This window comes from Borrelia sp. P9F1 (assembly GCF_030436115.1).
Classification (GTDB): domain Bacteria; phylum Spirochaetota; class Spirochaetia; order Borreliales; family Borreliaceae; genus Borrelia.
This window is the reverse complement of record NZ_CP129407.1, coordinates 57,089-114,759: the sequence shown is the minus strand read 5'-3', so window position 1 is coordinate 114,759 and position 57,671 is coordinate 57,089. Positions and strand designations below refer to the sequence as shown.

General features: G+C 33.6%; 54 protein-coding genes (2 of these 54 running past the window's edge). 35 read left to right on the top strand and 19 right to left on the bottom strand.

The window, feature by feature from the left end; all coding sequences use genetic code 11:
* The 6 genes from QYZ68_RS00585 to dnaB all read left to right on the top strand — a co-directional run.
* A protein-coding gene (locus tag QYZ68_RS00585; RefSeq protein WP_301383578.1) for a PTS transporter subunit EIIC crosses the window boundary here: on the top strand, nt 1–1,579 show its 3' portion. It extends 113 nt beyond the left edge of the window; 1,579 of the gene's 1,692 nt are visible here — the last part of the coding sequence; the start codon falls outside the window, past its left edge; it ends in the stop codon at nt 1,577–1,579.
* Between the two features lie 280 nt (nt 1,580–1,859).
* The gene (rpsF, locus tag QYZ68_RS00580) at nt 1,860–2,252 is read left to right on the top strand and encodes a 30S ribosomal protein S6 (RefSeq protein WP_301383576.1); all 393 of its coding nucleotides are present in this window, start codon (nt 1,860–1,862) and stop codon (nt 2,250–2,252) included.
* Nucleotides 2,253–2,263: 11 nt separating this feature from the next.
* Nucleotides 2,264–2,701, top strand: a complete 438-nt coding sequence (gene ssb / locus QYZ68_RS00575; RefSeq protein ID WP_301383574.1) for a single-stranded DNA-binding protein — start codon at nt 2,264–2,266, stop codon at nt 2,699–2,701.
* An 11-nt stretch (nt 2,702–2,712) separates the two neighbouring features.
* Nucleotides 2,713–3,003, top strand: a complete 291-nt coding sequence (rpsR, locus tag QYZ68_RS00570; RefSeq protein WP_301383571.1) for a 30S ribosomal protein S18 — start codon at nt 2,713–2,715, stop codon at nt 3,001–3,003.
* 20 nt (nt 3,004–3,023) lie between these two features.
* Nucleotides 3,024–3,518, top strand: a complete 495-nt coding sequence (gene rplI, locus QYZ68_RS00565) for a 50S ribosomal protein L9 (protein ID WP_301383569.1) — start codon at nt 3,024–3,026, stop codon at nt 3,516–3,518.
* A 35-nt stretch (nt 3,519–3,553) separates the two neighbouring features.
* The gene (dnaB, locus tag QYZ68_RS00560) at nt 3,554–4,906 is read left to right on the top strand and encodes a replicative DNA helicase (protein WP_301384381.1); all 1,353 of its coding nucleotides are present in this window, start codon (nt 3,554–3,556) and stop codon (nt 4,904–4,906) included.
* A gap of 37 nt (nt 4,907–4,943) precedes the next feature.
* On the opposite strand, the gene QYZ68_RS00555 is transcribed toward dnaB, so the two are convergent.
* Nucleotides 4,944–6,266 carry a hypothetical protein gene (locus tag QYZ68_RS00555; protein WP_301383567.1) on the bottom strand — a complete coding sequence of 441 codons (1,323 nt, stop codon included), beginning with the start codon at nt 6,264–6,266 and terminating at the stop codon, nt 4,944–4,946.
* Between the two features lie 178 nt (nt 6,267–6,444).
* On the opposite strand from QYZ68_RS00555, the gene QYZ68_RS00550 reads away from it, so the two are divergent.
* The 7 genes from QYZ68_RS00550 to QYZ68_RS00520 all read left to right on the top strand — a co-directional run bounded on the left by QYZ68_RS00550 (nt 6,445) and on the right by QYZ68_RS00520 (nt 13,807).
* On the top strand, nt 6,445–7,638 hold the full coding sequence (locus tag QYZ68_RS00550; protein WP_301383565.1) for a thiolase family protein: 1,194 nt from the start codon (nt 6,445–6,447) through the stop codon (nt 7,636–7,638).
* A gap of 79 nt (nt 7,639–7,717) precedes the next feature.
* Entirely contained in the window at nt 7,718–8,728 is a 1,011-nt protein-coding gene (locus QYZ68_RS00545) for a peptidylprolyl isomerase (protein ID WP_301383563.1), read from the top strand.
* Nucleotides 8,729–8,750: 22 nt separating this feature from the next.
* Nucleotides 8,751–9,179 carry a transcription antitermination factor NusB gene (gene nusB / locus QYZ68_RS00540; protein ID WP_301383561.1) on the top strand — a complete coding sequence of 143 codons (429 nt, stop codon included), beginning with the start codon at nt 8,751–8,753 and terminating at the stop codon, nt 9,177–9,179.
* Complete coding sequence (locus QYZ68_RS00535; protein ID WP_301383560.1) at nt 9,166–10,821, top strand: tetratricopeptide repeat protein; 1,656 nt, start codon at nt 9,166–9,168, stop codon at nt 10,819–10,821. The genes nusB and QYZ68_RS00535 overlap by 14 nt, the downstream gene beginning before the upstream one ends.
* A 2-nt stretch (nt 10,822–10,823) precedes the next feature.
* Nucleotides 10,824–11,576: a type I methionyl aminopeptidase gene (gene map, locus QYZ68_RS00530; protein ID WP_301384380.1), complete on the top strand. Its 753-nt coding sequence runs from the start codon at nt 10,824–10,826 to the stop codon at nt 11,574–11,576.
* A gap of 54 nt (nt 11,577–11,630) precedes the next feature.
* Entirely contained in the window at nt 11,631–13,058 is a 1,428-nt protein-coding gene (locus QYZ68_RS00525) for a trypsin-like peptidase domain-containing protein (protein WP_301383558.1), read from the top strand.
* Between the two features lie 152 nt (nt 13,059–13,210).
* A complete protein-coding gene (locus QYZ68_RS00520; protein ID WP_301383557.1) occupies nt 13,211–13,807 on the top strand; it encodes a phosphoribosyltransferase in 597 nt (198 codons plus the stop codon).
* Here QYZ68_RS00520 and QYZ68_RS00515 read toward each other — a convergent pair.
* Together QYZ68_RS00515 and asnS are read right to left on the bottom strand one after the other, a co-directional pair.
* Entirely contained in the window at nt 13,800–14,384 is a 585-nt protein-coding gene (locus tag QYZ68_RS00515; protein ID WP_301383556.1) for a hypothetical protein, read from the bottom strand. The two genes, QYZ68_RS00520 and QYZ68_RS00515, sit on opposite strands and share 8 nt — an antisense overlap.
* Before the next feature lie 24 nt (nt 14,385–14,408).
* Nucleotides 14,409–15,794, bottom strand: coding sequence for an asparagine--tRNA ligase (gene asnS, locus QYZ68_RS00510; protein ID WP_301383555.1), 1,386 nt, complete (start codon nt 15,792–15,794; stop codon nt 14,409–14,411).
* A gap of 149 nt (nt 15,795–15,943) precedes the next feature.
* Between asnS and murI the strand changes: the two genes are divergently transcribed.
* The 15 genes from murI to QYZ68_RS00435 all read left to right on the top strand — a co-directional run bounded on the left by murI (nt 15,944) and on the right by QYZ68_RS00435 (nt 33,032).
* The gene (gene murI, locus QYZ68_RS00505; protein WP_301384379.1) at nt 15,944–16,705 is read left to right on the top strand and encodes a glutamate racemase; all 762 of its coding nucleotides are present in this window, start codon (nt 15,944–15,946) and stop codon (nt 16,703–16,705) included.
* Nucleotides 16,702–17,625: a ribosome small subunit-dependent GTPase A gene (gene rsgA, locus QYZ68_RS00500; RefSeq protein ID WP_301383554.1), complete on the top strand. Its 924-nt coding sequence runs from the start codon at nt 16,702–16,704 to the stop codon at nt 17,623–17,625. The genes murI and rsgA overlap by 4 nt, the downstream gene beginning before the upstream one ends.
* Nucleotides 17,615–19,954, top strand: coding sequence for an endonuclease MutS2 (locus QYZ68_RS00495; protein WP_301383553.1), 2,340 nt, complete (start codon nt 17,615–17,617; stop codon nt 19,952–19,954). The genes rsgA and QYZ68_RS00495 overlap by 11 nt, the downstream gene beginning before the upstream one ends.
* Nucleotides 19,955–20,347: a hypothetical protein gene (locus tag QYZ68_RS00490; protein WP_301383552.1), complete on the top strand. Its 393-nt coding sequence runs from the start codon at nt 19,955–19,957 to the stop codon at nt 20,345–20,347.
* A 223-nt stretch (nt 20,348–20,570) separates the two neighbouring features.
* Nucleotides 20,571–21,167, top strand: coding sequence for a V-type ATP synthase subunit E (locus QYZ68_RS00485; protein ID WP_301383551.1), 597 nt, complete (start codon nt 20,571–20,573; stop codon nt 21,165–21,167).
* Between the two features lie 11 nt (nt 21,168–21,178).
* Entirely contained in the window at nt 21,179–21,715 is a 537-nt protein-coding gene (locus QYZ68_RS00480) for a DUF2764 family protein (protein WP_301383550.1), read from the top strand.
* Between the two features lie 23 nt (nt 21,716–21,738).
* Nucleotides 21,739–23,481 (top strand): V-type ATP synthase subunit A, encoded by a 1,743-nt coding sequence (locus QYZ68_RS00475; RefSeq protein WP_301383549.1) that lies wholly within the window; start codon nt 21,739–21,741, stop codon nt 23,479–23,481.
* A 2-nt stretch (nt 23,482–23,483) separates the two neighbouring features.
* Nucleotides 23,484–24,785 (top strand): V-type ATP synthase subunit B, encoded by a 1,302-nt coding sequence (locus QYZ68_RS00470; RefSeq protein WP_301383548.1) that lies wholly within the window; start codon nt 23,484–23,486, stop codon nt 24,783–24,785.
* Nucleotide 24,786: 1 nt separating this feature from the next.
* Complete coding sequence (locus QYZ68_RS00465) at nt 24,787–25,383, top strand: V-type ATP synthase subunit D (protein WP_301383547.1); 597 nt, start codon at nt 24,787–24,789, stop codon at nt 25,381–25,383.
* A gap of 10 nt (nt 25,384–25,393) precedes the next feature.
* Entirely contained in the window at nt 25,394–27,220 is a 1,827-nt protein-coding gene (locus tag QYZ68_RS00460) for a V-type ATP synthase subunit I (RefSeq protein ID WP_301383546.1), read from the top strand.
* Between the two features lie 10 nt (nt 27,221–27,230).
* Nucleotides 27,231–27,662, top strand: coding sequence for a V-type ATP synthase subunit K (locus QYZ68_RS00455; RefSeq protein WP_301383545.1), 432 nt, complete (start codon nt 27,231–27,233; stop codon nt 27,660–27,662).
* Nucleotides 27,663–27,707: 45 nt separating this feature from the next.
* Nucleotides 27,708–28,694, top strand: coding sequence for a hypothetical protein (locus tag QYZ68_RS00450; protein WP_301383544.1), 987 nt, complete (start codon nt 27,708–27,710; stop codon nt 28,692–28,694).
* Nucleotides 28,695–28,705: 11 nt separating this feature from the next.
* Nucleotides 28,706–30,529 carry a translation elongation factor 4 gene (lepA, locus tag QYZ68_RS00445; protein WP_301384378.1) on the top strand — a complete coding sequence of 608 codons (1,824 nt, stop codon included), beginning with the start codon at nt 28,706–28,708 and terminating at the stop codon, nt 30,527–30,529.
* Nucleotides 30,530–30,889: 360 nt separating this feature from the next.
* Nucleotides 30,890–31,888, top strand: a complete 999-nt coding sequence (locus QYZ68_RS00440; protein WP_301383543.1) for a hypothetical protein — start codon at nt 30,890–30,892, stop codon at nt 31,886–31,888.
* 193 nt (nt 31,889–32,081) lie between these two features.
* On the top strand, nt 32,082–33,032 hold the full coding sequence (locus QYZ68_RS00435; protein ID WP_301383542.1) for an L-lactate dehydrogenase: 951 nt from the start codon (nt 32,082–32,084) through the stop codon (nt 33,030–33,032).
* Between the two features lie 12 nt (nt 33,033–33,044).
* Here the strand turns inward: QYZ68_RS00435 and QYZ68_RS00430 are convergent, their stop codons facing one another.
* Genes QYZ68_RS00430 through QYZ68_RS00420 form a run of 3 tightly spaced genes read right to left on the bottom strand, consistent with a single transcriptional unit; the run spans nt 33,045 to nt 36,333 of the window.
* Nucleotides 33,045–34,586 carry a YifB family Mg chelatase-like AAA ATPase gene (locus QYZ68_RS00430; RefSeq protein WP_301383541.1) on the bottom strand — a complete coding sequence of 514 codons (1,542 nt, stop codon included), beginning with the start codon at nt 34,584–34,586 and terminating at the stop codon, nt 33,045–33,047.
* Between the two features lie 21 nt (nt 34,587–34,607).
* On the bottom strand, nt 34,608–35,009 hold the full coding sequence (locus QYZ68_RS00425; RefSeq protein ID WP_301383540.1) for an iron-sulfur cluster assembly scaffold protein: 402 nt from the start codon (nt 35,007–35,009) through the stop codon (nt 34,608–34,610).
* 55 nt (nt 35,010–35,064) lie between these two features.
* Nucleotides 35,065–36,333 (bottom strand): cysteine desulfurase, encoded by a 1,269-nt coding sequence (locus tag QYZ68_RS00420; protein ID WP_301383539.1) that lies wholly within the window; start codon nt 36,331–36,333, stop codon nt 35,065–35,067.
* Nucleotides 36,334–36,506: 173 nt separating this feature from the next.
* Here QYZ68_RS00420 and QYZ68_RS00415 point away from each other — a divergent pair, with 173 nt between their 5' ends.
* Both QYZ68_RS00415 and QYZ68_RS00410 read left to right on the top strand, forming a co-directional pair.
* The gene (locus QYZ68_RS00415; RefSeq protein ID WP_301383538.1) at nt 36,507–36,824 is read left to right on the top strand and encodes a hypothetical protein; all 318 of its coding nucleotides are present in this window, start codon (nt 36,507–36,509) and stop codon (nt 36,822–36,824) included.
* Nucleotides 36,817–38,106 carry a hypothetical protein gene (locus QYZ68_RS00410; RefSeq protein ID WP_301383537.1) on the top strand — a complete coding sequence of 430 codons (1,290 nt, stop codon included), beginning with the start codon at nt 36,817–36,819 and terminating at the stop codon, nt 38,104–38,106. Before QYZ68_RS00415 ends, QYZ68_RS00410 begins: the two co-directional genes overlap by 8 nt.
* 21 nt (nt 38,107–38,127) lie before the next feature.
* Here the strand turns inward: QYZ68_RS00410 and QYZ68_RS00405 are convergent, their stop codons facing one another.
* The 13 genes from QYZ68_RS00405 to QYZ68_RS00345 all read right to left on the bottom strand — a co-directional run bounded on the left by QYZ68_RS00405 (nt 38,128) and on the right by QYZ68_RS00345 (nt 52,715).
* Nucleotides 38,128–39,384, bottom strand: a complete 1,257-nt coding sequence (locus tag QYZ68_RS00405) for an ABC transporter permease (protein WP_301383536.1) — start codon at nt 39,382–39,384, stop codon at nt 38,128–38,130.
* Nucleotides 39,381–40,061, bottom strand: coding sequence for an ABC transporter ATP-binding protein (locus QYZ68_RS00400; RefSeq protein ID WP_301383534.1), 681 nt, complete (start codon nt 40,059–40,061; stop codon nt 39,381–39,383). The genes QYZ68_RS00405 and QYZ68_RS00400 overlap by 4 nt, the downstream gene beginning before the upstream one ends.
* On the bottom strand, nt 40,062–41,309 hold the full coding sequence (locus QYZ68_RS00395) for an ABC transporter permease (RefSeq protein ID WP_301383532.1): 1,248 nt from the start codon (nt 41,307–41,309) through the stop codon (nt 40,062–40,064).
* A complete protein-coding gene (locus tag QYZ68_RS00390; RefSeq protein ID WP_301383531.1) occupies nt 41,296–42,342 on the bottom strand; it encodes a hypothetical protein in 1,047 nt (348 codons plus the stop codon). Before QYZ68_RS00390 ends, QYZ68_RS00395 begins: the two co-directional genes overlap by 14 nt.
* Nucleotides 42,339–43,190, bottom strand: a complete 852-nt coding sequence (gene ftsY, locus QYZ68_RS00385; protein ID WP_301383529.1) for a signal recognition particle-docking protein FtsY — start codon at nt 43,188–43,190, stop codon at nt 42,339–42,341. The genes QYZ68_RS00390 and ftsY overlap by 4 nt, the downstream gene beginning before the upstream one ends.
* 37 nt (nt 43,191–43,227) lie before the next feature.
* The gene (locus QYZ68_RS00380; protein WP_301383527.1) at nt 43,228–44,637 is read right to left on the bottom strand and encodes a hypothetical protein; all 1,410 of its coding nucleotides are present in this window, start codon (nt 44,635–44,637) and stop codon (nt 43,228–43,230) included.
* Nucleotides 44,610–45,696, bottom strand: a protein-coding gene (gene prfB, locus QYZ68_RS00375) for a peptide chain release factor 2 (protein WP_301383525.1) whose coding sequence is annotated in 2 segments (ribosomal slippage) — nt 44,610–45,645 and nt 45,644–45,696 — 1,089 coding nt in all. Because the reading frame shifts where the segments join, the coding sequence is not laid out codon by codon here. Before prfB ends, QYZ68_RS00380 begins: the two co-directional genes overlap by 28 nt.
* Entirely contained in the window at nt 45,696–46,265 is a 570-nt protein-coding gene (locus tag QYZ68_RS00370; RefSeq protein WP_301383523.1) for a hypothetical protein, read from the bottom strand. The genes prfB and QYZ68_RS00370 overlap by 1 nt, the downstream gene beginning before the upstream one ends.
* Nucleotides 46,262–48,583, bottom strand: a complete 2,322-nt coding sequence (locus QYZ68_RS00365; RefSeq protein WP_301383522.1) for an RnfABCDGE type electron transport complex subunit D — start codon at nt 48,581–48,583, stop codon at nt 46,262–46,264. The genes QYZ68_RS00370 and QYZ68_RS00365 overlap by 4 nt, the downstream gene beginning before the upstream one ends.
* Nucleotides 48,584–48,614: 31 nt before the next feature.
* Nucleotides 48,615–50,051: a hypothetical protein gene (locus QYZ68_RS00360; protein ID WP_301383520.1), complete on the bottom strand. Its 1,437-nt coding sequence runs from the start codon at nt 50,049–50,051 to the stop codon at nt 48,615–48,617.
* Between the two features lie 38 nt (nt 50,052–50,089).
* A complete protein-coding gene (locus tag QYZ68_RS00355) occupies nt 50,090–50,557 on the bottom strand; it encodes a divergent PAP2 family protein (protein ID WP_301383518.1) in 468 nt (155 codons plus the stop codon).
* Between the two features lie 23 nt (nt 50,558–50,580).
* On the bottom strand, nt 50,581–51,819 hold the full coding sequence (locus QYZ68_RS00350; protein ID WP_301383516.1) for an aminopeptidase: 1,239 nt from the start codon (nt 51,817–51,819) through the stop codon (nt 50,581–50,583).
* 8 nt (nt 51,820–51,827) lie between these two features.
* Complete coding sequence (locus QYZ68_RS00345; RefSeq protein WP_301383514.1) at nt 51,828–52,715, bottom strand: Cof-type HAD-IIB family hydrolase; 888 nt, start codon at nt 52,713–52,715, stop codon at nt 51,828–51,830.
* A gap of 124 nt (nt 52,716–52,839) precedes the next feature.
* On the opposite strand from QYZ68_RS00345, the gene QYZ68_RS00340 reads away from it, so the two are divergent.
* The 5 genes from QYZ68_RS00340 to QYZ68_RS00320 form a co-directional block, all read left to right on the top strand.
* Entirely contained in the window at nt 52,840–54,618 is a 1,779-nt protein-coding gene (locus QYZ68_RS00340; RefSeq protein WP_301383513.1) for an aminopeptidase P family protein, read from the top strand.
* The gene (locus tag QYZ68_RS00335; protein WP_301383511.1) at nt 54,615–55,304 is read left to right on the top strand and encodes a hypothetical protein; all 690 of its coding nucleotides are present in this window, start codon (nt 54,615–54,617) and stop codon (nt 55,302–55,304) included. Before QYZ68_RS00340 ends, QYZ68_RS00335 begins: the two co-directional genes overlap by 4 nt.
* Nucleotides 55,305–55,329: 25 nt before the next feature.
* Complete coding sequence (def, locus tag QYZ68_RS00330) at nt 55,330–55,827, top strand: peptide deformylase (protein WP_301383509.1); 498 nt, start codon at nt 55,330–55,332, stop codon at nt 55,825–55,827.
* Entirely contained in the window at nt 55,824–56,777 is a 954-nt protein-coding gene (gene fmt / locus QYZ68_RS00325; RefSeq protein ID WP_301383507.1) for a methionyl-tRNA formyltransferase, read from the top strand. The genes def and fmt overlap by 4 nt, the downstream gene beginning before the upstream one ends.
* 137 nt (nt 56,778–56,914) lie before the next feature.
* Nucleotides 56,915–57,671: the 5' portion of a PASTA domain-containing protein gene (locus QYZ68_RS00320; RefSeq protein WP_476390631.1), read on the top strand. It continues 167 nt past the right edge of the window; 757 of the gene's 924 nt are visible here — the first part of the coding sequence; it begins with the start codon at nt 56,915–56,917; its stop codon lies beyond the right edge, outside the window.

Genomic DNA, 57,671 nt, shown 5'->3' with positions numbered 1-57,671 from the left:
TGCTATGTCAAACCCTTCTAGTTTGATTTATATCGATAATGTTGTTTTACAAGGTGCCTTAGGTCTTGTGAGAGCTGTGGGCAATACTATTACCTTAAATATTCCTTTGTTGTTTGTTGTAGGCATTGCTGTTGGCGTATCGAGAGTCCAAAAGGGGCCTGCTGCGCTTTCGGCAATTGTTGGATATTTGATCTTTAATGTGACTGAAAATTATTTTCTTGACATGTTTTCAGAACTTGTTGAACCCAGTTTGATGTCTTCTATTGGGCAAGTCAATTTTCTTGGCATTCAAACTTTAAATACGGGCGTTGTTGGTTCTTTATCGGTTGGGCTTTTAGTTGGATATTTGCACAATAGATTTTGTGGAGTTAAGTTGCCATTGCCTTTTGGTTTTTTTTCTGGGCCTAGGTTTGTTCCTGTGGTGGTATTTCCTTTTTGTATTTTTTTAGGAATGATATTCTCTTTGATTTGGCCAAATCTTGATGAGGTAATTACTTCTTGTGGACTTTTTATTTCTGGGTTTGATTACTTTGGTAGTTTTCTCTATGGGATGTTAAACAGGATATTAGTTCCTTTAGGGCTCCATTCTATTCTTACGTTTCCTTTTAATTTTACTTCTTTAGGGGGGACAGAAATAATTAATGGTCAAGCGATCGGTGGTATTCAAAATATATTTCATGCTCAGTTATCCGATTCACGGCTTACCGAATTTTATTCAGGTATTGCCAGATACAGGGGTGGGTTTTATCTTTCTATTATGTTTGGGTTGCCTGGAGCTGCTTTTGGAGTTTATAGGGGGATTATTTGTGAAGAAAAGAATAAGGTCTCATCTCTTCTTTTCTCAGGTGCTCTTACTGCCTTTTTGATGGGAATTACAGAGCCCTTAGAGTTCTTATTTGTTTTTACAGCACCTTTGCTTTACTTCGTACATGCTATTTATACAGGGCTTGCTTTATTGGTCGCCAATGTTTTTGGTATTGCGATTGGGTCTACGTTTTCTACTGGATTTTTTGATTTCTTTATGTTTGGGATGTTGCAGGGACATGATAAAACAAATTGGATTTATGCATTGCCCTTGGGGTTTGCGTTTTTTGGTCTGTATTATTTTACTTTTAAATGGCTTTATAATTATTTTGATTTTCAGCTTTTTGGTGTTGACGAACCATTTTTTGGAGGCAATGAGGGAAAAGTCGAAGGGATTGGGGTGGCGCATCTTATAGCACAAGGGCTGGGTGGTCTTGATAACATACAGGAGTTTGATATTGTGTCAACGGACTTAAGGTTTGTGGTGTTCAGCCCTGAGCTTGTGTCTTGCGATTTACTGAGTGAGACAGGAGCTTTGAACGTTATTGCTAGTGGTAATACGATCAGAATTTCTTATGGGACTCATGTTTATTATATAAAACAAGCTATTGAAAATTATTCACCTAGGAAGCTTTTCAGAACTAGTGTTGTTGTTGCGTCTGATCATGTGAAACAAGGAATTAAAGCCTATGTAGAAATGAAGGAGGATGACAAGCTTGAGAAGAGAGGGCAGACAGGGAAGCGATATAAGCTTACTAAAGAAGATAATGAGTAGAATCACTGTTTGATGTAGTTAGAGCTATTGATTATTGGAGTAATCTCTTTTAGGTTTGTTTTAAGGCTTTGGAGGGTGGAATTCTCGGAGACACTTCGGATTGTAGAGCATTTAGTGAAAGTATAGAAGAAGTAGCTTTTGGTTGTTTCGGGAGGTTTATCTTAGAAGGGTTTCCGCTCAATATTGAAAAAAGTTAAGCGCTTTTGTATACTAACTTAAGTAACCTTTGCCGCAGGTCTTTGGAAGGTTTGTGGCGCGATTGAGACCGTAAGGAGTTAGGATGATAAGAAAGTATGAGTCTTGTTTTTTGTTTAGGAGTGAGGAGCTTGAGTACAAGGCAGCCTTAGAGGAAGTGCGTAAACAGTTGGAGGCTTTCGGTGCTAGTGATATTGTTGAAAGTTCTCTTGGGGAGAGAGCGTTGGAGTATCCTATTAAAAAGCAGGAACGTGGTAGGTATGAGATAATAGAATTTAAAATGGATGGTGATAATTTAAGAGAGCTTGAGGTTCAATTGAAGCTTGTTAAAAATTTATTAAGGTACATGATTTTGATTAAGGCCAATAAGAAGATTAGTACTAAGAAAGTTAAAAGAAAGAATTTCAGGGATAGTAGAGAAAAGGATTTGGCAGGAGCTAGTACTAGTGCCGATGTTGTCGATGTTAAGGAAAATTGAGGAAGTTTCAGATGGCAGATATTAATTCGTTAGTGTTGTCTGGCAGGCTTACTAGAGATTCTGAGCTTACATATACCGAGACTGGAATAGCTATTCTTAAGTTTGGGTTAGCTAATAACAGAAGAATGAAGAAAAATGATGAATGGGTTGATCATGCTCAGTTTTTTGAGTGTGTTATCTTTTCAAAGAGGGCAGAAAGTCTTAGTGCTTTTCTTAAGAAGGGGAAGCAGGTCGTGGTAAGTGGTTCTTTAAAATATGAGAGTTGGCAGGATAAAAACACTGGAGACAAAAGAAGTAAGATTAGCGTTTTAGTGGATGAGCTTCAAATGTTTGGAACATTAACTACTACTCAGAGTACGAGTAGTGCTGGATTTGAAGGTTATAAGAAGACAGATACATTTAAAGACATTGACTTTGATGATAGTTTTAACGAGGATATACCTTTTTAGGAGAGTAAGTTATGTATAAGGATAGAGAATTTCATCAGAGAGATTCACGGTCTGATGGACATCAGGATGGTATTAGGAAGAATCCTAATTTTAGGTTTTTTAAGAAAAAAACATGTAAATTTTGTGATATGGACAGGGTTCCAGATTTTAAAGAATTTGATTTCCTTAGGAAATTTATTACGGAGCAGGGGAAAATACTGCCTAGAAGAATTACGGGTACGTCTGCTAAGCACCAGAGGCGCCTTGCGTTAGAGATTAAGAAGGCCAGGTATATGGCGTTGCTTCCCTTTGTGAAGGGATAATGGATGGTTTGGGAGGGATTATGAAGGTGATTTTGAAGGAAGATTTTGTCAGTCTTGGCAAAGAAGGCGATACTGTTGATGTGAAGGATGGCTTTGCAAGGAATTATTTATTGCCCAAGGGTTTCGCTGTTTTTTCAAATAAGCATAACATTGATATTTTTAGTCAAAAGAGAAGGGCAATACTTAAGAGACAGGAGACTAAGAAACGGACGGCCCTTGAGCTTAAGGAAAAACTTGATGCTGTTAAGTTAGAGTTTGTGATGCAGTCTAGTGAGGGAGGGAAATTATTCCATAGTATCAATAGTTCAAATATTGCTGACGAACTTTTAAAGCTTGGATTTGAAATTGAGAGGAGGAAAATAGATATACATCATGGTATGTTAAAAACTTTTGGGATCCATGAGGTGACTATTAAGCTTTATGAAGGAATTAGCTCTATTGTGAAGGTTGAGATAAAAAGGGAAGAGCAAAAGAGTACTCTTAAGAAAGTTAAGAAGGCCGAAAGGGAAGTTTAGAGAGGTGTGAAGTGGCTTCCTTAGGCAATGCTTCTATGCTTTTTTTTAATGATGGAGCGGAGAAAGCAGTTATTTCTAGTATATTTTATAATCCTGAGAAGTTAGAAGAGACCTCTTTGTATTTAAAGGCAGATGATTTTTATAATAACACACATCAGATGATCTTTAGGGCCATGTTGTCTCTTTATGAAAAGAGAGAAAATATTGATCCGATAACTGTTTTTGAGGAGGTCTCTGCTTTAACTCCTAAGTCTCAGATTTTGAGTGATTTTAAAACTTTAACGGGATTTCAGGATTATTTAAGCCTTTTGTCTGTATATCTTCCAACGGATAAGACGGTGAATGCGCATGCAAAAATTATTAAGGAATATCGAATTAGAAGGGATGTTTCTAAAATTTCTAGAGAACTTAATGATTTGGTGAATGATTCTACAAAAAAAGTTGACCAATTTATAGAGGAAGCGCAAAGACAGGTTCTCTCAATCGATCTAGATTATGCTAGTAAAAATTTACATCATGCAAAAACTGTTGTTGAGAGGGTACATGCTGAAATATATGAGAGGAGTATGAAAACTAAAGAGTCCAACTTTGGAATTTTAAGCGGGTTTAGAAAGGTTGATGCTCTTATAGGAGGATTTAGAGATAGCGATTTTATTATTATTGGTGCTCGTCCTAGTGTTGGGAAGACAGCATTTGCATTAAATATTGCGTCAAATATAGCATTAAGGAACGATAAAAGACGCAAGGTGGGTTTTTTTTCTCTTGAGATGACTTCAGATGCTTTGGTGAAGAGAATAATGGCATCTAGGGCAAATATTGATAGCTTTAAGGTTCAAAATAGCATATTGTCTGGACGTGAAATTCAGGCATTAAATAATGCAGCAAACGATCTTAGTAATGCTGAGCTTTATATCGCAGATACTGCTAACATAAGTTTGTTGGCGTTAGCGACTCAAGCTAGGAAGCTTAAGAGATTTTCTGGTGTAGATATAATATTTATTGATTATATTAGCCTTGTTTCGCTTGAGGCTAAAAATATTCCGAGGCATGAGCAAGTGGCTTCAATTAGCAAGGCACTCAAGGAGCTTGCAAGGGAGCTTAAAATTCCTATTGTTGCGCTGTCTCAATTGACAAGAGATACTGAGGGCAGAGAACCTAATCTTGCAAGTTTAAGAGAGTCAGGGGCTTTAGAGCAGGATGCTGATATTGTTATACTGCTCCACAGAGATAAAGATCTAAAAAGCAACTCTGTTAGTGATGAGAATCCAGTAGCACAAACTCAGGTCATTATTGCCAAACATAGAAATGGCCCAACGGGTAGGGTTGATATATTGTTTTTGCCTCATGTTGTTAGTTTTGTCAATAAGGATAATGAGAATGAGTATTAGGATTCTATTTGGGTTTCTATGTCGAGTGTAGAGAAGTTTATGTTTTAATTCCCACGCCGATTCCTATGTAGTGAAAGGTTAGTCTGTGTTTATCTAATTTGCTGGTGTCTATATTATAAACGAGCGATGAATAGTTGATTTTTGTAAAAATCTTAAAGCTGTATGTTGCTTTGTTGTATTTAAATGCTTCCATCAGTATACCGGGTTCAACTTCAAGTCCTAGTTGGAGCGTGTCTCTTATTTTTAAAGGCCTGTAAATGGATTTAATATCTTTGTTGTCCTTATTGTAAGATAAAAATATTCCAGATCCCACGTACAGTGTGAATAAATTTTTTGTAAATAATGCGTATCTTATTCCGGATGAAAATCTATTTGCAAAACTATTTGTTTCAGTTATATCAGTATCATAATTTGTGGCAATAGCAAAGTAAAACTCTAATTCAGGCATAGTTTTGTAATATACTAAACTTCTCATTTGTAATGGAATCATAAGCTCATATCCGAAAGAAAAATTTTGGTTATCAATATGAAAATCATTCTCCCAGTTATTTTCATATTCTTGAGTTAAGGATATACCAAAGCCCCCCACGCTTAAGAAATTTTCCTTATTTGAAAAGTTTATTAAATTAAGATTATTTGTTGTAAAAAAATTTTTGGAGTAAAGTTTGTATTGAATTCCTATTCCATTTTCTGCCTCTTGTACCTTTGCATATGTTTCTATGCTACGTATTTTACTTTGAGTCTGATAGAATATTTTAGCTTCAAGTCCTATAGCTTCATTTTTAAGATCTATTCCGATGCTTACTTTAAAAAAATAATCCATAAAGTACGACAAGTCAGTGTAAGTTTCAAAATTTAAGAACCCCATATAGGAATAGCTTACTGCTGTACTTAAGAATCCCCTGTAGTTATATTTTTCATAATTTATAGGGAATGGTCTCATTTGCCTTAAGACAAAGTGTACCAACTGCTGCATCAATCTGCCACTCCAGTCTCCATAAAGTAAATTTTTAATACCAACGCCTAGGTTAATTTCTCCAAAATATTTTTCCCCTGATTGCATTAAGAATGGGAAATAATACATGAAGCCAACCTCAAAAAGATCAACTCTTTTTCTAACTTGTTCTGGGTCATCTTTGTATCCTCTAAAGGTCAACATATGAGCTTCCGCATTTATTATGAAATTATATTTTGATTCATGAGTAAATATTAAAGAACCACTCCTAAGGTCATCAAAAAAGTCACTAAATGAGAACCCAAAGCCGTCATTTAGTGTTTCAAAATGGTACTTGTCAACTCTGTCATTTTTATACCTTATTGAATGATTGTAAGGACAAGCATCAACCGCCGATATTGTCATTAGTATAATTACAAGAATTCTATTGAGCACACTTGGCGGATAATTGTATCATATTTGAGTATAAAGGAGTAGCATTTGGGATGACTTTTTCCAATTATCACTAATTATTTAAGCTTTGTTTTTTGTGATGATGTTTTGTTATTATATAGTTGAGTAACATTTTTGTTTGAGGTTTTAAATGAGAAAAGTAGCAATTATTGATGGACTTAGATCACCAATTTTTAAGTTTGGAGGTGCAATGAAGGGTATGGATATTGTTAATATATCCTCAGACATTGTTAAGGCTTTGCTTGGGAGAAACAATATTGATGAGGTAGATGAGGTTATTGTTGGGAGTGTAATATCAGCAGGGCTTGGTCAAAATATAGCTAGGCAAATTGTTTTAAAGGCTGGGTTGAGTGAAAATATACCTGCTTGTACCGTAAATAAGGTTTGTGGTTCAGGTCTTAAATCTTTAGAATTTGCTTTTAACGCGATTGCTCTTGGTAATAGTGATGTTGTTTTGGCTGGAGGAGTTGAAGATTTAAGTAATGCACCTTATCTTTTACCAAGAGGTGTGAGATTTGATGGTTTAAAATTCGGAGATTTTAAGATAGAGGATTCAATATATAAAGATGCTCTAGTAGATACTCTGAGCGGTACTGTTATGGGACTTACAGCAGAGTATTTGGCAGAAATGCATGAGATTACAAGAGAGATGCAGGATGAATTTGCATATAATTCGCATATTAAAGCGATAGTAGCAAGAGATAGTGGATATTTTGATGATGAAATATATCCACTATCTCTTGTTGATAAGAAAACGAATAGCAAGAGTATTGTATCTAGCGACGAGGAGATACGAGATGATTTGACCCTAGATAAGCTTTCAAATTTGAAACCAATCTTTAAAGAGGGGGGTACAATTACCGCAGGCAATTCTTCTAGTCTAAACGATGGAGCTTGTTTTTTAATATTGGCGGGCGAAGATATTATTCAAAAAATGGGAATTGAACCTTTAGCCTATGTTGGAGGGTTTAAGAGTATTGGTCTTAGTCCTCTTCACATGGGGTTTGGGGCATATCTTGCTATTGACGAGATCATAAAGAAGTTCAGCTTAATCCCTAGTGAAATTGGTTTTGTTGAAACAAATGAAGCTTTTGCAGCTCAAGCTCTAACTGTTTTGAAAGCTCTGCATGAGAATTATAACATGAAAGATAACATTGTTAATGTTAAGGGGGGGGCTATTGCGATAGGACATCCATTTGCGGTCAGTGGGGCAAGGATTTTATTAACTTTGGCGCGCCTTATGAAGATTAATAACAAGCATAAAGGAATTTCATCTCTTTGCGTAGGAGGAGGTCAGGGCATAGCTTCTTATCTTTATAGATAAGTTGTGTTAGTTATTTTAAAACTAGATTTAAATTTAATGTTTTGCTAGAATTTTGACTATTGATGTAAGGTTGGTTTTTATGCGTGATTTTTTATGTTTTCTGTTGGTTGTCTTTGTGGGGATGGTTTCTTTTGCTCAAAATGCTCCTGTTGTTGTTGTTAATTTGCACAGTAATGAGATTATTACTAGAACAGAGTTTGATTCTAGGGTTAATACATTGAAGAAGACGCAAGGGAGGGATTTAAATATCGCTGAAAGGAAGCAGGTTTTACAGGTCTTAATAGCCGATATTCTTTTTGGTCAGGAAGCTTTAAAGCAGGGGATCAAAGTTGAAGAGGCTGAGGTTATGCAAACTATTAGAGCTCAATTTGGACTTACGAATCTTACGGATGAACAGATTAAACAGATGATAGAAAATCAGGGCACTAATTGGGATAGTCTTTTATCTTCGATGAAGAGGTCTCTTTCTGCGCAAAAATTAGTTTTAAAAGTTGCTCAGCCTAAGTTTTCGGAAGTAAAGACTCCGGAGGAGAAAGATGTGGTTGAGTACTATGAGGCTAATAAGACTAAATTTGTTAATCCAGATATAACAAGGGTGAGTCATATTTTCTTTACTTCTAAGGATAAGAAGAGGTCTGATGTTCTTGCTAAGGCGAAGGATATTGCAGGTCAGATAAAGACAAAAAAGATTACCTTTGAGGAAGCTGTGAGGAAGTATTCGGAAGATGAGGGGTCTAAGTCTAAGAATGGGGATCTTGGATTTTTGGCAAGAGGTGAGCAGAATGCACAAAATGTACTTGGGGTGGATTTTATTCGAGAAGTTTTTGCTCTCAGGAAGGGAGATATTTCCCAGCCAATATCTTCAAAAGAGGGGTTCCATATAGTTAAAGTCACTGAGACATATTCTCAAAAATTTTTGGGACTCAAGGATAAAATATCTCCCAATGTAGATATGACTGTAAGGGATGCTATAAGGAATAATATGGTTAATGCTCAGCAGCAACAAATTGTTGCTAGGGTGCAGCAGGAGATGTACGATAAACTTAATAAATCTGCCAATGTGCAAATTTTGGATTCTGACTTAAAATAGAGGGAATGTTTACTATTTAGTTATGGATTTGAGGTATAAGGCTAGGGAATTAGCCTTCAAAAAGATTTACAGTATCGATATTAATCGCAATTCGGGGAGCGATATCTATGATATTTTTAGCCTTGAGGATGTGTTGGATGTCGAAGAGTTGAGATTATTTTATTCTGTTTTGGTTAATGGTACTTGTGAAAATTTGGAGCCTATTGACAGGTTGATCAGTGATGTCTCCCTTAATTGGCGTTTGGAACGTATGGATAAAGTTGATCTTGCTATATTGAGGATGAGTGTGTTTTCGCTTAAATTTCAAAATCTGGAAGTACCTAAGAGAGCCATAATAGATGAGGCTGTTTTAATTGCCAGGAAGTACGGAAGTAAGAATTCTTATAAATTTGTTAATGGAATACTTGATGGTTTGTTGAAGGACATGGAGAGCTCATTTGAAAGCAAATAAAAAATTGATATTTGTTCTTGCTTTTTTAACCATTCTTTCATTGGGTGTTTTTTACCTTAGCTCAAATTTGTCTCTTTTGTATATGTTAAAAGGGAAAAGGGATTTTAATAGGCTTATTGTGGAAGTTGACAATTATCTTTTGAGGAATGATTTATACAGTGCGGGTAGAGCCATGAGGGTATCTGCATCTTATGCGGATACTGAGTTTAAATGGATTTCTTTAATCAAGAGAGTAAAGCTTTACTCCCTTAGGGTTAAGGATTATTCGCTGATGAAAGATGTTGTTGACTCGGGGGTTAAGATCTTGCCTGGAAATTTAAAGCTTAGGGCTCTTGAGGTATATGCTAAACTAAAATCGGGTTCTGTCGCAGAGGCTTGCGATGTTGCAAAGCAATATCTTATTGGACATGAAGAATATAGGAGTTTATACGAAGAGGCTTTTATTAGGGGTTTGTCTTTGAATTATGGTTTGGGAAGTGTTAAAGATTTCCTGGTTAAAATAGCTAAAGAAAAGGATGCTTTTACGTTTGAAAACATAGGTTTAAGTCTTAAGAATAATGCGTTTTTAATTAATGCAATGCTTTTGTACTTAGAGAAAAAAGATTTATCTTCTGCTAAGAGGATACTTTTAAAAATAAGGGAAGATAAAGAGTTTGCTAGGGAACTTGCCCATATTTCCTACGGTCTTGGTAATTTGGATTTTGCTATTGCTAACCTTAACCTTATCAATGATGACAAAGAACCGAATTTGATGTTTTTACTAGCGGATGCATATCTTAAGAGGGGCGACATTCATAATGCCAAGGCTGAATATTTAAAGCTTTATACTAAGTTTCCGGATCACAGTATGATGATTTATCTTGGCTTGGCATTTATTGCAAGGAAGGAAAACGATCTTAAAATGGCGATTACTTATTTGAATAAAGCGAATAGCAAGTTTAAAGATAGTAAAATGATGAACTATTATTTAGCTAATACATATTTTGAAGCTAATGATTATTTTAGTGCGAATGAAATTGCAAGAAAATATAAAGACGACCCTTTATTTTTTAAGATTTACTTTGTATTAAATTATTCAAACCTTGATTATGAGGCTAAAAAATCTTTTTTGTGGCGCTTGTTTTATAGGTCAAATTATAGATCAGATATTGCTCAGCTTTTAGCTTGGAATTTGCTTCTTTATTTTGATTTAAGGGATTTAGATTTATTTTTCAAAATTTATAGTCCTTTTGATAAGGCACATGATTGGTATTATTTCTATAGGTTTTACTATGATTTTCTTAAGAAAGACCTTGACTTTTCAAAGAAGGTAATTTTTGAGAAAAAAGTGCAAAAATATTTATATGGTGTGTATTACAATTTTGGAATTTTGAAACTTTATCAAAAGAGTTATAGAGAATCTGAGGAGTATTTTAATAAGGCAATTTCTTTTCTGCCTTTTACTCTTAATGATAAAAGTAGAATGAGTCTGGAAGAACGAGAGAGTGCGGCAAAGATCTATTTAAAGAGAGGAATTAATTATCTCTATTTGGGTGAGTTTGAAAGGGGACGAGAGGCCATTTTAGATTCTCATGGTTTTTATGAAACTAATGAGAGCAAGATTTATATGAATATGATAGAAGTTGTTAAGGAAGGGAATTGAATTTGGGGGTAAGGTTAAAGTGTAGAGAGGATATTGAAAAAGTAAAGGCATCGGCAAGTCTTTTAGCACAAACTCTTTTAGAGATTGAGCGGGGTATTGCACCTGGGGTGAGTACTAAGGATCTTGATTTTATTGCTGGTGATTTTATTAATAGCAAGGGAGCTAAGCCTGCTTTTAAAGGGTATAATGGTTTTAAGGGAGTTATTTGTGCTTCTGTAAATGAAGAGGTCATTCATGGAGTGCCAGGAGCGAGGAAGCTTAGGGAAGGCGATGTTGTTAGTATTGATTGTGGGGTTATTTTGGATGGGTTTTATAGCGACATGGCTAAGACATTCAAGGTGGGGCAGGTAAGGCCTGAGATTAGTAAGTTATTAGAAGTAACAGAAGAGGCTCTCTATAGAGGGATTTCCGAGATGAGGGTTGGTAATCGAATTTTAGATATTTCAAGAGCCATAGAGAATCATATTAAACCATTTGGTTTTGGCATAGTTAGAGATTACACGGGGCATGGAGTTGGTTTTGCTTTGCATGAGGAGCCTAGTGTTCCTAATTATTATGTTCCTTTTTTTAAGAATACTCGAGTTCGGGAGGGAATGGTATTGGCAATTGAGCCAATGGTGAATTTAGGGGGTCATGAGGTTTCTGTTAGGGAAGATGGTTGGACTGTTTTTTCATCTGATTTAAGTTGTTCTGCTCATTTTGAGCATACTGTTGCCGTTGTAGATGGATTTCCTCTAATTTTAAGTGAAGTTTAATTAGTGTTAAAAGTTATTTAAAAGATTTGGTTGAATATTATGGAGGTGTTTAAAGTGAAGAAAAATTTTTTTTCTGTATTTTTTGTTAGTTTCTTAGCCTTAGGTATTGGATTTTTTATTGGAATACATTATTTAAAACCCGATAGGAATACTATTGTTTTTGCACAAGAGAAGGGAGATGCTTTACAGTCTTTTCAAGATTCTTTTAGAAAGGCGTCTAGAAAGATTTTGCCGTCTACCGTAGAAGTTTATGCTACTGGAGTGATTAAAGAAAGGGATCCTTTTCATTTTTTCTTTTTCGATATGCCGGGGTTTAATGTTGAAAGGAAGGCTAAATGGGCTGGTTCTGGTATAATCATTGGGAAGGATTCTAAGAAGTCAAATTTATTTTATGTTCTTACCAATAGTCATGTTGTAGATAAGGCTATTGAGTTTGAGATTGGAACTTATAGTAATAAAACTTATAAATCAAAACTGGTAGGTAAAGATGATAAGAAAGATCTTGCACTTATTAGCTTTGAGGCCGATGATGCTGAAATTAAAATAGCTGAACTTGGTGATAGTGATGGGCTTGAAGTAGGGGATTGGGTCATAGCTGTTGGAAGTCCCCATCAATTTAGTTTTACGGTGACTGCAGGTATTGTTAGCGGGCTCCATCGTTCAGCAAATCCTAATTTAAAGGCTAGAAATCTATTTATTCAGACAGATGCAGCCATTAATCGTGGAAATTCTGGAGGACCTCTTGTAAATATTAGAGGCGAAGTTATTGGGATTAATACATGGATATCTTCCCCTTCTGGTGGTAATGTTGGTCTTGGATTTGCCGTTCCTATTAATAACGCTAAAAATATTGTGGATGCCTTTATGGTTGGGAAAAATATTGAATCAGCTTGGCTTGGTGTTTCTTTTTATAATTATAAAGACAAGGACATGGCGGTTCTTGAAAGCTTAGGTTATGATGATGAGTCTGTTTCATCTGCAATTATTGTAAACGTTTATGTAGGTTCACCTGCCATAAAATCGGGGCTTAAACCTGGCGATATAGTGCTTAAGGTAAATGGGGTAGCAATGAATATTTCTAGAGATGTTATTCATTATCTTAGCGATTTTTATGCGGGAGAGAAGGTTGAAATTGAGGTTTTAAGAAAGGGAGAGAAGAAAAAAATAGATATTGTGCTGGCCGTGAGACCCGATGACAAAGAAATTTTAACAAATGGTAAGTTGATTCCAGGGTTTGTTGTTTATCCTTTAACTAGTGAAGCTAAGGCACAACTTGGGTTAAGAAATTGGATCAATGGAGTTGTTGTTGACAGTATTGATAAGAGTATAGAGAAGAGTGCTAAAGTTTCAACAGGAGATGTGATTACGGCCGTTAATTCAAAAAATATTAAGAGCTTAAGGGATTTTTACGATGCTATTGAGCTTGGAAAGAATACATACAGTGTATTAAGGGGTGGCCAAACGATAAAGGTATCTTTTTAAATAGACTTTATTTCAAGAATTGACGTAAAGAATTGTTTATTTACGTCAATTTGGATTTTATGTAAATACCATACTGTTTAGGTGTTGTTATTTGGTATATGTGTAGCATATGAAGCTTGGTATGATAATGGGTTATTTTAGGAGCCGTGTTGATGAAAAAGTTCATTTCTTATGAAGAAATAAGAGTAAACGGGTTTAAGCTTGCTTATAAGATGTATAAAGATGGATTTATTCCTGATATTATCTATGTCTCTTTGAGGGGCGGGGCTTATCTTGGTAATATTATTAGTGAGTTCTTTAAATTTATTAAGATTGAAAAACCACTTCTTTACGCTGCTGTTGTAGCAAGGTCTTATGATGTTTGTAATGATCAAAAAAAGATAATGATAGATGGGTGGACTTATGATCCCAAATATTTAAGAACAGGGGATAATGTGTTGTTCGTTGATGATGTTTTTGATACTGGACGTACAATCATCCATTTGCGGGAAGAGGTTCTAAATAGAGGAATAGATAGTCAAAACATTAAAATCGCTGTTTATGATTACAAAGAACGGGGAGGTGTAAAACATGGGCCGGATTACTACGTTAATAAATATTCAAGCACAGAAGTAAACACTTGGATCCATTACCGCAATCACGAGCTTGCGGGACTAACAGAAGAGGAACACAAGCTAAATTTCGAGAATGTAGATGGCGAATTGAGTAGAATATTAAAATTTTTATCGAAAAAGACTAAGCTTACTTGATCTTTATGTATTCTAACTCACTGTATCCTTTTGTAACTAGTGTTTTCGTTATCATTCCCAGATTGCCCTCTGATATGGGGCCAATTAAAGCAAAATTTTTATTTACTTGTGTTTTCATTTCTCTGTTAATCGCGTTTATCGCTTTTATTCTTTCGAACTTATCATTAGTATAATTTGGATAAATTTTGATGTTATACCATGTATTCCTTTCTGATTTTTCCTTCCCTATATTCGTAGTGTCCCGTGGGTACTGTATTTTATCTGACTGCCTTATTTCTATGTTGCCGGTTTCATTAATACCCGAGTTCTCGTTTTTGATATAGGATGGATTCCTATCTAATTTCCTAGAGCCATTTTTTGACTCAAAGCTATGTCCATGTCCGTAAACTCCACGTGACTGTGGATACTTGATCCTAGTTGATTGATTAATGATGACACCGCTTTTATTTTTCCCCGTCCCTCTACCCGAAAGTTCCCTCTCTACATCCGAGGACAGTTTCAGAATGTCTTCTGCTCTCCCTGAAGGAAGTATCAAAAGAGAAGACAGTAAAAATGCTGCTGCATACAGAAATTTCAATTTTACTCACTCCCAAACCCTTCATTAGAAACAAATGTTTTTAGGGGTCCTTGGAAACGGTATCACATCTCGAATATTGGCCATCCCCGTCACATATTGAACCAACCTCTCAAGGCCCAGCCCAAACCCAGAGTGGGGAGTTGAACCGAATCTCCTCAAATCTAGGTACCAATTAAGAGTCTCAACTTCCAAGTCTAGCTCTTTTATTCGTTTATTCAACTTGTCTAGATTATCTTCTCTTTCGCTGCCTCCAATAATTTCCCCGATGCGTGGAACCAAAATATCCATTCCTTTAACAGTTTTGTTGTCTTCATTCATTTTCATATAAAATGCTTTAAATTCTTTGGGATAATCAATAACCACTATAGGTTTTTTAAAGATCTCTTCTGTTAGATATCTTTCATGTTCTGTTTGCAAGTCTATTCCCCAACGAGGTGTTGTTTCAAATACTTTATTTGTACTTTCAAGTTTTTTAATGGCCTGAGTATAAGTGATAACCTCAAAGTTTGAGTTTATGACATTTTCAATTTTGTTGATTAGTCCCTTTTCAATAAAGTCTTCAAAAAATTCCATGTCTTGGCTACAACTATTTAACACTCCTTTTAGGATATACTTAAGAAAATCTTCTGCCAATTTAATATTGTCTTCAAGGGAAAAAAATGCCACCTCGGGTTCAATCATCCAGAACTCTGAAGCATGTCGTGTTGTGTTAGAATTTTCTGCTCTAAATGTTGGGCCAAAAGTATATATTCTTGACAATGCCATCGCATAAGCTTCTCCATGTAGCTGTCCAGTCACAGCAAGGAATACTTCTTTCCCGAAAAAATCTTCTTTAAAGTCAATTTTTTTGCCTTTCGAAATGTTGTTAAGATCTAGAGTGGATACACGAAATATTTCACCGCATCCTTCTCCATCATTCGATGTGATTATTGGAGTATTTACATATAAAAATCCATTTTTTTGAAAGTATTCATGGATTTTATAAGAAACTTGATTCCTAACCCTGGCAACAGCTCCAAATGTGTTGGTACGTATTCTTAAATGAGAAATTTCTCTTAAGAATTCAAAGGAGTGCCTTTTTTTTTGTAAAGGATATGTTTCCTGGTCTGCTTCTCCGATTATATTGAAATTTATAGTTTTAATTTCGTGTGTTTGACCCTTTGCAGGACTTAAAATTAAAATTCCTGTTAAGGATATGCTGGCTCCTGTCGTAAGTTTTTTAAGCTCTGTTTCCTGAAAGTTAGAATTTTCTTCATCAATTACAGCTTGAATTCCCCTAATATTTGAACCATCGTTGATTTCGACAAATGAAATTTTACCACTACTGCGCCTTGTTCTAACCCACCCTCTTACTGTAACTTTACTTTCTACTATGGGGTTATTCAGAATGTCTTTTATACTTTTGTACATAGCTCCTCTCAATATAACTTAATTTATAATTATTATATCTTAAACATATAATAGTTTTAGAATGTGGTAGCGTATGGTGGTTTAAGTATTTGTTGATATTATTGAAAGCGAACAAAATTAATAATCCATACTAGGATTTGAACAAGACTATGAGCAATTTAAAAGATATGCTAGTGATTTTTGATTCAGGGATCGGTGGCCTTTCCTATTTTGAATATATAAGAAAGCGGCTTGGCAGAAGAAACTATCTGTATGTTGTAGATAATAAAAACTTTCCCTATGGCGAGAAAACCATAGAGTTCCTTTTAAAAGAGATTCTAGAATCAATTTTAAAATTGGAAAAAATTTGTAACATTTCCTCATTGGTTTTTGCTTGCAACACAGCGTCTGTTAGCACATACGGTAAGTTAAGTTTTGCTTTTCCTATAATATACACCTTGCCCTCAATTAGTTTAATAGAGAGCCTAGCATCTAGAAAGGTGCTATTAATAGCAACAGACACTACTGTTAATAGCGCTTTTGTAAGGAACGAAAAGAGATTGCACGGCGATTTAGTTTTAAAGTCTGCTGGAGAGCTTATAAATTTTGTAGAGTATGGGGATAGGTTTAAAGAGGATGCGTTTAGGTGTCTAGAATCATTAAAACTAGAGGTTAAAGCTAGCAAACGAGATGTGATTTTTTTAGGCTGTACTCATTATCTACATATTAAAGATATGATTGAAAATTTTTTAGGAATTCCTGTCTACGAAAATCGTGCATTTGTAACAGATGAGCTTGCTAGGACTGCTCCTAAGGTTAGCGATGGTGGGGATTTTATAAACTCATTTTACTTAACAAAAGATGAAAATTTGTGCTTTTATAAAAATTTTTGTGAGAAATATGGGCTTAAATTTAAGGGGATAATTGATTGAATGACCTTAAATTTGAAGTTCTTTGGGGTGTAAACAATATTTATTCTATTATCGATGTTAACACCAATTTAATTTATGAAGGGGTTATTAAGGGCAAGATCTTGGATGTTCAAAATAAAGAATATAGTCCTTTAGTGCCTGGAGATTTCGTGGTAGGAGATGTTTATGATGAATGCAAGGTGTATATCAAGGAGAGATTAGAACGTAAGAACATTTTTTGGCGTTACAACAGAAAAGCTGATATCAGGCAAATTATTGTCTCAAATATTGATAGTATTTTGATTGTTAATTCTGCTAGCCTCCCTGAGATCAAGAATTCATTTATTGATAGGGTATTAATAGTTGCTGAAGAGCAAGAAATTACTCCGATTATTTTGATAAATAAAGTGGATGAGGGTGTAAGTAGTAGGGTTCAAACTTTGATTAAAGTTTATGAAGATTTAGGATATAGGGTTGTTCAAACTTCTGCTATTACTTTACAGGGTATTGAAGAATTAAAATCAATTGTTAAAAGCTCCAAAGCTTCTTTTATTGGACAATCTGGTGTGGGAAAATCTTCACTTATAAATTTAGTTAGTTTAGATGCGGCACAGGCTATAAATGAAATATCTTATAAATATGCTAGGGGAAGACACACTACGGTCTATGCTGTGGCTTTTCATTCAGATGATGGGATAGTAATGGATACTCCAGGTATTAAAGAGTTTGGGATTGAGACACTAGACTACTTAAAACTCAAACATTGTTTCAGAGAGTTTAGGGATTTGAATAATTTGTGTAGGTTTAATTCTTGTTTGCATATAAATGAGCCAAATTGCTTTGTAGCAGGTCAAATTGGATTTAAAGTTTCAGAAGCTAGATATAAAAGTTACTCAAAAATTTTAGAGGAGCTTAGGAGATATAAAAGCTATGCAAGATAAATATTTAGAAAAAATCAATTTTTATCAAATATTATCCTCAGTTTCTTCTTATGTTAGCATTACAGATACTATTAATCTTTTAAACAGCCAGAAAATACTGAAAAATGAAGAAGAGCTTAATAAAGTATGTTTTCTTGTTAAAGTAATTAAGAATCTCGTTGAAACTTATGATGAATATCCAAATTCTTATTTAAAGAGTATAGGCGATTCTATTAGTTTGCTTTTTAAGGAAAATTCGAGGGTGTCTATTGAAGAAATTAGTAATATTATTTTTTTTCTTCAAGAAGTTTTAAGAATAAATTTTTTCCTTGATAAGAATGAATTTAAAGCCAAGAATGAAAATGAAAGTTTGAAAGCTTTGTTGTTTCTAGATTCAAGTCTTAGGCGTTTGCTGGAGGTTTTGTCTGGGTATATTGATACTGATGAGCTTAAGATAAGGAGAGGCGTTGCTAAAGATTATGATGAGATTGATTTTGAGCTTAAAAATTTGGACAAAAGAATCGAAAAACAGGTAAAAAGAATAATAGCTTTAAATTCGGAATATTTAACATCAACCCTTGTTTATTATAAATCAGATAGATACACTGTTGCACTTAGAGCTAGTTTTAAAAATAAAATTAAGGGAAATGTGATATCTATTTCATCTTCCGGTGAGACATTTTATATTGAACCAAGTGAGGTAGTAAGTGAAAACGGTCGCTTGGCTTTTTTAAGGTTAGAAAAGACTCGCATAACTTTAAGAATACTGCATACGCTTTCAGATGAAATTCGAAAACAAGTTGTTCTTTTAAAAGAGCTTTATAATAAATTTTTATACTACGATTCTCTTAAGGCTAGGGCAATTTATGGCATGAAGACTCGAGGAATATTTCCCAATATTGGTTCTAGGCTTAACATCCTAAACGCACGCCATCCTCTAATAAAGAATGCAAAGGAAATAAATTTTTGTCCACTAGAGAATAAAGTTGTAGTTATTACGGGCCCTAATGCTGGTGGAAAGACTGCGACTTTGAAGACTGTTGCTCTGTTGAGTGCTATGTTCCAGTTTGGAATACCTGTTCCGGTTGATGAGAATAGTACTTTTAAGATTTTTGATAATATTTTCATCGATATTGGAGATGAACAATCAATTGAAAATTCGCTTTCAACGTTTTCAAGTCACATGAGGAACATTTCTTGTATTTTAATACAAGCAACGGTAGATAGTCTTGCGGTATTTGATGAATTTTGTTCTGGGACGGATACTGAGCAAGGACAAGCATTGGCAATAGCTATCCTTGAGTATTTAATTAACATTAGCTGTTATGTAATTATATCAACTCATTACAATTCTCTTAAGTATTTCGCATATACGCACGAAGGCGTTATTAATGCATCTATGCAGATGAATTTAGAAAGAATGGAGCCCGATTATAATTTGATATTTTCCCTTCCAGGGGAAAGTTTTGCCTTCAGTGTAGCAAGCAATTCTTCTATTCATCCTGATATTATACTCAGAGCCCAAGAGATTTATTCATCTAAGAAGACGGAGGTAAATGAAATAATTGAAAGACTTACGAATAAGGAGAGAGAAATATATTCGCTTGAAGAAAAATTGAAAGGGAAGCTTAAACTTATTGAACTTAAAGAGATTGAACTCAGTGGCCTACAGGAGAATATTATTCTTAAAGAGAAGGATATGGAAGAAACGCTTTTAAATGAGCAAAAAGAATTTTTAAATTATTCAAGGAGAACTTTAGAAAATTTGGTTAGAGAGATAAAAGAAGGAAAGGTCGATTTGAGCAAGAATAAAGAGTTTATTTGCAATGTTACAGACAGGATAGCGGAAAAGACGTCCAAGGTTGAACTTCTAGCTAATGAGGTTGCTAGTGATGCTGAATTTAGAGTGGGCGATAAAGTTAGGGTATCTAATTCAAGTATTTTAGGAGAAATAGTGGGCGTTACCAAAAAGGGATTTATTGTAAATACTGGTGTTTTTAATATTACAGTTTTGTCTTCTAATTTAGATAGGGTATTAGCTGAAAAGGAAGTTGGTAATACTTCAAAGAGAGACTTCAGCTTTTCTTTAAAGTACGAAGATAATGAGTTGTTGGGGTTTACTTTTGATATTAGAGGAATGAGGGTAGTTGAGGCCATAGATTTTTTGAGTAAGAAAATAGATACTATGCTAATAAGCAATGTTGGTAAATTTGAAATCATTCATGGCAAAGGGGAGGGTCTTCTTATGGCCGGTGTTCATGAGTTTTTGAAGAGCTTAAAGTTCGTTAAAAAGTATTATTTTTCTCATCCTAGTGATGGAGGGGCTGGGAAGACAATAGTAGAGATTTAAATGGGCATAGCGAGGTTCGAAGAACTTGAAAATGTATTGTTCAATATATGTCTTGATGTTGATTCTGTCCTTGAGGATGAATTTGGTAGTGCTTATGAGGTACATCCAAACAGACCTCCTAGGGGTAAAGCGGCCAACGGTATTTTGGATGGGCTTTTTCGTGTGACTACATCTTTTACTCCTGGATATGGTTCTAATTTTGGAAGAGGATATTTGGTTATTATTGAAATAATAACTCTTGATGTAGTTGATGTTGAATTTAGTAAAAGAGCTACGGAGAGAGGTATTAAAATTTTTGAGGAGAAATTAAGGGAAAAATTTCCAGGTAAAAAACTTTGCATAGTGTATGATATTAATGTGTACAAAATTGTTGGAGACTTTTTTAGTAATTAATCTTTGAATTTATTAACTGTTGAGTTTAAAAGGAATCAAATAATTAAAATTACATTTATTTTAAAAATTTAATTTTGGTTTATACTTGATATACGTGAGATGAGCTTGAATATTTTAAGTATTAGTATTACTATTTTAGAGTTGAAATTTGTTAGTAATAATTTCTCTGTTTTTTTGTTTATTGAATGTTTTCAATTATTTTATCTTTGCCTAAGGGGTTTTCATGCAATTTGAAGTTAAGGATTTGATAAGTAGGATTAAGAAGGATGGGCTTGAGGAAGCTGATAGGTTGGCTAGTGAGGTCGTTGATAATGCTAAGAGGGAAGCTGAGGCTATTGTTTTGAAGGCCGAGAATGACGCTAGGGAGTTAAAAATAAGGGTGGAGAGAGAAATTAGCGATTATAGGAGGCATGCTCTTGAGGCATCGCGCCAGGCGGTTAGGGATTTGATTATTGGTACTGAGAAAGGCATTAAGTCTTTGTTTGAAAACGCGTTAAAGGATTCTGTTTCTAGGAGTTATGATAATAACTTTATAAGCAAGCTTATTGTTAAGGTTGTAGATGGGTGGAGTAGAGGAGATAGGATAGATGTTATGCTTAACGAGTCTGATCTTTCTGATTTATTGGCTCTTCTGAGGGCAGAGGTGGGAGAGAAGCTTAAGGGAGATGTTGAAGTTAAGCCCTTCAAAGGGATAAACAAAGGATTTAAAGTCCAGGAAAGAGATGGTAGTCTGCATTATGATTTCACTTCGGAGACTATTTCTGACATCCTTTTTGAGTATTTAAATCCAAGGTTTAAGGAATTAATTAAGGTGGTTTAGAGAGAGGTGGTATGCTAAGTCCGTATTACTATGTTCTGTCGTCGTTGCCTTATCTTGATATAAAGAGTGGTAATGTGTGGGGTGTGTCAGATTTTTTCAAAAATGTTGAAAACGCTTTGGGTCGACAAGATTTTGTCTTTTTGAAAAATTTGTCAGAGTTTGGTCCTGCCAGAGGAAGCTTGGGAGTTGTTGATTGTTTTCTTGATTTTGAGGAAAAAATGAAATGTGCATTAGCCTGTATTAGAGCCGAAAAGTTGGGGCTGCCAAGGGATGTTTATTTGGAGTCTTCTTATTTTTCAGGTTATTTCTTAGGACTTTTAAAAGTTATTTGTCTTAAGGAAACTCCTTTTGAGGTGGAATTAGGGCTTGATATGTTGAAGTGGCAATTTTTGACAGATCTTGAAGTGGGGAATGAATTTAACTTTGAAAGGTTGGTGATCTACTTTTTGAAATTAATGTTAGTCTCAAGAAGGAACCTGTTTGTGGATGAGATAGGCGAGAGAAATTTTGCAGATATTTGTCAACAATTAAGAATTGATTATGAATAAGAAGTTTTAGAAGAGGAATTTTGATGGAAACTAGAGGAAAAGTAGTAGGGGTAATTGGGAATTTGGTTACTATTGAGGTTGTTGGTACTGTTGCCATGAATGAGGTTATTTTTGTTAAGAGTGCCGGGAAGAGTTTGAAAGCTGAGGTAATTCGTGTTAGGGACGGGGAAATTGATGCTCAGGTGTTTGAGATGACTAGGGGAATTTCTGTTGGGGATGATATTGAGTTTACAAATAAGCTCTTAACAGTTGAGCTTGGACCTGGGCTTTTAACCCAGGTGTATGATGGGCTTCAGAATCCTTTGCCGGAGCTTGCGGCTCAATGTGGATTTTTTCTAGAAAGGGGTTTGTATTTAAGAGCTCTTGATAAGAAAAGGAAATGGAATTTTAAGGCAACTGCTAGCGTGGGGGACGTTGTTACTGCGGGTGATTATCTTGGGTTTGTTGTTGAGGGTACTATTAACCATCAGATAATGGTTCCGTTTGATAGAAGAGACTCTTATATTCTTGTGGAAATTGTTGAAGAGGGCAATTATACTATAGACGACAAAATAGCGGTTATTGAGAATGATGCTGGAGATAGGCATGTTGTGACTATGTCATTTCATTGGCCCGTTAAGATTCCTATTACGAATTATAGGGAGAGGATCATTCCTAGTGAACCCATGGTGACTCAAACAAGGATAATAGATACGTTTTTCCCAGTTGCAAAGGGTGGGACGTTTTGTATTCCTGGGCCTTTTGGTGCTGGTAAGACAGTCCTTCAGCAGGTTACGAGTCGTAATGCTGATGTTGATATTGTAATTATTGCTGCTTGTGGAGAAAGAGCAGGGGAGGTGGTGGAGACTCTTAAGGAGTTTCCTGAGCTAACAGATCCGAGGACAGGTAAGTCATTGATGGAGAGAACATGTATTATTTGCAATACGTCCTCTATGCCAGTTGCTGCGCGGGAGGCCTCGGTTTATACGGCTATTACTATCGGTGAATATTACAGACAGATGGGGCTTGATGTTCTTTTATTGGCAGACTCAACTTCGAGGTGGGCTCAGGCTATGAGAGAGATGTCAGGACGTCTTGAGGAAATTCCGGGGGAGGAGGCGTTTCCCGCTTATCTTGAATCTGTTATTGCATCTTTTTATGAGAGAGCAGGTATTGTTGTTTTAAGAGATGGTGGTGTTGGTTCTGTGACTGTGGGTGGTTCTGTAAGTCCTGCTGGGGGTAATTTTGAAGAGCCGGTGACTCAGGCGACTTTAAAGGTTGTGGGGGCATTTCATGGTCTTACAAGAGAGAGGTCGGATGCTAGGAAGTTTCCAGCTATTAGTCCTCTTGAATCTTGGAGTAAATATGGGGGGGTTGTCGAGGCGGAGAAGACAGAATATGCAAGATCATTTTTGGTTAAGGGTAATGAGGTGAATCAAATGATGAAGGTTGTTGGTGAGGAAGGGATAAGTAATGCTGACTTTTTGGTTTATTTGAAGTCGGAGCTTTTGGATGCATGCTATTTACAGCAAAATTCTTTTGATAGTGTTGATGCGGCGGTGAGTCCGGAGCGACAGAATTATATGTTTAATATAATTTACAATGTTTTAAAGTCGGATTTTAAATTTGAGAATAAGCTAGAGGCTAGAAATTTTGTTAATGAGTTAAGGCAAAATATTTTAGATATGAACCTCATACCCTTTAAAGAAGAAAGGTTTAATAGATTGGAATCTGCTTTAACGGGTTTAATCGATTCTAGGAAATTAAATTTTAGAGGTGTTAGTTAAAGATGAAAAGGGTATACAGTAAGATAGAGTCTATTGTAGGGAATGTGATAACTGTTACGGCGTGCGATGTCAAGTATGGGGAACTTGCTATTGTAAAGACGAAGGATATGAGTTCTTTAGCTGAGGTTATTAAATTGGATAGGGATAAGGTTTCTCTTCAGGTCTACAATGGAACAAGGGGTGTCTCGACTGCAGATCAAATTAAGTTTTTAGGGCATCCGATGCGGGTTGCATTTTCTGAGAATTTGCTTGGCAGAGTTTTTGATGGAGCTGGAAATCCAAAGGACGGAGGGCCTAGTCTTGAGGATAATTTGATTGAAATTGGAGGGCCCTCTGCTAATCCGGCTAAGCGGATTATTCCTAGGAATATGATACGGACGGGACTTCCGATGATAGATGTATTTAATACCCTTGTTGAATCGCAAAAGTTGCCGATATTTTCTGTATCTGGGGAGCCTTATAATGAACTGCTTTTAAGGATAGCTCTTCAGGCTGAAGTTGATTTGATTGTTCTAGGGGGGATGGGGCTTAAGAATGATGATTATTTAACTTTCAAAGATTCTCTTGAGAAGGGAGGAGCGTTGGGCAGAACCATATTTTTTGTTCATATGGCTAATGATTCTGTTGTTGAGTCTTTAACTGTTCCTGATATTTCTCTTGCTGTTGCTGAGAAGTTTGCCCTTCAAGGGAAAAAGGTTTTGGTATTGTTGACTGATATGACTAATTTTGCTGATGCCATGAAAGAAATTGCTATTACTATGGAGCAGGTTCCTTCTAATAGGGGTTATCCCGGTGATTTGTATTCACAGCTTGCATCTCGGTACGAGAAGGCTATTGATTTTGAGGGGGCTGGGTCTATTACTGTACTTGCGGTTACTACTATGCCTGGGGATGATGTTACTCATCCAGTGCCTGATAATACAGGGTATATTACCGAGGGGCAGTATTATTTAAGGGGAGGCAGGATTGAGCCTTTTGGATCTCTTTCAAGGCTTAAGCAGATGGTTAATGGTAAGACGAGGGATGATCACAGGGTAATTATGGATTCAATGATTAAGCTTTATGCATCTTCAAGGGAATCTATGGAAAAAAAGGCTATGGGATTTAATATGACAGAGTGGGATGAAAAGCTACTTAAGTATAGTGGTATGTTTGAGGGCAAATTGATGGATTTGTCTGTTAATATTCCTTTAGAAGAGGCCTTAGATTTAGGGTGGGAGATACTCTCTAGTTGTTTTGAGCCGAGGGAGACTGGAATTAAGACAGAGCTTGTAGAGAAGTATTGGCCCAAAAAAGAGGCTTAGGATGGCTAAAGTTAAGTTAACCAAGAATGAACTTAAGAAGCAGAAAGATAGTCTTAAGATGTTTAATAGATACTTGCCTACGTTGCAGCTTAAGAAACAACAACTTCATTTGGAAATTATAAAGATCGAGGGGATTAAGAGAGAGCTTGAGCTTGAGAAAGATAGAGTAAGGGAGAGTATTGGTTCTTGGGTTTCTTTGTTTGGTGAAGAGTTTCCTTTCAAGGATTGGATTCAGGTTAAGAGAGTAGTTAGAGGGCTTGCAAATGTTGCAGGCATTTCTATTCCTGTTTTTAATTCTGTTGAGTATTGGGATATTAAACATGACCTTTTATCTACCCCTTATTGGGTAGATAGAGGGATAGAAGTTATTAAGAGTGTAGTTCAGATAGAAGCGGAGCTTGGGGTTTTAAGCGAACAGGTCAGGTTGTTAGAAAAAGAGCTTAATACTACTTCTCAGAGGGTAAATCTATTTGAGAAGGTTATGATACCTGTTGCTAGAATCAATATAAAGAAGATTAATGTGTATCTTGGAGATCAGCAAACAGCGGCTGTTGTAAGAGGGAAGATGGCCAAAGCTAGCTTGATTGATAGGGGATAGGGATGAGTTTATGATTGTGAAAATGAAGAAAGTTTTACTTTTGACTTTGTTAAAATATAAGAGAGAGGCTATTGAAACTTTAAGAGAGGTGGGGGTCGTTCATGTTGATCTTTACAACAAAGTTTCAAAGTCTTTAGAAGAGGTTGTTGAAACTAGAGGAATTTTTATTCAGGCTTTATCCTTGCTTGAAGATGATTACGAGATAAAAACTTTAAAATCTTCGAGTGAGAATTTTTTAGATATTGCAAAAAATATAGTTAATTTGGGTGCTGAGATCAAAGATCTTAAAGATACGAGACAGGAGTTATTGCACAAGAAGAATATGATATCCCCTTGGGGATATTTTTCTCTTGATTTGGTAAATGAATTGAGGGGTAGAAATGTTTATGTACAATTTTTTAAGACTCAGATTGGTGAATATAGGAAATTATTGTTGTCTTCTGAGGTTAAGGTTGCTCTTATTAGTAATGTGAAAGGTGCAGCTTATTTTGTAGCTATTAATGATTCTATGCAAATGATAGAGACGGCGGAAGAGTATAAGTTTGAATTTGACCTTGCCTTGGTTGAGAATAAATTAAGGATCGTTGATGAAATTTTGGAGCAAAAATTAACTCAGTTAGCACTTTTAAATAAGTATAGGGATGTTTTAGGAAATGAAATAGAGGAATATAATCAGATTATTGAGTTTGAACAGGTTATGGCTGACATGAGGGTAGAGTGTCATGATTTTGTTTATATTACAGGATTTATTCCGGAAGATAAACAAAATGATCTTAAGAGGGTGGCTGGGGATAGATTTGTTGTGCAATTTGCAGATCCAGATGGGGGTGTTGTGCCGACTTATGTGAGAAGGAGGGGTCTAGCTAGACTTGCTAAGCCTATTTTTGATGTTTTAGATACAATTCCTGGATATAAAGAAAGGGATGTTAGTTTTATTTTCATGTTATTTTTCTTTGTATTTTTTGGAATGATAGTTGGTGATGCGGCTTATGGTGTACTGTTTTTAGCAGTAGGGGTTGTGTTGAGTTTGCGTAACTTTATAAAGAAGAAGCCGTTAAAACCCATACATGCTTTAATATTTTATTTGAGTACATCAGCGATTATATATGGATCTATGACTGGAACTTGGTTTGGGAGTGGTTCTTTTGTTATTGAGTTATTTCCTGCTTTGAGGGTTTTTCAGCTTGAATATTTAACAGGTGGCAATAGTATGCAAAATATTATGTTTATATGTTTTACAATAGGTCTTTTGCAAATATCGATAGCCCATATATGGAATTTTATCCGACAAATAAAAGAAAGGCCATATATACATTCAATCTCTCAAATTGGTTGGCTCGTTGGTATTGCTGGGCTTTATTATCTAGTTTTGAATTTGATACTTGGTGAGGATAAATTTCCTATGGGAGGTAGTGTTTTAAACATGATATATATTGGAGTTGCTCTTGTTTTTATTTTTCAGAAACAGGATGGTTCAAACTTTTTTATATGTGTGTTGAGGAGCTTTGGGGGGATCATAGAACAATTTTTGACTACGGTAGCAGGGTTTGCGGACATAATATCTTACATTAGGCTTTTCGCTGTTGGGCTTGCCGGACTTGCAATTTCTGACAGTTTTAATAGTATGTCGGCATCTTTATTAAAATCATCTAATATTGGTCTTATAATAGGTGGCGTTGTTGTAATACTGTTTGGACATGTTTTAAACATAGTTTTATCTTTATTATCCGTTGTTGTTCATGGAGTAAGACTTAATATGCTTGAATTTTCAAACCATTTGGGTCAAGAGTGGAATGGATGTTCTTATAAGCCCTTTAGAAAAATAAAAAATAAATAAGGAGATACATATGGATATAGGTTTAATAGGAGTAAATTCGGCTTTAACAGTATCTGCAATAGGGTCAGCCTTGGGTATGGGAGCTGCAGGTAGTGCTGCTATTGGAGCGTGGAAGAGATGTTATGTGCAGGGAAAGCCGGCGCCATTTTTGTTAATTGTTTTTGTTTCAGCTCCTTTGACTCAGATAATATATGGGTATATATTGATGAATACTTTATCGGGGATAATGACTCAAGTAAATCCTTGGTTATTATTTGGAGCGGGTTTTGGAGGCGGGCTTGCCATTTCTATTTCTGCTTTTGCACAGGGGAGAGCGGCTGCTGGTGCTTGCGATGCGTTTGCCGAGACTGGTAAGGGATTTGCGACCAATCTTTTGGTTTTAGGACTAATCGAGTCTGTTGCCCTTTTTGTAATGGTATTCTTGATGATATTTAAATTTTGAGAAGTTGAATGTTAAGTTTCCTCGTAATTTATGAGGGGATTTAGTATGTTTGTGAATATGATGAGGTTTTTTTTGCCCTTTTTGGGTTTCAGTTTTATCTTGAATTTAAGTGCGTCTGTGGGTAAAGAATTGCCATATTGGATTTTGCTCGAGAGAGCAAGGCAGCTTATTTACTCTAAGGAGAAATTCATTCAATCTAATCTTACTGTTGCTATTAGTTATTTACAAGAGGCTTTGCTTGGAAAGGGAATATATCCCGAGGCTAATTATTATTTATCAGTAGTTTATGGCAGGACTGGTAATGTTGTCCTTGAAAAATTGCACCTTCAGAAAGCTTTGGAGGATAAAGATTATTTATTGGATCGATCTTTTGAGAAAAATATACTTTTTTCTTTGGCTAGACTGGCTGAGTTTGAAAATAATTATGTAGACGTGATTGATTACTTAAATGAAGTTTTAGATAAGTTTTCAAGTGATGATGATTACTATAAGTATCATTATGTTACTCGTAAACGTGAAAACGTGTCGAGTGATAAATTTAGCATGGGGTTTTATTTAGATTCTTACTTAAAGAATGTAAGAGGGACTTCTGGTCTTGATTTTACTTTTAATCTTTACAGATTTAAGAATTATAGTGTTATTGATACTCATAAGTTATTGTCTAAAGTGTACCTAAAGATAGGTGCTTATGAGCTTGCAATTACTCACGGGCTTATTGCTGCTGTTGGTATCTTGACTAGGATGGATGAGTATGTTAGTTATCATGAGCCTCTTCATAAGTTTAAAAATTTAAGGTCTTTTGTTTACAAGATAAATGGGTATAAGGACATTAAAGCTAGCTTTGAATCTGTGGATTTTTGGGAAGTGATATATAGAGTTGCGTATGCCACCTACATGTATGATAATCATAAAAACAAATTTAGGGCTGTAGATACTTGGAAATTAATTGTTGATCTTGCGCCTAAATCTTCGCCTTATGTATTAAAATCAAAGGATCAGATCAAAGCTTTTTTAGTCGATAAAAGTGCGTAGTTGTTTTGTTTCTGAAGAAGTTTGGGGAGTTTGGGATTAGTTCTTATAAGAAAAATTTTTGCATTATTGCTCATATTGATCATGGTAAATCGACCTTAGCAGATAGATTTATACAAAAGGCCAAAATAGTTTCAGATCGGGATTTTAAAAGCCAGATGCTCGATAGCATGGATATTGAAAGAGAGAGGGGTATTACGATTAAGAGTCAGGCTGTTACTATTGAGTATGAGAGTAGTGATGGAAGTACTTATGAGCTTAATTTTGTAGATACACCGGGACATGTCGATTTTTCTTATGAAGTTTCAAGGGCAATTTCATCTTGTGAGGGAGCAATTTTGCTTATTGATGCGAGCCAAGGGATAGAGGCTCAAACTGTTTCTAACTTTTATATGGCGTTTGAGCATGATCTTGAAATTATTCCTGTCATTAATAAAATAGACTTGCCGAGTGCGAATGTTGATTTTGTAAAGGAACAAATAGAGCGTGATTTAGGTCTGGACTCAAGTATTGCTGTAGCAATATCTGCAAAGAATGGGGTAGGAATTGATGAGTTGCTTGAGTCTATTTGTAGGTATGTTCCCTCGCCTAGAGGCAGTGTTGATAACGCGTTAAAGGCTTTAATTTTTGATTCACATTATGATTCTTATCGCGGTGTTATTGTTCATTTTAGAATTTTTGAGGGGCGAATCAAGACGGGCGACAAGATTAAATTTATGCATGCAGATAGAGATTATTTGGTCGAAGAGATTGGAATCTTTAAAATACTGCTCGAAAAAAGAGATTTTTTGGAAGCTGGTGATGTTGGTTATTTCATTGCGGGAATAAAAAATATATCAGATGTTAAGATTGGGGATACTGTAACTCTTTTCGACGAACCGGCAAATTTTCCTCTTGAGGGGTTTAAGGAAGTTAAGCCTGTGGTGTTTTCTTCTGTCTATCCAGTTGATGCTAATCAGTATGATGACCTTTTAAAGGCGATGGACAGGCTTAAGCTCAATGATGCATCACTCACCTTTGAAAAAGATGCTTCAGCTGCACTTGGTCATGGTTTTAAATGTGGGTTTTTGGGGTTACTGCATTTGGAGGTAATTCAGGAAAGGATTGAGCGTGAGTTTGATCTTAATGTAATCTTAACTTCTCCTTCGGTTCGTTATAAAATAGTTCCTAAAAAGGGAGATCCTTATTTTATTGAGAGTCCTGAGCAATTTTTGGGAAATGATCATATTGAATATGCTCTTGAGCCTTATATTAGGTCTAATATTATCGTTCCTACAGAGTTTTTGGGTAATGTTATGAGTATTTGTTTACTTAAGAGAGGAGTACAAGAAAACTTAATTTACCTTGATACAAAACGAGTTGAGATCATTTATAAGATGCCTCTTGCAGAAATACTTTTTGATTTTTACGATAAAATTAAATCTGTGAGTCGTGGGTATGCTTCTTTTGACTATGAACTATTGGGTTATGAGGCCACAGATTTAGTTAAATTGGATATTTTGGTCAATGGGGATAGAGTTGACGCATTGTCGCAATTAGTTTTTAGGGATAATGCAAGAGCAAAGGCTACAAGTATTTGTAAAAAATTGAAAGAAGAGATTGCAAGACAACAATTTAAAATAGCGATTCAAGGAGCCATTGGTTCAAATATTATCGCACGTGAGACAATTTCACCTGTTAGAAAAGATGTTACTGCTAAATGTTATGGTGGTGATATTACTCGCAAGAGAAAACTTTTGGAAAAGCAAAAGGAAGGTAAAAAGCGAATGAAGATGATCGGAAATGTTGAGATACCGCAAAGTGCTTTTCTTTCTGTGCTTAAGTCAGATGATAAGTAGGGATAATATAAAAAGTTATGAAGTACGAGTGGTGAAGTCATCTGTAATGGGAATAAAAGAGGGTTTATTTCTTGATAATTTATTAGATTTATAAATATAAGAATTAGTAAGAATTGACTTTAAGAAGTTACTGTCATTGGATGCTAAATCGTAGTAAATGTTTAGTTAGGGCTTTTCAAGGTCAAATAGTGACTTAAAGAAAGTTTTTACTCGTGGTGTTAGTGTGTTGTTAGCAATATTGGGTTTATGGAAATGGAAATATCGAGTTGCTTTAATGAATCGGAATTTGAAGGGGGAGGATTCTAAGATTGGGTTTTGATTTGTGGATTTATGTGTTAAATGTGTATATAATTTACGGGTATGAAAGAATTGACGCGTACAACTAAACTTTTTAAGCTTTTCTCTGAGTCTAAAGCGGTGGAGTTAGAAATTTTACATATTAAATCTGAAAAAGATATACAAAAAATATTTGAGTCTAATTTAGAAGTTTTTTTCAAAGTGAAGTTAATAGCTACTGAATTTAAAATAGGAAATAAAAGAATAGATACACTTGGAATTATGGAAACAAATGATCGTGTTGTCCCTGTGATATTTGAATATAAGAAAGATGAAAGCCCTATGCATGTTTTGCAGGCTGTTGGATATGATGAGGTATTGAAAGATAGAAAGCGTGATTTTTTGTATGTGATGAGGGAGAAGTTTGGTCAAATAACGGAGAGATACAATAATGTAGATTTTGATTCAACTAAGCTTATTTGTGTGGCTAGAAAATTCGAGGTAGCGGCTGAGAATCAGGCTAAAAGAGATCCTTCGGAAATTATTCTTGTAGAATATGATATGTATGAAGATAATTTAATAACATTAAAATTAACTACTTACCCTGCTGCTGGTGTTAACAATACTAAAGTTTCTAGTAATAAAAAAAATAAGGGTGTGGCTCAGGCGACAATGCTACGAGATATAGTGCCTCAAAAAAATGACAAGAATCTTTTATCAACAAAGAATCTGGAAAAATTGGCAAAATCAAATGCTGAATTACAGAATTTAAATAAAATATTGGAGAACTTTATTTTTACCTTAGGCGATGTTGAAAAATATGAGACTAAGCATTACACAGGATTTAGGGTTGTTGGGGGTAAACTTTTTGCAGATTTGATATTTAGACCTAGAAGGAATGTAATACTGATTACTGTTACACTTCCTTTGGAAAAGGTGTTTATGGAGGAAGGCTTTACTCGTGCTATGAATGGTATCGGTCATAATGGCAATGGCAATGTCGAAATTGTTTTTAATGGATCTAGATTTGAAGATGTTAAAAGACTTATAAAATTAAGTTATGATAATGTTGGTTTTGATTAAAACTTTATTAAGCTTGTTTAATTTTTTCGTTATCTAGATTATTTATCTTTATGATTTTCTCTTTGAGTTGCTTTTATTGCATTTTTAGTAGGTTATGGGGTATTTAGTTCTTTTTAAAAATATTGGAAAAGTATTTTGAAATGTTATAAGATTATTTTATTGATGTTAAATAATTTTATATGGAGATTTGTGTATGCTTAAGTGTAATAAGGTGGTTCTTGTTGGGGCTGGAGGAGTTGGCTCGAGTTTTGCCTATGCTTTAACAATAGATAACTCACTTGTCCACGAGCTTGTCATTATTGATGTAGCTAAGGACAAAGCTAAGGGTGAGGTTATGGATTTAAACCATGGACAGATGTTCTTGGGGAAAAATATTAAGATAAACTTTGGGACTTATCAGGACTGTTCTGATGCCGATATTGTTGTAATTACTGCGGGTCTTAACCAAAAGGTGGGCGAGACAAGGCTTGACTTGGTAAGTAAGAATACTAAAATATTTAAAGAGATTGTTACAAGCATTGTTTCAAGTGGTTTCAGTGGTATTTTTGTAATTGCAAGTAATCCTGTCGATATTATGACTTATGTTACGATGAAGTATTCTGGGTTTCCGGTACATAGGGTTATTGGAACAGGAACGATACTTGATACTTCAAGGCTTAGATACTTTTTAGCGGAGCGTTTTGGTGTGAATACACAGAATGTACACTCGTATGTTATGGGAGAGCATGGGGATAGTTCTTTTGTTACTTGGGATGAGACCAAAATAGCTATGAAGCCTTTATCTGAGTACATGAGTGAGGGAAAAATAAGAGAAGAAGAGCTTGCTGAGATTCATAGTCGGGTTGTGAATGCTGCTTATGAAGTAATCAAGCTTAAGGGTTCCACTTATTATGCTATTGGACTTGGAATTAAAAATATTGTGAATGCGATAATCAGCGATCAAAATCTTATTCTGCCTATATCTTCATACATCAATGGTCAATACGGTGGTGTTGGTAGGGGTATTTATGTTGGAGCACCTTCTGTGATAAGCAAAGATGGTGTAAAAGAGACCCTTGACTTTGATATAAGTGACAGGGAGATTGAGAAACTTAAAGCTTCTACCAGTCAGCTTAAGAGTTATATTGATAAGATAGAATTTTAAAGCCGGTGGGCTTTAAAATTCTATAAGCTGTTCACCGCTTTTTCTGTGTTCAATGGCCTCTAGCAGTGATTCTCTTGAAATGTTTCCTTCTTCCTTTAGGTCGGAGATTGTTCTTGCAATTTTTAGTATTGAATGGGTGGCTCTTGATGATATGTTAAGTTTGTTTAAAATGTATATCAGTTCATCTTGTAGTATTTTGTCTAATTCACAGTATATAGAGATTTGCTCGGGCTTAAGATCAGAGTTTTTGTGTATACTTTCAGTATTTTCATATCTTTTATTTTGGATGTCTCTTGCCTTCAGTATTCTCTTCCTTATCTCACTTGAATTTTCCCTTTCTTCTTGGAATAATTTTTCGTTGTTTACTGGTTTGGTTGGTACTCTAATATCAATTCTATCAAGCATTGCTGCGCCGAGTTTTTTCCAGTAATTTGAAACTTCTTGTTGGGAGCAGAAACACTCTATATCTTTTTTACCAAGATTACCACAGGGACAAGGGTTTGTGGCAATAACTAATTGAAAATTTGCAGGATACTTAAAGGATCTTGAGCTTGCCCTTACAATTGAGATTGTTTTATCTTCAATGGGTTCGCGCAATGATTGTAAAATTGATTTTTGAAACTCCAAAGCTTCATCTAGGAATAAAATTCCATTGTGAGCCAGCGATACTTCTCCAGGCAACGCATTAGAACCCCCTCCAATTATACCTTCTTTGCTTGCAGTGTGGTGAGGTTGCCTAAACGGTCTTTGTTTTATTATTTTTGTATCTATTAACTTGCCTGCTACTGACCAAATTCTGTTTGTTTCAATCAACTCCTTATTTGTAAGCGGTGGTAAGATTGATTTCATGCATTTAATGCTTAGAGTTTTTCCACTACCAGGTGGGCCAAAGAGCATGAGATTGTGCCCTCCTGCAACTGCTATTTCAAGTGCTCTTTTTATTCTATGCTGTCCTTTTATGTTGTTAAAATCATATTCAAACCCTTCTTCAGATATTTCTGTGATATCTTCTATTGTGGTATCAATTATTTGTTTTCTTGGAAATGTATTATTGTTTAGGTGTTCTATTATTTCCAGCGTTTCTTTTAAGGTTTTAACTCCCCAAATATTTAGATTGTCCAATAGAAGACCTTCCTTTATGTTATCGAAAGGTATTATGATACACTTAATGCCTTTCTCCTTTGCAAGTGAGATAGCGGGTAATACTCCCTTAATCGCCCTTATTTTGCCGTCTAGTTGTAATTCTCCTAATATTAGAATTTCTAAACTATTATTTTTATTTGCATTTATGGTGATAATGCTTGTTGCAATTGAGAGGTCAATAGCTGTTCCAATTTTCTTGATACCTGCCGGTGCAAGGTTGATTAATATTCTGTCTTTTGGAAAACTAAATTCCGAATTTTTAATGGCTGCTTTTACTCTTTCTCTTGATTCTTTAATTTCACTTCCAGCGAGCCCAACAATGTCAATCCCCGGAATTCCTTTTCTAATGTCTATTTCAATTTCAATTAGCTCGCCATCATATCCTATGGATGAGTGGGAGTATATTTTCATATAAATTCTCCTTATTTAAAGTTATTTAATTGTGTTTAGGCTTTCATTTAGGGCTCTATAAGGTAGTATGAAGCAATCTTGTCTATTTGTATGTATGAAACTTGTAAAAGTTTTAAGACTTGAGTCAATTTCTTCTAACTTTTCAAAATTTTTATCAATTGCTTTTGTTATGATCTCTAATATTTTTTCTCTGGGTTTGTTATTGCATATTCTAGTTAGTGTATGAGCGCTTGCAAGGAGAATTATGCACCCAGATGCATTGTATCTTAATTTGATTTTATTGTTCTTCATGTTTATTTGAAAAGCTATTTGATCGCCGCACTTGGATTGATATACTAAATCTTGATTTTCATTTGTTTTAAATGTGTATTTGCTTATTCTGCTAAGCCTTATTAGTTCTTTTTTTACTTTTTCTGATAGCATAGTTCAATTTTAAGGAGTTTATTTAATTAAATCAATGGTGATTCTTAGAAGGAATCTAGCTAAATGCTTTTATTGTCCTTTTCAGAGAAAATATAAAGGTGTCAATTTCTTCTTTTGTGTTATAAAAATAGAAACTCATTCTTAGGAGATGATTTTTTTTTATGTTTTCTGAGATGAATGCAAGGTAGGAACAAATCCTTCCGGATCGGATTGCAATGCCCATTGTATCAAGATATGTTTCAATATCATGTGAATGGATATCTTTTACTGTAAATGATATTATTGCCCTTCGTTTAATATCTTGATTTAGAAGAAATTCAACTTCATCGATTTCTTTTAATCTTTCAACACAATATTTAACCAGCCCTCCGTCATGCTCTTTAATAAATTTCATTGAAATGTTATTGATGTATTCTATTGCTTTGCCAAGACCAATGATGCCTGCAATATTGGGTGTTCCTGATTCGAATTTATTTGGTGAATGAAGAGGTTTAAAGGAAATCTCTTCATTTTCTATAAAAATATCTTCTATAGTATTCCCGCCTAGTTTGGAACTATTGAGTTTATTTATCATTTTATTAGATATATACAATACTCCTATTCCTGTTGGGGCGAGCATTTTGTGTCCTGAAAATACTAAAAAATCACAGTTTATTTTACGTACATCTATTTCTGTGTGGGGTGCCATTTGAGCTGCATCTACAAAAAAGATAATTTTGTTTTCTCTAGCAATTTTCCCAATCTCTTCTAGATCTTGAGTAGTACCCAGCATATTGCTTATACCCGATATAGTAATAATTTTAGTTTTATCTGTAATTAAGCTTTTTATTTCCAAAGGTGGAATTATGCCCATTTCATTAAACTTTGCAAGTTTGATTTTTAGATTTAAATATTTGGCGATATTAATCCAAGGGAGTAAATTGCTGTTGTGCTCTAGAGTTGTTACAATGATTTCATCGTCTTTTTTTAAAATTTTTGAAAAAAGCAATGAATTTGCTATTGTGTTTATTCCATCTGTTGTTCCAGAATTAAATATTACATTTTCACTAGATTCTGCGTTAATAAATTTTTTTACAATTTTTCTTGTCTCTTCTATTTTTAAACTGGATTGAATTGCAAGTGCATGTCCACTTCTATGCACATTTGCGTTATAATTCTCGTAATACTCAACTTCAGATAAAATTACATTTTGTGGTTTCTGAGAAGTAGCAGCATTATCGAAGTAGATAATTTTTTTATTGTTTATAGTTTTATTTAAAATTGGAAAATCTTTCCTCAGAATTTTAGCTTTTTCGTTTGTATTGCCTATTGGACTAAGTCCCATCTTTAAAAAGCTTCCTTACTTATTCATTTTAAAGTAAAAGTTTTTATTTTAAAGATTATAACATTATTTATTATTTTATTTTTGTAATGAAAATCATTTTGCAATTGGTATTTTACTTTTAAAGACGCGCTAGCCTTCATTGAGTATATCTTTGTGTTATAATTCGTGTTGTTATGAAAGAGATAATTTATAAATTTGAAAAGGCTGAGGACTACAAGTTAGTACCTGTTAATAATATTTACGGAAATGTAACTAATACGGGAGAGATTTTTTGTGATCTTGTTTTTGAATCCACAGAAATACCGGAGGAGATTGTGTTTACTAAGACTAAAGAGGGGGCTTTGGAAAAAATAACAGGAGGGCCGAAGGGTTCTAAGGAGAGGGTGATTTTAATAAATTCTTTCGTTGGAATTTCTATTACAAAAGATACTGCTAAAAATATTGCTTATTGGCTTTTAAAGAAGGTTGATGAGTTAGAGGATAATGAGTAAGACTTCTGAAGAACGAATTAAGATTTATTTATCTAGGCTAGGTAAGTACAGGAGTAGGATATTAAAAGAAAAGAATATGAAAGATATTATTTTACGGGCGGATTTGTCCGATAATGATATTGAAAATATTAAAATACATTTTTCTAGGGGATATGATAGAGCACAGAGATTGGAACGTGCTGGGCAATTTAATTCTTCTTTAAGAGAACTTGAGGATATATATTTATATGCCTTTCATAATAAGAACATGTTTACTTCATTTTTAAATCTTTATGAGAAGGTTGTAAGTAAATTAAATAGTAGGGGCGGGAATAACAGATTAGTACATATAGGATTACAAGCTAGGGAATTTGGCATAGCGGTAGGAATTGACTTAAGCTCTTATGATGAGAATAGAAAATTTAAACATGTAATACTAGTATTGTTGTTGGGTCTTATATTAATAGGTATTGTCTCTTTTTTCACGTATACAATGGCACATTCCTTTATTGGTGGGGAAGAGGATTTTGGCAAAGAACAGGAGGAAGTATCGGAGGCTGCCATAAAGCAGGGCTTGCCTTCCATTACAAGGGCATCTGATTTAGTCGTTGAATCTGCTAATCTTGCCTCAGATCTTTATGCTTTATACCATGTTGAAGTTGAGGGAGCTAAGGTATTAGTTTTTGAGGACGCGCATTCCTATCAACTGAAAGCAGGGGTTATTTCTAATAAAGAACCTATTAAAAAGATTTCTTATGGTATTACTGTTTATGATGATTTAGATAAAACTATGTTGAGTAAAGTTTTTGAAAAGGTAAGTGATTTTCCCAATAGATGGGGTAAGGGGGTGTATGTTCCACTTGATTTTGTATGGAACATTTCCAGAGAAATTAAAGGGCACCCTAAGAGGATAGTTCTTGATATACTTTTAGTTGAATTTTTTAGTGAAATTGAAAATGTTTCTGGTTTTAATTTGAATACAGATTCTTCAATTTTAAGTTTTAAATATCTTGGAAGTTATTTCAAACAATCTTTTGGAATTTATGAAGCTAATTCTTTAATAGAGGTGTTTAATAACTTAAGAGATGATATTAAAAGTTTGGAAATTGAGGTTGCTTATCTTAATAAGGGAGGTTTGATTATTAGATCTTTACGACGAAGATTAATTTCTGAATCAAATTCTTCTCTTAAGAAACATTCTAGACAAAGTTTTGTATTAAAGACTATTTTCCCAACAGAGATCTATCCTAATATTAAGGAAGAATTGTCTTCTATTAGGATTGTTAATGTGTATTCAAGCTAGCGGTTAGCCGTAAATATCAGCTTATCTCAGGATTTCTTTTTCTTTAAGCTTTGAAATAATGTTTAAGGGAATAAGTGTCGTTGCAATACTTAATAGCGTGTAGGATATTAGGATAATTAGGCTAAACTCTATGCTTATCTGAACGTTAAATTCAGAGATGTTGTATTCTGAGCTTAAGAGTTCTGTATTTTCAACTCCAAATGCTAGTTTTGAAGTCATATTAGTAATTATATCTATCGTATTGATTAGATATTCGATATTAATCGTTATATAGTTTCCAATGATTATACCTATGATGCAAGATATAAGGCTTAAAACGAATGCTATTAATATAAATATTATTTTAAGACTTAAATTACTCATTCCAATTGATTTAAATATTGCAATTTTCTTTTTATTTTCAAGTATTAACATACAAAGGGATGAGGATATATTGATACTTGCAAATATCACAATAAATGCCATTATAAACAATAATAATTTTTTGCTGGTTTCTAGATTCATGTATTTATTAAAGTAAAGCTCGTAAAATGTCTTGACCTTATATTCTGGAAATTCTTTTGCAAGTATTTCCCTTAAGGCACCAACTTTTTCTTTGGTAGCGAAATCGAGGGAAAGTCCGAGGATGCCTTTAGAAAATTTCTCTGCCATTATGTATGAATCTTGTAGCGAGATAAAAACTAAGTTTTTGTCAATTTCTTTTAGTCCTGTTTCAACGATACCAGATATATTAAACCGCTTTACTCTAGGTAATGTTCTTTGATTCTTACTATTGGGTACTACTACGTAGATAGGTTCGTTTATATTCAGATTAAGTTTCTCTTTGATTTGTTTCGATATTAGTATTTCATCCTGTTTTAAACTTTTCTTTCCATCTACTAATTTTATATGCTTATTCTCATCAATGAATCTGAAGTCTACTGCTCGTATTAAGACTCCTTGTTTTTTTAGATTCCCAATTATTCCATAAGTTCTTCTTTCAAAAAAGTATCTTAATGTATTATGCTGATATTCTTTTTTAAATTTTTCTAATCTTTCTTTAAGAAGTTCATCTTTTTGAGTTTCATTATGTTCAATTTGTAGAGAGAACCCTTCACTCTCAATGTATTTGTTTATTGTTGAGTTCATGATGTTATTTGACATGTAATAAACGATGATTAAGGGAATCATTACTAAACTTAAAGATATCCCAGAACCAATTAGTGCCTTTTTGTTTGTTGAATTTATAAAGATTGTATATGCTATTTTTGTGAGTTCTTTAATATTTGGATGTATCATATTCTTTTCAATTTTTTTTCTTTAAGCTCATATTTTATATCTGCCTTATTGGCAAATTCTAGGTTATGACTAACTAGAATTAATGTTTTTCTAAATTTTTTAGCAGTATCTATCAATAAAGATTCAACTATCTTTGCGGTGTTAATATCCAGATTACCAGTAGGTTCATCGCATAGTATTATATTTGGTTCATTTATTAATGCTCTAGCAATTGCTACTCTTTGCGCCTCTCCTCCCGAAAGTTCTGAAGGGTAGTGTTCTGCTCTTGAATCTATTTCCAATATTCTCATTAAATTTAGAGCTTTCCTATTTATTGTCTCAAAGTGATCTTGCCCTTCAATTATTTTAGGTAAAATAACATTTTCAAGTACATTAAATTCATCAATTAAATTATGATTTTGAAAGACAAGACCTATTTTTTTATTTTTGTAAAAACTTAGTGTTTTTTCATTTGCGTCTTTTAAAGAAATCCCACAGGATATTATCTCACCTGAATCCATCTTATCAATTCCTGATATGATGTTAAAAAGTGTTGATTTCCCGCATCCGCTTTTTCCCTGAATAGAAATAAAGTCTCCGCTTTTTACATTTATGCTTAAATTTTCTATTACTTTTATTCTTGTCTTATTTTTGATGTATGTCTTGTGCATTTCTTTTATAGTTAGTATGTTTGTCATCTATATTGTCCCGTTTATTTTCTGGATATATTTAATCTTCCTCGTTAACCTGAGACTAGAGTACATTGTAAAGAAGCAAGCAAAAGAAGATGTAAATAATAAATCGCTTAAGAATATTTTAGGAGTAATGATATCCTTTACTATTTTGATCTCAACATTTTGTACCCTTAAGTTTAATAGGTAATTAATAGTATTGATTAAACTGTTTACCAAGAGATCTATTAAATTTAATATTTCATTAATGTTCAAGGATATAAGAATACCTGCAATAAGACCAATAACACTACCTATTGTGCAAATTATTGCTGAGTGAATTAGGAAAATTTGCCTAATCTTTTGAGATTTAAGACCAATAGATAAAAGTATAGAGATTGATTTTCTTTTGTTTATCAGTATTCTTTTTTGTAAATAATATGTATTAACGGCAATAACAAGAAATATGCAGGTTAAAATTACGAGCATTGTGTTTTTCTCTATTTTTAGTACCTTATAGAGTTCTTTGTTGTATTCGTTCCATGTTTTGAACTTTATGTTTGGATTGATATTTTCTATATTATTTATTAATGATCGACTTGGGTATAGGTTTAGTGTTTTTATTTGGTAACTGATATCTGAATCCTTTATAATCTTTTTTCTATAAAAGTAGCTAATGTTCATAAATACTGTGGATTCATTGATTTTTGAATAATTGCTTTTAAAGACAGATTTTATTTTAAAATGCTTGATTTGATCATCTAATGCTTTAACGTTTTGTATTTCATCACTCACTATTAATCCCATCATATCACCTTCAAATAATCCTAGATTATAAGAAAGTACATCTCCTATTACGATTTCATCCTCATTAAGTTCAAGCTCAAATTTTTCAAGACCCGTTAGAAGAAGAAAATTTTTATCCTCTATGATATCCCTTGTATCCACAGCAATGATATTTAAAATACTTGGATAGTAGTAGCTTTCAATTCCGATTCCCTGCGCTTCATATATTTTGTTGATGTGAATTATCTCTTTCATCTTCTTAATAAAATCAAGTTCCTCTTGATTTAATTTACCCTCAATCTTTAAATTCCCACTCTCCAAAGCAGATACACTTGTAAAAAAGTCATCTTGAAACCCATTCATTATTGATATTATGATGATAACAATTATTTGACCAAGAACTATACTCAGGATTATTACAACCGTAAGCGATAGACTATTCTTCTCATCTAGTATCAGTCTTTTCAGTAATAATCTATTTAGTCCCATTGCCATCCCCAGTAATGCTCTGATTTACTTCTTCAATAACTTCATCGTCTTTATATCTCACTTTAAAGATAACCTTTCCACCGTAGTATATTTCTTGTTCATACTCATTTTCACCAAAGTATTCAATTTTTAATGATATTAAGCCATCTTCATAAATTCTTTTCAGCTTTAATTTATTATCATGTTCATATTCGTATTCTGTTTTAGTATTGTACTCCTTTTTTTTTTCTTTTACAGTCACATTTTCCGTTGTAATAAAACCAGATTCATTATATTCAAAATCACTTACCTTAATTATTGAGTTGTTTTTGTACACTTCTCTTCTTATTAAGTTACTTCCTTTGTATTTGGATACAGTTTTTATATTGTCTGCTTCAATGGTATTTATTGTTTCATCTTCTAGGTATTGATTTTTTTCCCTGGATTTTATTTGGTTGTCGGTTGTTATTACGCTTTCTAAATGGTTTTTGTTTTCGTCATATTTTATTGCTTTTGCACTAGATTTGTTTATGTCAAAGTATGTTGATTTTATTTCTCCATTAACGTCATAATTCCAAACTTGAAAATTCGATCCAGTTATTTTTAAAAGTCTTCCATCTGTGTTTCTCATGTACTGGAGTGTTCTTGGCTTTTGATTTAAGAATTTAATTTCTTTGTAAATTAAATCGTTATTTTTATAAAAGTACTTCACGGACTCAAGTATTATTCCCTTATTGCCATATCGTATTTCTTGGGTCTTATTGTGTGAATTGTCATATATTTCCTCTTTTATTTTAATTTCTTTCTCATTGTAGTGTATTACCCTTTGAGCATCCTCTATCATTTCTTTTGTTTTATACTTCACCAGTTGTAGGTCTCTGAATAGGCTAAATTTTTCTGTCTCGTGGATTTTTTCATATTCAATATAAAACCCTGTTTCTGGGATTTCGTATATCTCCTGATATTGATTAAAAAACACATCTGACAAAAAATAGCTCTTTCCATATGAGGGAGTTGTTAGCATTAAGAATAAGATCAATACCTTTTTTGTCATAGTAGTTTATCGAAGTATTCATCGATATTAAATTCTTTGATGTGTTCTACTTCTTCTCCAAATGTAAAAAAATATATTGGTTTTCTAAATAACTTTGAAATGTTTATTATTCCACCAGCTCTAGAGGATGAGTCAAACTTTGTAGTTATGATGCCATCAATTTCTATTGCTTTGTTAAATATTTCTGCTTGATTGCTCGTATTTTTTCCAGAGGTAGAGTCTACTACCAGTATTTTTTTATAATTGGCTTTTGTTTGAGCTATTTGTTTCTTAATTACATTGTCCACTTTTTGAAGTTCCTTAATTAAATTATCCTTATTTTGGAGTCTTCCTGCCGTGTCAATGAGTAATGTATCATAATTTTTGGCCTTTGCACTTGAAATGCTGTCAAATACTACTGATGCTGCATCGCTACCTTGAGTTTGAGACACGACCTTGACACCAATTTTTTCACTCTGTATTTTAATTTGTTCTATTGCTGCTGCTCTGAATGTGTCTGCCGCTGCTATTAATACATGCTGGCCTTCAATTTTGAGTTTGTTTGCAAGTTTAATAATGCTTGAGGTCTTTCCAACGCCGTTTACTCCAATGATTAATAATATATTTAAACTCTCACGCTCTAAATTAAGGGTTTTTTGATTTAGATAGCCCCTCAATAACTCTTTTAGCTTAAGAATTATTTCAGATTTCCCTCTAACTTTCATTTTTTTGATTATTTCTGTTATCTCAGTTACTATATTACGGTTAATATCTGCTTCTAACAGGATATCTTGCAAATCTTCAAGTACTTTAGTCTCTTCTTTATTTTTATCTTTAAATAGGTTCTTTACCTTTGTAAAAATTCCCAAAAACCCCGTCCTCCTACTTAAATAATTTTACAATAATTTATTCACCTTCGCTGGCCTCTTGAATGTATTGCACTAAATGTATCACTAGTGGAATAAAGCTGCCAATAGATAGGGTTATGCCTGTGCCTAATAAAAATGTCGTGATCATTTGTTCTGATTTTGCCTTATACAGGTCTTGGGGTGTTATTTTTTTGCTAATGAGGTGGTTTGATGCCATATTGTAAAGCTCTGATGATTCGCTGTACAGAGTACCTGCAAATACAGTGCCTATTAAACTTAGTGTGAAAACGCCAAGGTTTATATAAAATATGTCTCTGGCAATAGTAAGTTTGCTTTTATTATCCTTCATCATTTCCACATGTATTTCTTTATCCTCTTTATTTAGTAATTTAAACATGTTTTTGTATCCTTCAGCTTGAAATAAAATATATTCTATTTCTTTAGGCTCCTCAATCTCAAGAGGGGTCTCTCCTATAAAGATTCCTTTTCTAAATACCCTAGATTCTACATTACTTGTGACTAATACTTTCCTAGAGTTTTCTTTTTGTAACTCAATATTTAAGTTAATTGTATCTCCATTTTTTACCTTTAAATTTACTGAGTGGGGTTTAAAAGATGCACTTGTAATGTGGATATTAATTTCTTTTTTTTCTAATTCCGAAATATCGAATATATCATCGTTGTATATTCCTTTTGATACAAATTTTTCGTTTATATATATTTTTGCATCTAGATTATTTGGAACATTTATCCTAAGTCTAATAAATTCTCTTCCCAATATTTCTTCAAGACTAAGTTCTGCTATCCTGTGTGCAATCTCATCAACGGATGTTGATAGTTTGAAAACTTCCCTTTTAACCTTGACTTCCGTGGGTGTGATGTTATTAATTTCAAGAATATAATACTTTTCTACTCTTTTAAAGTTGATATAGTTTATAAAAAACAGTTCTTGGCTTATTAAAAATTCTGTGTTCAGATTTAACAAGTTGACTTTTTCTTTCATTTTCTTGTATGTTGCTTTCATTTTTTTTAAATTACTAAGGTACTCTTCAAGTTCTTTTTGTTTAATTTTAATATTTTCAATATCCTGCTTAAGATCATTAATCTTTATTTCTGTGCTGTTTTCTTCTCTTGAACTTATTGAATTTTGAAGCCTTTTTTTATCCATTTCTTCTCTAAGATTACTAATTTCTCTTTCTTTGTTTATTATATGTTGGCGTATGTGGAGATTTCTGATAGAATCCTTGTCCTTGTCATTAACAACATGTTCATTTATTGTCTCATAGATTTTATCTAGAATTTTTTCAATTCCCACCTTAAGATTTTCGTCTTTGTCTTTTGCATTGATTATGTAAGAGAAGCCGTACTCAATGTTGTTTTGAGAATAGAGTAGACTTGCTGTTAAACTTAAAAATAATACTATTGTATTGAGCTTAAATTTTTCCACTTCAGATATTCTTCTATAAAGTTATCAATGTTTCCGTCCATAACAGATATAACATTAGGATTTTCAAATTTTGTTCTGTGATCCTTTACCAAATTGTAAGGCTGAAATACATAAGATCTTATTTGGTTGCCCCAAGAGATATCTTTTTTTTCCTCTTGTTCAGATTTATTTTTTTGTTGCTCAATTTCTCTGTAATGTTCATAAAGCCTTGATTTGAGTACTTTCATTGCTAATTCTTTATTTTTATGTTGGCTTCTATCGCTTTGAGACTGAGTTACTATTCCTGTTTTAAGATGAGTAATTCTTACTGCTGATGATGTTTTATTAACATGTTGTCCCCCAGCACCAGAGGCCCTGTATGTGTCTACTCTAATGTCTTCTGGTTTAATTATTATTTCAATTTTGTCATCAATTACAGGAGCAATAAAAACAGAAGCAAAGGAGGTGTGTCTTTTTTTAGCGGTATCAAAAGGAGAAATTCTTACGAGTCGATGTATTCCCACTTCGCTTTTTAAAAGACCATACGAGTATTCTCCTTTTACTTCAACTGTAACAGATTTAATTCCCCCCTCAGCTTCAAGTAAGTCTATAAGTTCCGTCTTATATCCTCGTCTTTCTGCATACCTTGAGTACATTCGATACAGCATACTTACCCAATCACATGCTTCTGTACCGCCTGCGCCTGAGTGTATTGTCAAGAACGCATTATTTATATCAATTTCTTCTTTAAAATAAGATAACGTGAGAAGGGTTTTAAACGTATCTCTTATTGTCTTAAAATCGCATTCTAATAGTCTTATGTCCTCGTCACTCTCCGCAAGCTCGCAGAGCTCTTTCAAGTCTTTAAGCTTACATATTAAATCTTCCCAAGGTTCTACTTTATTTTTCAAAACATTTTGCTTTCTAAGAATTTCCTGTGCTTTTTTGTTGTCATTCCAGAAATTTTCATCATTCTTTTGTATTTCGTATTCTTTGATTTGTGCCTTAATCGTATGGCTGTCAAAGATTCCTCCAAACATTTTCAACTTGTTCCATCAATTCATTAATTCTTTCTTTCATTATAAATTTCCGCCATTATTCATTAATATAATTATATTTGGAATTAAAGATAAAACGAACATTATAAAAAAATACATTGCCTCATTTTCTAATATTTTAGATGTTACTCTTTTTTCAAAGTTTCTCTTTATTAAGACTATTAACATAAGGGATATTAAGACACTTAATGAAGATAGAACAATTATCCCAAGGCCTTCAAGGAAACCATGACTCTTATCTAGAGCAAAAAATACTATTGCTACTAACCCACTGTTGGATAATAGAAAGTCATTTGAATATTTCGATTTTTTGTTGTACACAATTAGTATACTATTCAGCGTTTTAAGGCCCATTATTATTACATAGATTAATATTGCATATATGATCGGCATTATGAACAATAACTCGTGTTCTACAAATAACTTATAAAAATAAAAAAGAAACGAGTAAATTATTAAAGAAGTTATTACTATTGTTAAATATTTCTTAGCTAGCTTCCGGTTATCTTTTATTTTTACATCCTCAATACCGATAAAGTGTATTAGTAATAAATTATTAATTAATAAGTAAATCGTTAAGTTGTTTGTCATAATTTTATAATTTCTTCTCCATTTTCATTTTTGTGTTCTGTTGCTTTTTCTTTGTTTATGCTTAAATGATGCAATATTTTTTTGATTTGAAATGTTATGCTGTACTTTTTAATTAAAGTTGAACTTATCTGTAGTACGAAAATGGATATTACAGCCGATAGAGTCTCGAATGGGATATGACCTAGGATCATAAGGTATAACATAGAGAGCATACATCCGTATAGTATTTGTTCAAATTTAAATGAGGGTGCCGTTTGTAGTTCTGTGCTTATTGCAAATATTAAGAGCATTAGAATTGGAGAGGTTGCCAGGGACAACATGTCAAGAGTAATATGACTATAAATATTCATATTTTTAAAGACATAAGCAAGTAGGAGAAGGCTTGCATAAAAAGATAATGGTATTAATTTATTTAGTATGAATTTTCCAAGAATGAATGAAAATCCAATATAAAGCAAGATAGGAGATAAATATTTTTCATTTTGCAGTCCAAACAAGCTTTCAATATGAAATCTCGGTATGATGATGTTTAAGTGAGATAATATTTGCTTATTTGTAACTTCTTCAATCATATTAATATACTTGTTTTCATTTCTTTTAGCTTCTTTTAAGCCTTCTAATCCCTTAATATTCGGGTTTTTCTGCATCGCCTTATCCCAAGTGGGGATCATATCTTCTTGCCTTGATAGCTCTCCAGAATATGTTTGTTTGAAGCTTGAGGGAAAATTTAGTAATAAAAACATAAAGGAAATTAATATGGGATTTACAAGGAATTTGGAAAGTTTAGAAAAATAAAAAAATACTAAAAATGTAAAAAGTAGCGAGATGATCTTTAATATGATAGAGAGGTTTAAGGGAAATATCATGCTAGTAATTAATGCAGTATATATAAAGAATGATAGACATTTATGTTTTGCTTTAAACATTACTGGAGAGTAAGCCACCATGCTTACTATTGTTAGTATGAAAGTATCAATTAAAAATTTTGTGTTATTTGAAAAAGAAAAAATTAGGCTAGGAACTAGAGCTAGTATAATGGTTAAATAGATATCCTTTAGATTATTTTCAGTGTATATTGGCTCATTTTTTGGAGTGATATTTAATATTTTTTCCTTTATTTCTCTTTGAACCTTGCTTATTTCTTCTTCTATTTCAGCTTCAGTGTATTGTAGGAACTGAAACTTTTTATTCTCATGTTCATTTTTACCCTTGATTTTTGAGAGAATAACTTCTTCAATGTGTAGTGGGGAGAAACTGGGTATCTTAAAAAATTTTAGATTAAATAACATTGATTTCTTTTTAAGTATTGTAATGCTATATATGTCTCTTGTTATAGGGACGTTTAGATTATTTATTTTTATTTTATTTACTGGGTTGTTTAAGAATACATCGTATTTTTTTGTGTCAATATCTTCATTTATTATTTGTCGGATTGATGTTCCAATTTTGACTTTTATTATTTTGCTTTTTATTTTTTGATTACCATTTATGGTTATGAACTTTTCTTTATACGGAATATTTGTTTTAATTGCGCTGTGCACATTACAAAGGTCTTCAACATTTGCTAAAAGTATGTTTTTGTTTGGGTTTATGCTCTCTTGAATATTCTTTTCGTTATACAAAAAGTGCATTATCATTTCGTGATTTGAATACGGTTGCGAGATATTTGGAATGAGTCTAATTCTTAATCTTTTGTCTTGACAGTCAATTAAGTTTTCAAGCTCTTTTTTTAAGTTACAATTGCTTAGCGCTATCAATATTTCTTTGAACTTAAAGATTTTGTCGACTATTTCAAGTCCATAAAGAATTTCATCTAACTTTTCTTTTATAAGTATTTCTGAGATGTTAGTAAATGAATCTCTTCCATTTATTAATAAAATCATTTTATCTATTTTTTTGCATTTGCTTACATATTGAAATAGTGAATTGTCATTAAACCAAGGAATTCCTAATCTGATCAATCTTTCTAGTGTTTTTTCTCTTGATTCTATTTCATCTGATTGTTTTTTCTCATTTTTGATTCTTCCCTGAAATCGTATTAATGCTGATTTTAATTGTTGTCCATTTGGAAGATTAGCAACATATATTTTCTCTATTATTCCAGATATTGGAGAGTATGTGTATAAATCTACATTTATATTTTTTGATAATATTTGACCTTCCTCAATTCTTTGGTGCTCGACTACATACAGTTTAGATATTGAATTTTCTGTTTCTAGTGGAATTAAAACATATTCAGGAATTTGAATTTCGTCTATATTTACTATGTACTTTATCTTAATTGCTGTTTTTATCGCTGAATCTTCTGAGTCGGGCATTTAGATGCATCCTCTAGTCCTTAATGTATTTCTATATTTTTTTGTTAATATTTAGAAGAATTGTAAATCTTATTGCCTTAAATAGGAATAGCAATAAGAAAAAAGGCAGAGAAAGAACAAATAAAATTGTAGAATTGTCCTTGTCCGTTAAAATGCTACTATCTGTTTCTTTGTATATTAATATGGGATTTCCGTTGTATAAAAATAATTTTGAAAGCCCCTGATTGAGATGTTTAGACATGAATTCTTTGTCTACTTTATATACAGTTTTTGGACTGATAGTTATTTTGTTATTCTTTATTTCAAAATAGTCTTCCTCTACATTTTTGGTAGATTCACCATATTTAGATGTTATTTTATATTTAAGCTCATTTTGATAAATAATATGAGACATGTATCCCATAATGTTTGGAATTTCTTCTTTGTATCCCACCATTAAGTAAATGCTGTTAGGGTTTAAATAATCAAAATAGTTTAATTTTTTGCTGTAAAGATAACTTGATCTTTGGTAAGAAGTTAGCATGTATTGAGAATAAAAAAAGGGCATCATAGAAGCTATAAATAGCATTAGATGCGTGATAATTTGTAACTTTATAATTCTTGCTTTTCGATTTTGCTCTTTTATTTCAATTAAAAACAAGAATGTATTTTTAAAGTTTCTTTCAGTTTTGATCCAAGTGAATATTAAGAAAATGCAAAGAGTTGTTGCAGATACAAAAATAATAAAAAATGGTTCAAGACTAGTAGTTAGAAAATTAATTATCACAATGTAGTATAAAACCATAAATAAAAACAAGAAGATTGGGAATTTTATTCTTTTAATTAGCGATAAAAAGCTGATGTCTCGCAAGCATATTTTGTTGTAATTTTTATTGAAATTGTCGATTAGCACAAACAGTAGGTAAGAAAGAATAGTTAAAGGATAGAAGTATAACATTTCATTGTTAAACAACAGAACAGTGCATGAACTTATTAAAAATAACAATATGAAAGGTGAATATTGAATATTTAACAGTAGTAAAAGTGTTATCATTACTATGAATACTGTGTTTGAAAAATAGTTAATTTTGGTTTTATAGTTAAAAGAGTGTAATTCTCCTTCAACTTTTTTGGCTCGTTTAAGCTTCTTTAAGTCGTTACTTGTAAATGATGAATCGACATAGAGTATTTTTCTGTTGGATAGGTTGAATAGATTAGGGAGGTTTTTTAAAAACAGATCCTTTCTTAGATCATGATCATTAAGCTTTATTAGTTCATGGATTGTCATTTCCTTGAAATCTGGAAAATCTAGTATTTTCACTTTTGTTGTGTATTCAGATATTGTTCTGTATCCCAGTGAGTTTATATAATCATTTGCAATCTTTAAATCTTCTTCTCCTTTAAAGTACACTGGCTTGTAATCCCCAAACTCTGCCATACTGCAAGAAGATAGAAGTGTTAATATACATAAAAGCTTGAATGGATTCATTTTTACCCTTGTAACTTGCTGTCTATATTACTCGATGTCTATATTACTCGATAACATACTGCCCATGCGGAAACTATTCCAATAACCACTCCCGTAAATACTTCCTTTTTCTTGTGGCCCTTGACTACCTTGATTTTTAGGGGTTCGATCTCAATTGCAACCCTTAATTGTTCGGATAAATCATTAAGATATTCTGCCTGTACACCTGCCATGTACCTGACCCCAAAGGAATCTCTTATTGTTATTAAGGCAAAAGCAAGGGCGATAATGAAGCTCGTATTTATTCCCTCTGTTATAAATATTGAAGTTGCAAGAGCTGTAACGGTTGAAGAGTGACTGCTAGGCATCCCCCCCGTTTCTAAAAAGATACTTTTTATTAGATATGTTGGGTTCAACTTAAGTCTTCTCGTTTTCATTGTCTGAATAGCATATTTAATGACTTGCGCAACAATTCCTGAAATGAAACAAGACAAGAAAAGGTCATTTGTAAATAATTCCTTTATCATTACCAATCACTCCAACCCACACATCATATTACGAACCTTCCATCCTGCATTATTACATGCTCTGCTCCCTTCCTATCAATCCCAACAACTCCCATGTCGCAACTCCCAATCATAAAATCGGCATGAATTAGAGAAACGTTACATCCATAATCCAATTTTTCAACATCAGTTTTTAATTTTTCTTCATTACCTAAGCAAGAAGAGTAAGCATTACCCAGTGCAATGTGACAACTTGCATTCTCGTCGTATAGTGTACTGTAGAATGTAAGTCCACTTTGATAAATCGGAGAACTGCTGTCCACCAGTGCAACCTCTCCTATGTATTTTGACTGCGTATCGGTTTCTATATGTCTTTTAAGTATCATTCTTGAGTGCTCATCGTCACATCCAAAGTCAACTACTTTTCCCTCACTAAATTTTATCCATATCCCAGCTATTAAGTTGCCAAGTATCATAACTGGTCGAGTCGCATACACAATTCCCTTAGTTTTTTTGTAGTCTGGAGTTGTGAAAACTTCTTCCGTAGGTATGTTTGCATTAAATTCAAGCTCTGTGCCCTTTATCCTTTCGCTTCCTCCCGTCCAGATAGAAGCTTCTAGAAGATATACTTCTAAATTTGTCTTCTGATTTTTAAAGATCAATTTTTCTAGTTTAAGTCTATTCAAAAATGCACACCTTTGGTGAAGTTTTGCATTATGATCTTCCCAAGCCTTTATTGGATTTTCTGCATTAAGTAGTAGTATCATTTTCTGAATTTCAAAAAATTCTTCCAGAGTTTGCTGACTATTAGGCTTGTTTAAAACTTTTGATGCCCACTTTGGACCCGGTGCACAAACCACGCACCAAGATAGTTCATTATTCATCGTTGCAGTTGAAACATTCCTAGACGCCAGCCTTAACTGCGTAAAATATTTTGATATTTTCTTGCTATCAATACCTTTCAGGCCATCTAAATTTTCCGTATCATCAATTCGTATCTTTGCCCACTTTTCATCTATCATTTCTTTGAAAAACTCGTGCTTAAACTTTGGGATAAATTCCAACAAATCTTCTGACGAGTATCCCAGTCTGGTTCTTAAAATATCAACATCTTCAATATTCAGCTCCACATATTTCGCGCCATGTTCATAAGCTTTTTTTGCAAGAATTTTTAAAAATTCATAGTTTTCAATGGAACCCGTAATTAATACGCATTGATTTTCTTGTAAATTAATCCCTTTCAAAATAATAAGTTCTGCATATTTGATTAAATCCTCTTCCATATTGTCTCCTATACAGGCTCTTCTAAAATATTGTCATTAATGTAATGAGCAACAGCCTCATCATCGTTTGTGCCTATTACTTCCAAGTAGGATAACATCACTTTAAGCCTATAGTTTGCGTTTCCCATTAGCAGTCCTTTCTTTACACTTTCCAGCATATCAACATCATTAAAACCATCTCCGAATGCAATTACTTCATTCAGGTCAATATTAACAATTTTTAAAACATCCCTTAATGCACCTCCCTTTGAAACTTTTTTATTTACAATTTCAAGTGAATGAGGTGTTGATAAATAAACATTTATTTCTGGTTTGTATTTCTCCAAGATCATAGCTTCATATTTTATTAGATTTGGCTCTTCATCGTACAAAAGAATTTTTGCTACATTGTTGAAGTTTTTAAGCTCTCTGAAGTGATTGACTTCATGAAATTTTATGCTTTTGTCTTTTAGTTCTTTCTCCACGTATTTCTGTTTTCTTGATAATTCATATTCTCTTATCTTCTTGTTAACAGCGTCTTTAGTTATTTCGTCAGTATAAAGATTATCATCCACGCCATCAGATTTTTGTAAAAAATGAGGTATGTCGCTGTACTTGCTTTCTCTAAGGTTTAAGATTTCATTTACAACCTCAGGGGACAGATCATATCTGTTTATTAATCTCCACTCACTATCATAAACCCTAGCACCATTCAATGTTATGAAGAATGAAACACTTGAGTCCAAATTTTTTGTAAAAGGCATTATCTCGCTTCTGCTTCTTCCTGTTGCAATAATGAACTTTCTTTTCTCTCTTGTTAGTTTTTTTATTACAAGCTCACTAAAAGCTCCCAACTGGCTTTTTGAAAGCAAAAGCGTTCCGTCAAGATCAGAAACAATGGCCTTAATATTTTCCATACTGCATCCTTAAAACTTTACTTTTGATCCAGATTATAACAAATAAAGAAATTTTTTAAAATTGAATTATTTGTTATAATAAACGAAAATTGCTAAGTTATTGGTTTAAAGGAGCTTGCTTATTATGGATATTAAGACGAAGGTATTGTTTTTGAGGAATTTGATGGAAAAAAGTGGCGTTGATGCGTATCTAATAGCAAGTTATGATCCTCATATGAGTGAGGATCCTCATATGAGGTTTGACGTGCGTGAGTTTATTACAGGATTTACAGGGAGCGCTGGAACAGTGATTGTTACCGAGAAAGAGGTTCTCCTTTTTACAGATGGAAGGTATTTTTTACAGGCAGAGAGTGAACTTGAGGGAACTGATTTTAAGCTAATGAAACTTGGTGTTAGGGGATATCCGGATCTTTTTAGTTATATCAACACAAATCTTAAGGGGTTGAGGCTTGGGTTTTATTCTGAAGACGTTAGCATAAAACTTTACAATGACCTGGTTAAAAATTGTAGAAATACAGATATTGAGGTTTTGGATGAAGATTTGATTTCAAGTATTTGGCATGATCGACCCAAATTGGAAAGAAATATAATATTTGAGCTAACTGAAGCACAGAAAAACAATAAGCGAGCGGATAAGATTGATAATCTTAAATCAAAGTTGGAAGAAAGGGTAGTCGATTTTTACATTGTGAGTGCTTTAGACGAAATAGCTTGGGTTTTGAATTTAAGAGGGTCAGATATTAAATCTTCTGCTTTGTTCTATGCTTTCTTATTTATTACGAGAAGTAAGAGGCATAAAAATGTTCTCTTCGTTGACGTTTTAAATCTGGGCGCTGATTTAAGAGAGACGCTTGAAAGTGAAGGATTTGAGATTGAGGGCTATGGTAGCTTTTATTCATTTTTAAGAGAAATTAGACATGAAGGGAAGTTTTTTGTATCGGTTGACAGTAATGTTAAGGTGTTAAAATCTATTGGAGAATCGAACACAACTCTTGGGCAGAGTGTTGTGAGTGAACTTAAGGCGATAAAATCTGATTATGAGATTGACAAAATGAAAGAGGCACATATTATTGATGCGGTGAGCTTAATAAAATTCCTACATAGTTTTAAGAGCTTAAGTAGAGATGAGTTACTTAGATTAGATGAGGTTGATGTTGCGAATATGCTTTTGAGTTTTAGGTTGTTGAATAATGAGTTTTTTAGCTCTAGCTTCGGTTCAATAGTTGGATTTAAGGAAAACGGAGCCCTGCCTCATTACAGCCCTAAGAAAGGGGCTAGGAGATTGGATTCTAATGGACTGCTTTTAATAGATTCTGGGGGCTCTTATGTTGAGCTTGGCACAACGGATGTTACTAGGACCATCTCGATTGGAGAGCCGTCTTATGAGGAGAAAGAAGATTATACTTTAGTTCTTAAATCTTTTGTTGCTCTTGCTTCTTTAAAATTTCCGTTTGGTATCTCAGGGGCTTCTCTTGATGGTATTGCTAGGTTTCCCTTGTTGAAGAGGGGTTTAAATTTTGCTCATGGGACTGGTCATGGAGTAGGGTTTTTTTTAAATGTGCATGAACTTCCCGTTTCCATTAGTCCTTCTTCCACTTATTCTTTTAAGGGGTCTGAGATTGCTTCAATTGAACCTGGAATTTATCGTGATTCCAAGCATGGGATTAGAATTGAAAATTTAGTTTTTGTAAAGCAAAGCTATTCAAATGAATTTGGAAATTTTTTGGAATTCGAGCACTTAACCCTTGTCCCTTTTGAAAAAGAATTGATTCTAAGTGAAATGCTTTCAGAAGATGAATTACAGTATATTAATGAGTATCATGAATTTGTATATTTTAGTTTGAAGGAACATCTTGGTAGTGAAGAGTTGAAATTCTTAGAGAGACTGACCAGTAAAATATGAGAATTATGACCTTATTGATAATGTTTATTGCTTTCGGGTTTGTGCATTTATACGCATTAAAGTCGGATATTGTGTTTGAGAGCTCTTACAGAGATGCTATGAGCGAGGCTAGAAAGGCAAATAAGAATGTTTTGATTTTGGTTGGAAAGGACATTAAGGATAATTTAGTAAATGATTTTTTGAATTCTTTTGAAGATGATAAAACTCTTGAGATTGTTACGCAAAATAATGTCTTTTTAGTTATTGATATGCACAATGAAATTTTTAACAAAATTAGTTTAAAAGGAAGCCCTACTTTGTTTTTTGTTGATTCAAAAAGTGAACAGATTAAGGCTGCTTATGTGGGATCTATTAAGGATACTGTTCAGTTTGACAAAGATTTTTTAAGTTATTTTTTAGACACTTCTAAATTGGATGATATTGTTCATACGGGAAGCAATTATGAGATTAACACTTATGACGACAAGGTTTTTTTTTATAAAACACTAGATGGTAATTGGAGATTGAGAATGAATGGACAGGATAAAAAACTCTCTTCTTCAAAAATAGAACTTAAAGAATACTTGGTATTTAAAGATGAAAATGAAGATAAACTTTATGCTTTCCCCAAATCTAGGAAGGGTAGTATTTATTTTTCAGAGGTAGGGAATGAAGAGTGGAAGCTTTTTGGCAAGATAAAGGCATAGCCTTGGGTAAGTGGTTTAGAGATTTATGAATATGGTTTTATATCCCGATGATTTGCTTAGGGTGCAGACCAGGCCGATCTTGAATATTGATGATGAGGTCAGGAGCACTACTTTTAAGATGATAGACTTGATGGATTCTAGTGGTGGGGTTGGTTTAGCGGCGCCTCAGGTGGGACTTGACTTGTCTGTTTTTGTTGTAAGAGAGGATAGATTAACGAAGCCCCTGATTTTTATTAATCCCTTAGTAACAGAAACCTCCTTTGAACTTTCTGTTATGAGGGAGGGTTGTTTAAGTATTCCTGGAGTTTTTTATGATCTCGTGAGGCCCAGAGCTATTGTAGTAGAGGCTTATGATGAGAACGGTAAATTTTTTAAAATCGAAAATTCGGGATTTTTGGCCAGAATCGTACAGCATGAGGTGGATCATTTAAAAGGGGTGCTTTTTATTGACTATTATGAGAATAAGCTTAGAAGTAAATTGTTAAGATCTTATATGAAGAAAAGGAGGGTTGTGAGAGGTTGAGAGTTTTTTTTGCAAGTTCTAGTAGTATTGCTTTAGAAGTTTTTAAAGAGGTTGAGGGTCGGTATAATGTTGTTGGTGTTTTGACAACGCCTGATAAGCCAAGTGGCAGAGGCTTAAATTTGAAAGCGAATAAGATTAAGGTTGAAGCTATTAATAGAGGTATTCCAGTTTTGGATCCTCTTGTGATTGAATTGTCTACAATAGAGGCAATTAAGGAATTGAAGCCGGATCTTATGTTGGTTTTCTCTTATGGAAAAATATTTAAGCAGGAATTTTTAGATATTTTTCCATTGGGTAGTATTAATGTCCATCCTTCGCTTTTACCGAAGTACAGAGGTCCTTCTCCCGTACAAGCAGCTATTTTAAATGGGGATAGTGTTAGTGGAATTACAGTTCAAAAAATGGCTCTGGAAATGGACAGTGGAGATATCTTAGTGCAAAGACAATTTGAGATCAAGAGCTTTAACACAAGTGCTGATATTTTTGAATACGTTTCCCTAAACAGTGCTGATCTTGTTTTGGAAGCTTTAAGAAAGGTAGAGAAGGGAAGTGCTGGAATTCCTCAAGACTCAAGCCAAGCAACATATTGTTCTTTTCTGGATAAGCAACATGGGATTATTGATTTTGCTTTAAGTGCCTTTGAAATTAAGAATAAGATCAATGCTTGCAATCCTTGGCCACTTGTAAGAGCCATATTAGGAGAAGATGAAATTATTTTTCATAGGGCAGACTTTATAAAGGATAATAACTATTATAAACAAGCATTGGGAGAAGTTGTTTCATTTTGCCCCAACAAAGGTCTTTTTGTAAAAACAGGTGATGGAGTTCTCTTGTTATTAGAGATTCAAAGAGCCGGAAGAAAGGTCTTGGATTTCGTTTCTTTTTATAATGGGAACAGAGGTTTGATAGGGAAAACTTTTCTAAAGTTTGAACATAAGGAGATGGTGTAGTATTGAGCGACAATAAGGAGCGGAATAATTTATTTTCGGATAATAAAGGGGTTAGCAGTCAACATGGTTTATACAAAGAAGATAAAGATTTCAATAATGAGGGAGTTTATTTCTTCCCTAGTTATGTAGTTAAGGGGTTGATTTTTACCATTATTGGGTCTTTAGTTATTTCATGTGCAATATTTTTTATCTTCTTAAAGAGTAGCGACTTTGTTGTTGTTCCAAATCTTGGTGGACTTCATCTTGAAGATGCGATTACCGAGCTTCAGGGTAAAGATCTTATCCCTTATATCGAGCTTAAATTTTCATCAACCTCCCTTGATAAGGGGAAGGTAATAGATCAGAGACCTAAAGCTGGTACTGCTTTAAGACTTGACAATAAGGTTACGATATTTATAAGCAAAGGGGCGGTGGTTAACAAGGTTGATAGTTTTATTGGGAAAAATATTGATGACGTGCTCATTAATTTGAAGGCTAATTCGATAAATGATAACAGACTGTTCTACCATATACTAAAACCTATTGAGGTTGAGAGTGAGCTTTCAAGAGGGACGATAATACGACAAGAGCCATCACCAGGCACTAAAATCACAGGTTTAGTTGACCTTCAGTTTTTGATAAGCAAGGGACAAGAGAAAGATTTGGTTAAGTATGTTAAGAACTATATTGGGCTTTATTATAAAGATGCAATTATTTTCCTTTTAAATGATGAAATTGTTTTTGATATAGAGTTGGTGAAGGGAAATAATTTTGGAAGTGTTGTCCTTCAATCTTTGCCAGTAAATGCTAAGATCGAGGATTCAAGTAAGTTGATAATTACCATTAATGAGCCCAAAGTTGATAACTTAAGTGTTTTTGGTATTTTGACTTATAAGCTGGATAGGTATCCATCTA

Excerpts from the sequence above, each read along its gene's own strand:
- QYZ68_RS00345 (WP_301383514.1), bottom strand. The coding sequence starts at position 52,715 with ATGGAAAATATTAAGGCCATTGTTTCTGATCTTGACGGAACGCTTTTG.
- rpsF (WP_301383576.1), top strand. The coding sequence starts at position 1,860 with ATGATAAGAAAGTATGAGTCTTGTTTTTTGTTTAGGAGTGAGGAGCTT.
- dnaB (WP_301384381.1), top strand. The coding sequence starts at position 3,554 with ATGCTTTTTTTTAATGATGGAGCGGAGAAAGCAGTTATTTCTAGTATA.
- QYZ68_RS00485 (WP_301383551.1), top strand. The coding sequence starts at position 20,571 with ATGCAATTTGAAGTTAAGGATTTGATAAGTAGGATTAAGAAGGATGGG.
- QYZ68_RS00475 (WP_301383549.1), top strand. The coding sequence starts at position 21,739 with ATGGAAACTAGAGGAAAAGTAGTAGGGGTAATTGGGAATTTGGTTACT.
- QYZ68_RS00545 (WP_301383563.1), top strand. The coding sequence starts at position 7,718 with ATGCGTGATTTTTTATGTTTTCTGTTGGTTGTCTTTGTGGGGATGGTT.
- QYZ68_RS00460 (WP_301383546.1), top strand. The coding sequence starts at position 25,394 with ATGATTGTGAAAATGAAGAAAGTTTTACTTTTGACTTTGTTAAAATAT.
- QYZ68_RS00390 (WP_301383531.1), bottom strand. The coding sequence starts at position 42,342 with ATGACAAAAAAGGTATTGATCTTATTCTTAATGCTAACAACTCCCTCA.
- QYZ68_RS00555 (WP_301383567.1), bottom strand. The coding sequence starts at position 6,266 with ATGACAATATCGGCGGTTGATGCTTGTCCTTACAATCATTCAATAAGG.
- QYZ68_RS00455 (WP_301383545.1), top strand. The coding sequence starts at position 27,231 with ATGGATATAGGTTTAATAGGAGTAAATTCGGCTTTAACAGTATCTGCA.
- QYZ68_RS00350 (WP_301383516.1), bottom strand. The coding sequence starts at position 51,819 with ATGGAAGAGGATTTAATCAAATATGCAGAACTTATTATTTTGAAAGGG.
- asnS (WP_301383555.1), bottom strand. The coding sequence starts at position 15,794 with ATGTACAAAAGTATAAAAGACATTCTGAATAACCCCATAGTAGAAAGT.
- QYZ68_RS00440 (WP_301383543.1), top strand. The coding sequence starts at position 30,890 with ATGAAAGAATTGACGCGTACAACTAAACTTTTTAAGCTTTTCTCTGAG.
- ssb (WP_301383574.1), top strand. The coding sequence starts at position 2,264 with ATGGCAGATATTAATTCGTTAGTGTTGTCTGGCAGGCTTACTAGAGAT.
- QYZ68_RS00405 (WP_301383536.1), bottom strand. The coding sequence starts at position 39,384 with ATGATACATCCAAATATTAAAGAACTCACAAAAATAGCATATACAATC.
- QYZ68_RS00465 (WP_301383547.1), top strand. The coding sequence starts at position 24,787 with ATGGCTAAAGTTAAGTTAACCAAGAATGAACTTAAGAAGCAGAAAGAT.
- QYZ68_RS00335 (WP_301383511.1), top strand. The coding sequence starts at position 54,615 with ATGAGAATTATGACCTTATTGATAATGTTTATTGCTTTCGGGTTTGTG.
- QYZ68_RS00470 (WP_301383548.1), top strand. The coding sequence starts at position 23,484 with ATGAAAAGGGTATACAGTAAGATAGAGTCTATTGTAGGGAATGTGATA.
- QYZ68_RS00420 (WP_301383539.1), bottom strand. The coding sequence starts at position 36,333 with ATGGGACTTAGTCCAATAGGCAATACAAACGAAAAAGCTAAAATTCTG.
- QYZ68_RS00490 (WP_301383552.1), top strand. The coding sequence starts at position 19,955 with ATGGGCATAGCGAGGTTCGAAGAACTTGAAAATGTATTGTTCAATATA.
- QYZ68_RS00520 (WP_301383557.1), top strand. The coding sequence starts at position 13,211 with ATGAAAAAGTTCATTTCTTATGAAGAAATAAGAGTAAACGGGTTTAAG.
- QYZ68_RS00370 (WP_301383523.1), bottom strand. The coding sequence starts at position 46,265 with ATGACAAACAACTTAACGATTTACTTATTAATTAATAATTTATTACTA.
- QYZ68_RS00365 (WP_301383522.1), bottom strand. The coding sequence starts at position 48,583 with ATGCCCGACTCAGAAGATTCAGCGATAAAAACAGCAATTAAGATAAAG.
- QYZ68_RS00395 (WP_301383532.1), bottom strand. The coding sequence starts at position 41,309 with ATGGGACTAAATAGATTATTACTGAAAAGACTGATACTAGATGAGAAG.
- QYZ68_RS00340 (WP_301383513.1), top strand. The coding sequence starts at position 52,840 with ATGGATATTAAGACGAAGGTATTGTTTTTGAGGAATTTGATGGAAAAA.
- QYZ68_RS00430 (WP_301383541.1), bottom strand. The coding sequence starts at position 34,586 with ATGAAAATATACTCCCACTCATCCATAGGATATGATGGCGAGCTAATT.
- QYZ68_RS00355 (WP_301383518.1), bottom strand. The coding sequence starts at position 50,557 with ATGATAAAGGAATTATTTACAAATGACCTTTTCTTGTCTTGTTTCATT.
- QYZ68_RS00450 (WP_301383544.1), top strand. The coding sequence starts at position 27,708 with ATGTTTGTGAATATGATGAGGTTTTTTTTGCCCTTTTTGGGTTTCAGT.
- QYZ68_RS00410 (WP_301383537.1), top strand. The coding sequence starts at position 36,817 with ATGAGTAAGACTTCTGAAGAACGAATTAAGATTTATTTATCTAGGCTA.
- QYZ68_RS00495 (WP_301383553.1), top strand. The coding sequence starts at position 17,615 with ATGCAAGATAAATATTTAGAAAAAATCAATTTTTATCAAATATTATCC.
- QYZ68_RS00425 (WP_301383540.1), bottom strand. The coding sequence starts at position 35,009 with ATGCTATCAGAAAAAGTAAAAAAAGAACTAATAAGGCTTAGCAGAATA.
- murI (WP_301384379.1), top strand. The coding sequence starts at position 15,944 with ATGAGCAATTTAAAAGATATGCTAGTGATTTTTGATTCAGGGATCGGT.
- QYZ68_RS00400 (WP_301383534.1), bottom strand. The coding sequence starts at position 40,061 with ATGACAAACATACTAACTATAAAAGAAATGCACAAGACATACATCAAA.
- QYZ68_RS00360 (WP_301383520.1), bottom strand. The coding sequence starts at position 50,051 with ATGAATCCATTCAAGCTTTTATGTATATTAACACTTCTATCTTCTTGC.
- QYZ68_RS00415 (WP_301383538.1), top strand. The coding sequence starts at position 36,507 with ATGAAAGAGATAATTTATAAATTTGAAAAGGCTGAGGACTACAAGTTA.
- QYZ68_RS00550 (WP_301383565.1), top strand. The coding sequence starts at position 6,445 with ATGAGAAAAGTAGCAATTATTGATGGACTTAGATCACCAATTTTTAAG.
- rplI (WP_301383569.1), top strand. The coding sequence starts at position 3,024 with ATGAAGGTGATTTTGAAGGAAGATTTTGTCAGTCTTGGCAAAGAAGGC.
- nusB (WP_301383561.1), top strand. The coding sequence starts at position 8,751 with ATGGATTTGAGGTATAAGGCTAGGGAATTAGCCTTCAAAAAGATTTAC.
- def (WP_301383509.1), top strand. The coding sequence starts at position 55,330 with ATGAATATGGTTTTATATCCCGATGATTTGCTTAGGGTGCAGACCAGG.
- QYZ68_RS00480 (WP_301383550.1), top strand. The coding sequence starts at position 21,179 with ATGCTAAGTCCGTATTACTATGTTCTGTCGTCGTTGCCTTATCTTGAT.
- rpsR (WP_301383571.1), top strand. The coding sequence starts at position 2,713 with ATGTATAAGGATAGAGAATTTCATCAGAGAGATTCACGGTCTGATGGA.
- QYZ68_RS00435 (WP_301383542.1), top strand. The coding sequence starts at position 32,082 with ATGCTTAAGTGTAATAAGGTGGTTCTTGTTGGGGCTGGAGGAGTTGGC.